This is a genomic window from Pseudomonas sp. FeN3W (assembly GCA_030263805.2).
Classification (GTDB): domain Bacteria; phylum Pseudomonadota; class Gammaproteobacteria; order Pseudomonadales; family Pseudomonadaceae; genus Stutzerimonas; species Stutzerimonas stutzeri_G.
This window is the reverse complement of the sequence record CP136010.1, coordinates 346,029-403,699: the sequence shown is the minus strand read 5'-3', so window position 1 is coordinate 403,699 and position 57,671 is coordinate 346,029. Positions and strand designations below refer to the sequence as shown.

The 57,671-nt window shown below is 58.3% G+C and carries 51 protein-coding genes and 1 other annotated feature (2 of these 52 cut by a window edge); of the genes, 31 read left to right on the top strand and 20 right to left on the bottom strand.

Annotation, left to right across the window (positions count from 1 at the left end; genetic code table 11):
• The 3 genes from P5704_001750 to P5704_001740 all read left to right on the top strand — a co-directional run.
• Positions 1–55, top strand: the 3' portion of a protein-coding gene (locus P5704_001750; protein WOF79255.1) for a hypothetical protein. It extends 197 nt beyond the left edge of the window; only the last 55 of its 252 coding nucleotides appear in the window; its start codon lies beyond the left edge, outside the window; it ends in the stop codon at positions 53–55.
• Positions 56–66: 11 nt separating this feature from the next.
• On the top strand, positions 67–624 hold the full coding sequence (locus tag P5704_001745) for a hypothetical protein (protein ID WOF79254.1): 558 nt from the start codon (positions 67–69) through the stop codon (positions 622–624).
• A 394-nt stretch (positions 625–1,018) separates the two neighbouring features.
• Positions 1,019–1,291, top strand: coding sequence for a hypothetical protein (locus P5704_001740; protein WOF79253.1), 273 nt, complete (start codon positions 1,019–1,021; stop codon positions 1,289–1,291).
• Between the two features lie 51 nt (positions 1,292–1,342).
• Here the strand turns inward: P5704_001740 and arsA are convergent, their stop codons facing one another.
• Positions 1,343–3,097, bottom strand: a complete 1,755-nt coding sequence (arsA, locus tag P5704_001735) for an arsenical pump-driving ATPase (GenBank protein WOF79252.1) — start codon at positions 3,095–3,097, stop codon at positions 1,343–1,345.
• Positions 3,098–3,106: 9 nt separating this feature from the next.
• Positions 3,107–4,186, bottom strand: a complete 1,080-nt coding sequence (gene arsB / locus P5704_001730; protein ID WOF79251.1) for an ACR3 family arsenite efflux transporter — start codon at positions 4,184–4,186, stop codon at positions 3,107–3,109.
• Positions 4,187–4,295: 109 nt separating this feature from the next.
• Between arsB and P5704_001725 the strand changes: the two genes are divergently transcribed.
• From P5704_001725 to P5704_001695, 7 genes are all read left to right on the top strand, one after another.
• A complete protein-coding gene (locus P5704_001725; GenBank protein WOF79250.1) occupies positions 4,296–5,078 on the top strand; it encodes a metalloregulator ArsR/SmtB family transcription factor in 783 nt (260 codons plus the stop codon).
• Positions 5,079–5,100: 22 nt separating this feature from the next.
• Positions 5,101–5,571 (top strand): arsenate reductase ArsC, encoded by a 471-nt coding sequence (locus P5704_001720; GenBank protein ID WOF79249.1) that lies wholly within the window; start codon positions 5,101–5,103, stop codon positions 5,569–5,571.
• An 18-nt stretch (positions 5,572–5,589) separates the two neighbouring features.
• Positions 5,590–6,300 (top strand): arsenical resistance protein ArsH, encoded by a 711-nt coding sequence (gene arsH / locus P5704_001715; GenBank protein ID WOF79248.1) that lies wholly within the window; start codon positions 5,590–5,592, stop codon positions 6,298–6,300.
• A gap of 19 nt (positions 6,301–6,319) precedes the next feature.
• The gene (locus P5704_001710) at positions 6,320–6,820 is read left to right on the top strand and encodes a cyclin-dependent kinase inhibitor 3 family protein (GenBank protein WOF79247.1); all 501 of its coding nucleotides are present in this window, start codon (positions 6,320–6,322) and stop codon (positions 6,818–6,820) included.
• 23 nt (positions 6,821–6,843) lie between these two features.
• Positions 6,844–7,848 carry an ArsJ-associated glyceraldehyde-3-phosphate dehydrogenase gene (locus P5704_001705; GenBank protein ID WOF79246.1) on the top strand — a complete coding sequence of 335 codons (1,005 nt, stop codon included), beginning with the start codon at positions 6,844–6,846 and terminating at the stop codon, positions 7,846–7,848.
• Between the two features lie 18 nt (positions 7,849–7,866).
• Positions 7,867–9,090 carry an organoarsenical effux MFS transporter ArsJ gene (arsJ, locus tag P5704_001700; GenBank protein WOF79245.1) on the top strand — a complete coding sequence of 408 codons (1,224 nt, stop codon included), beginning with the start codon at positions 7,867–7,869 and terminating at the stop codon, positions 9,088–9,090.
• 145 nt (positions 9,091–9,235) lie between these two features.
• Positions 9,236–9,856 carry a tyrosine-type recombinase/integrase gene (locus P5704_001695; GenBank protein ID WOF79244.1) on the top strand — a complete coding sequence of 207 codons (621 nt, stop codon included), beginning with the start codon at positions 9,236–9,238 and terminating at the stop codon, positions 9,854–9,856.
• Between the two features lie 59 nt (positions 9,857–9,915).
• Here P5704_001695 and P5704_001690 read toward each other — a convergent pair whose 3' ends face one another.
• The 4 genes from P5704_001690 to P5704_001675 form a co-directional block, all read right to left on the bottom strand.
• Complete coding sequence (locus P5704_001690) at positions 9,916–10,260, bottom strand: multidrug efflux SMR transporter (GenBank protein WOF79243.1); 345 nt, start codon at positions 10,258–10,260, stop codon at positions 9,916–9,918.
• A 124-nt stretch (positions 10,261–10,384) separates the two neighbouring features.
• Positions 10,385–11,788, bottom strand: a complete 1,404-nt coding sequence (locus P5704_001685) for an efflux transporter outer membrane subunit (GenBank protein WOF79242.1) — start codon at positions 11,786–11,788, stop codon at positions 10,385–10,387.
• Positions 11,785–14,916: an efflux RND transporter permease subunit gene (locus P5704_001680; protein ID WOF79241.1), complete on the bottom strand. Its 3,132-nt coding sequence runs from the start codon at positions 14,914–14,916 to the stop codon at positions 11,785–11,787. Before P5704_001680 ends, P5704_001685 begins: the two co-directional genes overlap by 4 nt.
• 27 nt (positions 14,917–14,943) lie before the next feature.
• A complete protein-coding gene (locus P5704_001675) occupies positions 14,944–16,089 on the bottom strand; it encodes a MexC family multidrug efflux RND transporter periplasmic adaptor subunit (protein ID WOF79240.1) in 1,146 nt (381 codons plus the stop codon).
• A 192-nt stretch (positions 16,090–16,281) separates the two neighbouring features.
• Between P5704_001675 and P5704_001670 the strand changes: the two genes are divergently transcribed.
• The 3 genes from P5704_001670 (at position 16,282) to P5704_001660 (ending at position 18,854) form a co-directional block, all read left to right on the top strand.
• Positions 16,282–16,836 (top strand): TetR/AcrR family transcriptional regulator, encoded by a 555-nt coding sequence (locus P5704_001670; protein ID WOF79239.1) that lies wholly within the window; start codon positions 16,282–16,284, stop codon positions 16,834–16,836.
• A gap of 328 nt (positions 16,837–17,164) precedes the next feature.
• Positions 17,165–17,584, top strand: coding sequence for a hypothetical protein (locus P5704_001665; GenBank protein WOF79238.1), 420 nt, complete (start codon positions 17,165–17,167; stop codon positions 17,582–17,584).
• Positions 17,585–17,631: 47 nt separating this feature from the next.
• Positions 17,632–18,854 (top strand): IS3 family transposase gene (locus P5704_001660; protein WOF79237.1). Its coding sequence is split into 2 segments (ribosomal slippage): positions 17,632–17,917 and positions 17,917–18,854, totalling 1,224 coding nucleotides; the frame shifts between segments, so codons are not numbered across the junction.
• Positions 17,910–18,026: a sequence feature (AL1L pseudoknot), on the top strand. It overlaps the preceding gene by 117 nt.
• Before the next feature lie 986 nt (positions 18,855–19,840).
• On the opposite strand, the gene P5704_001655 is transcribed toward P5704_001660, so the two are convergent.
• Both P5704_001655 and P5704_001650 read right to left on the bottom strand, forming a co-directional pair.
• Complete coding sequence (locus P5704_001655; GenBank protein ID WOF79236.1) at positions 19,841–20,296, bottom strand: hypothetical protein; 456 nt, start codon at positions 20,294–20,296, stop codon at positions 19,841–19,843.
• A 742-nt stretch (positions 20,297–21,038) separates the two neighbouring features.
• A complete protein-coding gene (locus P5704_001650) occupies positions 21,039–21,497 on the bottom strand; it encodes a hypothetical protein (protein WOF79235.1) in 459 nt (152 codons plus the stop codon).
• 273 nt (positions 21,498–21,770) lie between these two features.
• On the opposite strand from P5704_001650, the gene P5704_001645 reads away from it, so the two are divergent.
• From P5704_001645 to P5704_001620, 6 genes are all read left to right on the top strand, one after another.
• On the top strand, positions 21,771–23,198 hold the full coding sequence (locus tag P5704_001645; protein WOF79234.1) for a hypothetical protein: 1,428 nt from the start codon (positions 21,771–21,773) through the stop codon (positions 23,196–23,198).
• A gap of 5 nt (positions 23,199–23,203) precedes the next feature.
• Entirely contained in the window at positions 23,204–24,010 is an 807-nt protein-coding gene (locus P5704_001640) for a hypothetical protein (GenBank protein WOF79233.1), read from the top strand.
• Positions 24,011–24,013: 3 nt separating this feature from the next.
• Positions 24,014–25,654, top strand: a complete 1,641-nt coding sequence (locus tag P5704_001635; protein WOF79232.1) for a hypothetical protein — start codon at positions 24,014–24,016, stop codon at positions 25,652–25,654.
• Complete coding sequence (locus P5704_001630) at positions 25,654–26,688, top strand: hypothetical protein (protein WOF79231.1); 1,035 nt, start codon at positions 25,654–25,656, stop codon at positions 26,686–26,688. Before P5704_001635 ends, P5704_001630 begins: the two co-directional genes overlap by 1 nt.
• A 217-nt stretch (positions 26,689–26,905) precedes the next feature.
• On the top strand, positions 26,906–27,469 hold the full coding sequence (locus tag P5704_001625; GenBank protein WOF79230.1) for a hypothetical protein: 564 nt from the start codon (positions 26,906–26,908) through the stop codon (positions 27,467–27,469).
• Positions 27,470–27,572: 103 nt separating this feature from the next.
• Entirely contained in the window at positions 27,573–28,508 is a 936-nt protein-coding gene (locus P5704_001620) for an endonuclease (protein WOF81148.1), read from the top strand.
• A 195-nt stretch (positions 28,509–28,703) separates the two neighbouring features.
• Here P5704_001620 and P5704_001615 read toward each other — a convergent pair whose 3' ends face one another.
• From P5704_001615 to P5704_001590, 6 genes are all read right to left on the bottom strand, one after another.
• Positions 28,704–30,281, bottom strand: coding sequence for a hypothetical protein (locus tag P5704_001615; protein WOF79229.1), 1,578 nt, complete (start codon positions 30,279–30,281; stop codon positions 28,704–28,706).
• A gap of 687 nt (positions 30,282–30,968) precedes the next feature.
• A complete protein-coding gene (locus P5704_001610) occupies positions 30,969–32,111 on the bottom strand; it encodes a hypothetical protein (GenBank protein WOF79228.1) in 1,143 nt (380 codons plus the stop codon).
• A 3-nt stretch (positions 32,112–32,114) separates the two neighbouring features.
• Positions 32,115–32,978 (bottom strand): TniB family NTP-binding protein, encoded by an 864-nt coding sequence (locus tag P5704_001605; GenBank protein WOF79227.1) that lies wholly within the window; start codon positions 32,976–32,978, stop codon positions 32,115–32,117.
• On the bottom strand, positions 32,979–34,805 hold the full coding sequence (locus tag P5704_001600) for a Mu transposase C-terminal domain-containing protein (GenBank protein ID WOF79226.1): 1,827 nt from the start codon (positions 34,803–34,805) through the stop codon (positions 32,979–32,981).
• Positions 34,806–35,214: 409 nt separating this feature from the next.
• Positions 35,215–36,243, bottom strand: a complete 1,029-nt coding sequence (locus tag P5704_001595; GenBank protein ID WOF79225.1) for an IS30-like element ISPsp7 family transposase — start codon at positions 36,241–36,243, stop codon at positions 35,215–35,217.
• Between the two features lie 693 nt (positions 36,244–36,936).
• Complete coding sequence (locus tag P5704_001590) at positions 36,937–37,800, bottom strand: helix-turn-helix domain-containing protein (GenBank protein ID WOF79224.1); 864 nt, start codon at positions 37,798–37,800, stop codon at positions 36,937–36,939.
• Between the two features lie 166 nt (positions 37,801–37,966).
• On the opposite strand from P5704_001590, the gene P5704_001585 reads away from it, so the two are divergent.
• The 7 genes from P5704_001585 (at position 37,967) to P5704_001555 (ending at position 45,395) form a co-directional block, all read left to right on the top strand.
• Positions 37,967–40,033: an FUSC family protein gene (locus P5704_001585; protein WOF79223.1), complete on the top strand. Its 2,067-nt coding sequence runs from the start codon at positions 37,967–37,969 to the stop codon at positions 40,031–40,033.
• Positions 40,030–40,233 carry a DUF1656 domain-containing protein gene (locus tag P5704_001580; GenBank protein WOF79222.1) on the top strand — a complete coding sequence of 68 codons (204 nt, stop codon included), beginning with the start codon at positions 40,030–40,032 and terminating at the stop codon, positions 40,231–40,233. Before P5704_001585 ends, P5704_001580 begins: the two co-directional genes overlap by 4 nt.
• Before the next feature lie 3 nt (positions 40,234–40,236).
• Positions 40,237–41,136 carry an HlyD family secretion protein gene (locus P5704_001575; protein ID WOF79221.1) on the top strand — a complete coding sequence of 300 codons (900 nt, stop codon included), beginning with the start codon at positions 40,237–40,239 and terminating at the stop codon, positions 41,134–41,136.
• The gene (locus P5704_001570) at positions 41,133–42,605 is read left to right on the top strand and encodes an efflux transporter outer membrane subunit (protein WOF79220.1); all 1,473 of its coding nucleotides are present in this window, start codon (positions 41,133–41,135) and stop codon (positions 42,603–42,605) included. Before P5704_001575 ends, P5704_001570 begins: the two co-directional genes overlap by 4 nt.
• A gap of 19 nt (positions 42,606–42,624) precedes the next feature.
• Entirely contained in the window at positions 42,625–43,560 is a 936-nt protein-coding gene (locus tag P5704_001565; GenBank protein WOF79219.1) for a LysR family transcriptional regulator, read from the top strand.
• A 273-nt stretch (positions 43,561–43,833) separates the two neighbouring features.
• Positions 43,834–44,070, top strand: coding sequence for a DUF2790 domain-containing protein (locus P5704_001560; protein WOF79218.1), 237 nt, complete (start codon positions 43,834–43,836; stop codon positions 44,068–44,070).
• A 164-nt stretch (positions 44,071–44,234) separates the two neighbouring features.
• Positions 44,235–45,395 carry a DUF1615 domain-containing protein gene (locus P5704_001555; GenBank protein ID WOF79217.1) on the top strand — a complete coding sequence of 387 codons (1,161 nt, stop codon included), beginning with the start codon at positions 44,235–44,237 and terminating at the stop codon, positions 45,393–45,395.
• Positions 45,396–45,486: 91 nt separating this feature from the next.
• On the opposite strand, the gene P5704_001550 is transcribed toward P5704_001555, so the two are convergent.
• The 3 genes from P5704_001550 to P5704_001540 all read right to left on the bottom strand — a co-directional run bounded on the left by P5704_001550 (position 45,487) and on the right by P5704_001540 (position 49,570).
• Entirely contained in the window at positions 45,487–46,518 is a 1,032-nt protein-coding gene (locus P5704_001550) for a hypothetical protein (GenBank protein WOF79216.1), read from the bottom strand.
• 166 nt (positions 46,519–46,684) lie between these two features.
• Positions 46,685–49,249: a DNA ligase D gene (ligD, locus tag P5704_001545; GenBank protein WOF79215.1), complete on the bottom strand. Its 2,565-nt coding sequence runs from the start codon at positions 49,247–49,249 to the stop codon at positions 46,685–46,687.
• A 24-nt stretch (positions 49,250–49,273) separates the two neighbouring features.
• Positions 49,274–49,570, bottom strand: a complete 297-nt coding sequence (locus P5704_001540; protein WOF79214.1) for a hypothetical protein — start codon at positions 49,568–49,570, stop codon at positions 49,274–49,276.
• 277 nt (positions 49,571–49,847) lie between these two features.
• Between P5704_001540 and P5704_001535 the strand changes: the two genes are divergently transcribed.
• Positions 49,848–50,123 carry a DUF1652 domain-containing protein gene (locus P5704_001535; protein WOF79213.1) on the top strand — a complete coding sequence of 92 codons (276 nt, stop codon included), beginning with the start codon at positions 49,848–49,850 and terminating at the stop codon, positions 50,121–50,123.
• Between the two features lie 7 nt (positions 50,124–50,130).
• On the opposite strand, the gene P5704_001530 is transcribed toward P5704_001535, so the two are convergent.
• Together P5704_001530 and P5704_001525 are read right to left on the bottom strand one after the other, a co-directional pair.
• Complete coding sequence (locus P5704_001530; protein WOF79212.1) at positions 50,131–50,415, bottom strand: DUF2061 domain-containing protein; 285 nt, start codon at positions 50,413–50,415, stop codon at positions 50,131–50,133.
• Positions 50,416–50,521: 106 nt separating this feature from the next.
• Positions 50,522–51,052, bottom strand: coding sequence for a ferritin-like domain-containing protein (locus P5704_001525; GenBank protein ID WOF79211.1), 531 nt, complete (start codon positions 51,050–51,052; stop codon positions 50,522–50,524).
• 205 nt (positions 51,053–51,257) lie between these two features.
• Here P5704_001525 and P5704_001520 point away from each other — a divergent pair, with 205 nt between their 5' ends.
• The gene (locus P5704_001520; GenBank protein WOF81147.1) at positions 51,258–52,370 is read left to right on the top strand and encodes a mechanosensitive ion channel; all 1,113 of its coding nucleotides are present in this window, start codon (positions 51,258–51,260) and stop codon (positions 52,368–52,370) included.
• On the opposite strand, the gene P5704_001515 is transcribed toward P5704_001520, so the two are convergent.
• A complete protein-coding gene (locus P5704_001515; protein ID WOF79210.1) occupies positions 52,371–52,877 on the bottom strand; it encodes a nicotinamide-nucleotide amidohydrolase family protein in 507 nt (168 codons plus the stop codon). It abuts the gene before it with no gap.
• Positions 52,878–53,174: 297 nt separating this feature from the next.
• Between P5704_001515 and glgA the strand changes: the two genes are divergently transcribed.
• The 3 genes in view from glgA to malQ are tightly spaced (at most 12 nt apart) and all read left to right on the top strand, a layout consistent with a single transcriptional unit that may run on beyond the window.
• Positions 53,175–54,725 (top strand): glycogen synthase GlgA, encoded by a 1,551-nt coding sequence (gene glgA / locus P5704_001510; protein WOF79209.1) that lies wholly within the window; start codon positions 53,175–53,177, stop codon positions 54,723–54,725.
• A gap of 12 nt (positions 54,726–54,737) precedes the next feature.
• Positions 54,738–56,513: a malto-oligosyltrehalose trehalohydrolase gene (gene treZ / locus P5704_001505; GenBank protein ID WOF79208.1), complete on the top strand. Its 1,776-nt coding sequence runs from the start codon at positions 54,738–54,740 to the stop codon at positions 56,511–56,513.
• Positions 56,510–57,671, top strand: the 5' portion of a protein-coding gene (gene malQ / locus P5704_001500) for a 4-alpha-glucanotransferase (protein WOF79207.1). 914 nt of this gene lie beyond the right edge of the window; the window shows 1,162 of its 2,076 coding nt (coding positions 1–1,162); it begins with the start codon at positions 56,510–56,512; its stop codon lies beyond the right edge, outside the window. The genes treZ and malQ overlap by 4 nt, the downstream gene beginning before the upstream one ends.

Genomic DNA, 57,671 nt, shown 5'->3' with positions numbered 1-57,671 from the left:
CGTTCAGGCAAGTGCTGAACGCTTGAAAGTTCGAATTACAGACTTAAAAGGTTAGGCGCGAAGGCTATGCAGTACATTTTTTCTGGCGTGAATTTCGACAAGATCATGGCCTCAGAGCCATTAATTGGGGCTGAGTATTTCGATCACGGATCATCTGCAATACTTTTCCAAAAAGAGGGAAAGCTTTACCGCTTAACTACTGACTGCGGCGGACAGAGTTTCTTATCAGGAATGAAGGGCGATAGCCGCTTCGTATATCTGATTGAGGAATTTTACCTCGACAGTCTGTATGACACTGACGACATGAACACATTCAGCTTGGCTCAGGTTGAGTGGCTCACACCAATCACAGAGAACGATCCAGACTTTGAAGCGCTTACCGCGCTGCTTTCAGAGCTCTCTGATCATGATCAGATAACTGAGGATCAATGTGATGTCTTCATTGATCGCGTAATTAGAGCCATCCCGCTTCACCCGCAGTACGCCCAATTACTAGATGCAGCCATCTTGGGTGCCGTGGAAGTAAAGAGCCATGGGGGAGTAGTAGACTTCAACATCACTAACGTGATGCGCCGACCCACTACCGGCGAACTGGTTTGGTCTGATCCTATTCACATTGGTTAATTATTTTTCTCTCGCTTGGTTTTTTATAAACCTTCAAGCCTGCCTCGCTGCAGGCTTTTTTTTGCCATAAAAAACCCTCTGCTAACTATTCCAAACCCCTAAGCCTGGTGACGAAGTACATGAAGAAACGCGTTGCCAACGAATAATAGTGACTGGCTGACTTGTCCTTGATCTTGTATGCGTTTGATGACAGATTCTGGCCGAAAGCCGTCTTTCACAACGGCGACTACCGGCCAGGAGCAGCCATTGCCTTGGTTTCTTTACAGCTCGGCGGTGCTCTTTGAGACCTGAAATGAATGGTTACATGCGCACATTCGAATTAACGCATATTATAACATTTCTGAAATGATCTCCCTAGTAGATTGGTGGCTCCCACCACTCAATAGGTAGCTCCATGAAGAACCTCACCCTCTCAGCCCTGCTCCTCTCGTCCCTGTTCACCGGCTCCATTATGGCCAGCGAATTCGATAAGCCTGGTTTTGTTACCGAGGTTGAGGATGGTCGTCTCTGGGTTTTCCGCGAAGACTCTCAGGAACTGAAGGACTTCAAAGCCACTGGCGAGCCAGCCAAGCAGTTCACTGATATCGGTTCCGGCCCGAATGGCATGACGGTCAAAGCGGCTGACGAGAAAACCCTCAAGGATTACCTTGAGGTCATCAAGAGGTAAGCGCTTTCAAGCAGAAGGCCCGCAGAATGCGGGCCTTCTCATTGATGCAGATTACTTGCTGAGAGCGAGTAAACGCTCAACCCCTACCGGCTCCTCCGACATGAGCGGAATGACCGCATAGCGTTGCGCGTGCTCCGTCGCGACATGCTCAATATCCCTCAGTTCATTGACCGCCCGTTTATGTAATAGCGGTGATTCAGTCTTTGCGGCTGCCACGCTGTTGTTGATCACCCATGCCCAAGGCTCAATGCCGGCACGACGCAGATCAGCTTGCAGGCCAGCAGCCTCCAGCACAGGAGTGGTTTCAGCCAGGGTCACCAGCAGCACTTTGGTTTGCTTAGGATCCTGGAGTTGCATCATCGGCGTGGAAAAACGCATGTTGCTGCCCGACATCTGCCGAGCAATGTCGCGGTGATAAGCCCCGGTGGCATCCAGTAACAGCAAGGTATGGCCGGTCGGGGCCGTATCCATCACCACGAACTTTTTGCCGGCTTCACGGATGATTCGCGAGAAGGCCTGGAATACAGCGATCTCCTCGGTACAGGGTGAACGCAGATCCTCGGCCAGCAGCGCCCGAGCCTGCTCATCCAGGCCCGCGCCCTTGGTTTGCATGACGTGATCACGATAGCGCTGTGTCTCGGCATGCGGGTCAATGCGGCTCAGCGTCAGGTGCTCAAGCGTGCCATCCAGTGTCTCGGCAAGGTGCGCGGCAGGATCAGAAGTAGTCAGGTGCACGGGCAGCCCACGTCGAGCCAATTCGACGGCAACCGCTGCGGCCAAAGTCGTTTTACCGACACCACCTTTGCCCATCACCATGATCAGGCCATGACCATCGGCGGCGATCTCGTCGATCAGGGACTTGAGTCGTGGAGCGTTCAATTCAATCGGCGCACTGGCCGGTGCCTGCGTGCTGTCAGCAGAACCCTCAACCAAAAGTTGTCGCAGGGCATCCAATCCCACCAGGTTGAATGCTTTCAACGGCAACAGGTCGAGCGGCAGTGTTCGCAGCGCTGGCGGCATGGCAGCGACTGCGGCCTGTTCACGTTTATAGACGGCGGCGGCCAGTACATCCTTCTGCGCCTCACTCGCCGGCAGCACGCCGTTGATCACCAGGTACTGCTCTTGCAGCCCGATGGCTGCCAACTCCTCGCGTGTGCGGGCAGCCTCGCGCAGGGTGGCGGCCTGCGCCCTGGCAACCAGAACCAGACGGGTCTTGGCTGGATCAGAGAGTGCCTCTACCGCCTCGCGATACTGATCACGTTGTTTGTCCAAACCGGCCAGCGGGCCAAGACACGATGCATCACCTTGCCCCGCCTCCAGAAATCCACTCCAGGCACCCGGCAGTTGCAGCAGTCGAATCGTGTGCCCGGTCGGGGCGGTATCGAAAATGATGTGATCGAAGCGGGCCTTCAGTTCATCGTTGACCAGCAGTGAGGTGAATTCGTCGAAGGCTGCGATCTCGGTCGTGCAGGCTCCCGATAATTGCTCCTCCATGCCTTTGACCACATCAGCAGGCATGACACCCCTCGCCGGGCCCACAATCCGATCCCGATAGGCTTGAGCTGCGCCCTGTGGGTCGATCTCCAGGGCCGCCAGGTTTTCCACGGCGGGTACAGCGGTGATCTGATTGCCGATCTCCAGACCGAATACCTGCCCGACATTGGAGGCCGGATCGGTACTGACCAGCAGCACGCGCTTGCCCTGACGGGTCAGTTCCAGGGCTGTCGCGCAGGCAATGGAGGTCTTTCCGACCCCGCCCTTACCGGTGAAGAACAGGAAGCGTGGTGCATTGTCGATAAAGCGCATGCTGACCCCCTAGCGATTGTTGAGGCTGCTCTCGTACCAGTTGCGTGTGCTGTTGACCATGCGTACCAGCCATAGCATCACGGGCACTTCGATCAGTACGCCGACCACGGTTGCCAGGGCGGCACCCGAGTTGAATCCGTACAAGACAATGGCCACGGCTACGGCCAGCTCGAAGAAGTTGGAGGCGCCGATCATGGTGGCCGGGCCCGCTATGTCGTGGCGCACTTTCAGTGTATGGCAGAGCCAGTAACCCAGTGCCGCGATGAACAGTGTCTGCACCAACAGAGGAATCGCGATGATGCCGATGATCAGGGGTTGCTCGACGATGGACTCACCCTGGAAGGAGAACAACAGAACCAGAGTGGCCAGCAGAGCGATGATGGAAAATGGCGAAATCTTCGCCAGCACATTCTCGAAATAGGCTTCGCCGCGCTTCATCAGTTGAGCCCGCAGAAACTGGGCGATGGCCAGCGGGATGACGATGTACATCACCACGGAAAGCAGCAGGGTGTCCCAAGGCACCGGGATCGAAGAAACGCCCAGCAACAGCGCCACGATAGGCGCAAAGGCAAACACCATGACCAGATCGTTCAGTGCCACCTGGGTCAGGGTGAAGTTGGCATTACCCTTACACAGGTTGCTCCAGACAAACACCATCGCCGTGCAGGGCGCCGCACCGAGCAGGATCAAGCCGGCCATGTAGCTATCCAGCTCTTCGGCGGGCAGCCAGGGCGCAAACACCTGCTTGATGAAGAACCAGCCAATCAGCGCCATGGAAAACGGCTTGACCGCCCAGTTAACGAACAGGGTGACGAACATGCCGTTCTTCTGCTGGCGCACTTCGCTGATGGCGCTGAAGTCGATCTTCATCAGCATCGGAATGATCATCACCCAGATCAGCAGGCCAACCGGGATATTGACCTTCGCGACTTCCAGGGCGCCAACGGCCTGAGCCGCTTGCGGCACAACCAAGCCCAGCACGGTGCCCACCACGATGCATAGGAACACCCACAGGGTCAGGTAGCGCTCAAAAACTCCCAATGGAGCCCCGGAGGCCTGTTTCAGGGCGACTTCACACGCATTTGTCATCTTTGCTACCTATCCTCGTTCGCTTGGCGCGCATCGCGCTATACATTCACTTTACTGTATATTCGGAAAATAATATATTAGGCCGTGTGCATCTTTGATAGGGATCAACATGAGCCAGAAAAAGCGCGTCCTGTTCCTCTGCGTCGCGAACTCCTCACGCTCGCAGATGGCCGAAGCCCTGCTGCGCCACACCGACTCAGAACATTTTGAAGTCTACAGCGCAGGCTCCGCCCCCACTGAAGTCGACACCCGAGCCCGCAACGCATTGGAGCAGCTTGGTGTTCCCACTGATGGGCTTTACAGCAAGTCCATCGAACAGGTCGCTGGCGAGCCTTTCGACTACGTGATCACCCTGTGTGACAAGTCCGCCCTGGAGTGCCAGGCCCTGCCAGGGGCTGGTGAGTACATCGCCTGGAATTTTGAAGACCCGGCAACCAGCTCGCAGAAAGATGCCTATCGCAAGACCCTGCATGAGATTCATGAACGGATAAAGATGTTCGTGCTGATCAAAAGCAAACCGGCTAAAGAAGCTTCCACTCTGCATGCCATGTCGCCAACCGAAGTCTTCAAATGCCTGGCCGAGGAAACGCGGGCGCGAATCGCCTTGCTGGTGACCCTGGAACAGGAACTCTGTGTCTGTGAACTGACCTCGGCACTGGAAGAGGCGCAACCCAAGATATCTCGTCACCTGGCCCTGCTGCGCGGCTGTGGCCTGCTGGAGGATCGGCGTAATGGCCAGTGGGTGTACTACCGCCTGCACCCGCAGCTGCCGGAATGGGTGACCGATATCCTCAAACAGGCCCTGGACAACAATGCCGAGTGGTTACGCCAGGATGTGCAACGCCTCTGGCAAATGCGAGATCGCCCTGGGCGCAAGCCGGCCTGCGATTGAATACCAGCCATTGAGGATGACCATGAAAGTTTTATTTCTCTGCACCGCCAATAGCTGCCGCAGCATCCTGTCGGAGGCCATCTTCAATGCGCTGGCCCCCAAGGGTATGCGGGCCTTTAGTGCGGGCAGTCACCCCAAGGGAGAGGTCAACCCATTGGCCTTGCAGGCACTGCTTGATGCCGGATTCGATGTTGATGGGCTGTACAGCAAATCAACCGATGCCCATCAGGCTCTCGCCCCTGACATCGTCATTACCGTCTGCGACAACGCAGCCGGAGAGGCCTGCCCCGTTTTCTTTGGCCCGGCGACTCGTTGTCACTGGGGGCTGAGTGACCCCTCCGAAGTCAACGGTTCTGAGGCGGAAATTGACGCCGCGTTTGCAGCCACCATCCAGCAGATTCAGACACGCGTGAGCGCACTCATCGCGCTGCCCTTTACTCAACTCGACAGCGATGCGCTCAAGGCCGAGCTGAACAGAATCGGCTCGTTGTAGCCCAAGAGGTACAAACCCATGATCGACAACCTGCCCAACGTCACCGAGGAGCTGTTTGACCGCTCTATCCCGGCCAACCTGGGCCACGCCGAGGGCGAGCACAAGCCGCGAATTCTGCTGCTCTATGGCTCCAATCGTGAGCGCTCCTACAGCAGGCTGCTGACCCAGGAAGCGGCGCGCTTGCTGGAGGCCTTTGGCGCGGAAACCCGAATCTTCGATCCTTCCGGCCTGCCGATGCCGGACGATGCCGACAGCAGCCATCCCAAGGTCAAGGAACTCCTCGATCTGGTGCTCTGGTCTGAAGGCCAGGTGTGGTGCTCACCCGAGCGCCACGGCGCCATGACCGGCGTATTCAAGTCGCAGATCGACTGGATACCGCTGTCCATGGGGGCTATACGTCCCAGCCAAGGCAAGACCCTGGCCGTGATGCAGGTCTGTGGAGGCTCGCAATCGTTCAATGCGGTTAACCAGATGCGTGTGCTGGGGCGCTGGATGCGCATGTTCACCATCCCCAACCAGTCTTCAGTGCCCAAGGCCTACCTCGAATTCGACGAGGCCGGGCGCATGAAACCTTCCAGCTATTACGACCGCGTAGTGGACGTCATGGAGGAACTGGTCAAGTTCACTCTGCTGCTGCGCGGCCACAGCGACTATTTGGTCGACCGTTACTCGGAACGTAAAGAGTCCGCTGAAGAACTCTCCAAGCGCGTCAACCAGCGCGCCATCTGACTGCCAGGAACCCCCCACAATGAATCACCCCTACGACCTGCTCAGCATCCCCGGCATCAAGGGCAAACTGATCTTCACGCCCTGTCCCGGCACCAAGAACAGCAGCCTTGCCGACTCGCTGGCCACACTCAAACAGGCCGGCGCCTCTGCCGTGATCAGCCTGATGCCGGCAAGCGAACTGGCCGCCAACGGGGCTGAGGACATTGGCAAGCAATGCCAGGTGCAAGACATGGCCTGGTTCCACCTGCCGGTTGCGGATGAACAAGTGCCGCTTGAGGATTTCGGCCAGGGCTGGAAAGCCTCCAAACAAAGCATCCTTGAACGGCTCAACGCCGGCCAGGACATCGCCATCCACTGCAAGGGCGGCTCGGGGCGCACCGGGCTGATTGCTGCGCGAATCATGATCGAAGCCGGCATTCCCCGCGCCGATGCCATCGCCCTGGTGCAAGCCCTGCGTCCCAAGGCCATTCAACACCCGGCCCACCTTAACTGGCTCACCCAGTTCGGTGCCGCCCACTAACTTCAGCAGCTGAGTCGAAAAACATGGCTATCAAGATTGGTATCAACGGTTTCGGTCGCATCGGTCGCCTGGCGCTGCGCGCCTCCTGGGATTGGCCCGAGTTCGAATTTGTCCGCATCAATGATCCGGCAGGCGACGCCGCCACCCATGCGCACCTGATCAACTTCGACTCGGTGCACGGTCGCTGGCACCACGAAGCCGGCAGTGATGGCGATTGCGTGGTGATCGGCGGCAAGCGCATCCAGGTCACTGCCAACAAGGCGATTGCCGACACCGACTGGTCGGACTGCGATCTGGTGATCGAGGCCAGTGGCAAGATGAAGACCGTGGCGGTCTTGCAGGCCTACCTCGATCAAGGCGTGAAGCGGGTCGTAGTCTGCGCGCCCGTGAAGGAGAAAGGCGCACTCAACGTAGTGATGGGCGTCAACCAGCAGCTGTTCGATCCGGCGCAGCACCGCATCGTCACCGCAGCCTCCTGTACCACCAATTGCCTTGCTCCAGTGGTTAAGGTGATCCACGAGAACCTCGGCATCCGCCACGGTTCGATCACCACCATTCATGACCTGACCAACACCCAGAGCATCCTCGACACCCCGCACAAGGATCTGCGCCGTGCCCGCGCCAGCGGCATGAGCCTGATCCCGACCACCACCGGCTCGGCCACCGCCATTGCCGAGATCTTCCCCGAGCTGCGCGGCAAACTGAACGGTCACGCTGTGCGTGTGCCACTGGCCAACGCCTCGCTGACCGACTGCGTATTCGAAGTTGAGCGGGCCACCTCGGTGGAGGCCGTCAACCAACTGCTGAAGGCGGCTGCCGAAGGCCCGTTGAAAGGCATCCTCGGCTACGAGGAACGCCCGCTGGTCTCCATCGATTACCGCACCGACCCGCGCTCCTCGATCATCGATGCGCTGTCGACCATGGTCGTCAATGGCACTCAGGTGAAGCTCTATGCCTGGTACGACAACGAGTGGGGCTATGCCAACCGCACCGTGGAGCTGGCCAAGCTGGTCGGCCTGGCCGTTTAACCGAGTAGGGATGCAAGCATGAAGGCGTTGTCAGCTCTGGCCCCGGAGGTCAAACAGTACCTGCTGGTGACCGGCAATTACTGGGCATTCACTCTCACCGATGGCGCCCTGCGCATGTTGGTGGTGTTGCACTTCCATAGCCTGGGCTACAGCCCCTTGCAGATTGCCGCGCTGTTCCTTTTCTACGAGATTTTTGGCGTGGTCACCAACCTGGTCGGCGGCTACCTCGGTGCCCGGCTGGGCCTCAATCGCACAATGAACATTGGCCTGGCCATGCAGGTGGTCGCACTGCTGATGCTCACCGTGCCCGCCGCCTGGCTGACCGTGCCCTGGGTTATGGGCGCACAGGCGCTGTCGGGGATCGCCAAAGACCTCAACAAGATGTCAGCAAAGAGCTCCATCAAGCTCCTGGTGCCCGATGCCCAGCAGGGCACGCTGTACAAGTGGGTGGCAATCCTCACCGGCTCGAAGAATGCGCTCAAGGGCGTGGGCTTCTTCCTCGGCGGCGCCCTGCTGGCCGTGCTGGGTTTTGCCGGCGCGGTATTGACCATGGCCGGCGTGCTGGCGTTGATCTGGATCGCTAGCCTGTTCTTGTTGAAGAAAGATCTAGGCAAGGCCAAAGCCAAACCCAAGTTCAGGGACATCCTTTCCAAGAGCCGGGCGATCAACATCCTCTCTGCCGCCCGCCTGTTCCTATTTGGCGCCCGCGACGTCTGGTTCGTAGTCGCCCTGCCGGTGTACCTGAGCACGGTTTTCGGCTGGGACTTCTGGATGGTCGGCGGTTTTCTGGCGACCTGGATCATTGGCTACGGCATCGTGCAGTCCTTCGCGCCAGCCCTCACCGGCAAGCGCAGCGGGCATGTGCCCGATGGTCGCGCTGCGTTTCTCTGGGCGGCGCTGCTGGCCGGCATTCCGGTTGTCATTGCCCTCGGCCTAGATAGCGACTGGCCTAAGCAAGTGGTGCTCGTGGGCGGACTGCTGATCTTCGGCGGCGTGTTTGCCATCAACTCGTCGCTGCACAGCTACCTGATCGTCAGCTACGCCAAGGAAGACGGCGTGTCGCTGGATGTCGGCTTCTACTACATGTCCAACGCGCTTGGCCGGCTGGTCGGGACACTGCTGTCTGGCTGGGTCTTCCAGCAATACGGTCTGGAAACCTGCCTGTGGGTCTCCAGCGGATTTGTCGTGCTGGCTGCACTGATATCCATCGGCCTGCCCAGACACCAACAACCGACAACCTAAGCCAACAGGCTAGCTGATCCCTCGGCGAGCAAGATTGAGCTTATAACTGCACCGCAGAGCCTGATCGTTGATGTCCGCTAATGGCCGGTTAGCGACCACTTCTCTGGCTAGCCATGCTTGTCCTCCCACATGTGGAGGACTTGCCATGAACATCACTGCTACCTGCACCCGCCGGCCCTGGAACAAAGGAAAGTTGGTCGGACAGAAAACCCCGCTCCGGCTGAGAGATATCTGGGCCATCCGAGTAAGGCTTCAGCTTGCAGAACGAACCCGGGATCTGGCTTTGTTCGATCTGGCCATCGACAGCAAGCTTCGAGCCTGCGACTTAACCAAGCTCCGTGTATGCGACGTTGCTCATGGCGAGCATGTGTCATCACGAGCAATGGTTATGCAGCAGAAAACGAAGCGACCAGTGCAGTTCGAAATTACTGAGCAAACACGGTCTGCTCTCGCGGCCTGGATACACCAAGCCCAGCTCCGTAGCCAGGACTGCCTTTTCCCGAGCAGGCTGCACACCTCAGACCATCTATCCACTCGTCAATACGCTCGTATCGTCAAAGGCTGGGTGCAAGCCATTGGCCTTGATCCGGCCATGTATGGCACTCACACAATGAGACGTACAAAGGCATCACTGATCTATCGCAGGACAAAGAACTTGCGGGCCGTTCAACTTCTGCTTGGCCATACGAAGCTGGAGAGCACCGTTCGATATCTTGGGATTGAGGTCGACGACGCCTTGGAAATGGCAGAGCAGACCGAGGTTTGACCATGTATAGCGACGGTCGAAGTCAGGCCGTCGCTAACCGGCCAAAAGCGGCCGCTAACTCAGTGTCCTCCTGAGGTCGACAAGGTGTTCATGATCACGACCCCAGCCACGATGAGCCCGATAGCGAACATGGCCCAGCCATCAAGGCCCGTCCTGTAAACAACGACGCTGACGATAGCCGTCAGAACGATGCCCAAGCCCGCCCAGATCGCATAAGCGATCCCTAAAGGAATCACTTTTAATGCATGCGATAAGAAATAGAGCGAGGCTGCGAAACACAGGGCCATCGCCACGGTTGGAAGAGGTCTAGTGAACTGTTCAGTCTTTTGCAGAAGGGTAGAGCCTGCTACCTCGCTCACAATTGCAAGAGCGAGCGCACCGAATGCGATGAATTGCGAACTCATAATTTTCTCCTTCAGTGCTGTGCAGCACAGCTATTGAGTTTGGCTCTGGACGCATGACACAGAGCCTTGAATTCATATTCTGAGTTGTCGTTTGAGCAACTCACATATCTACTGCGGAGCGCACTTAAGGTTGCGTTCCCCAACTGCCTAGCGCTCGATACAGGTCAACCAACGCTATTTGTCGCTGAGTGCTGATCTCAATATAGGCGGCCTCGTTGATGAAGCTGCTGCGTTGCGCGTCGAGGTAGCGCAGGTGGCTATCCACGCCCCCCTCGTAGCGTGCCTTGGCCAGTTTCAGTGTCTCACTGGTGGTGTTGGCCAGAGCACGTCTCGCGGCTTCCTCGCGGCGCAGTGTGTCGGTCGCCGCCAGTGCATCGGCTACCTCGCGAAATGCCGTCTGGATGGTGCCTTCGTAGGCAGCCACAGCGGAGTCCTTGCGCACCTCCGCCAAGTCCAGGTTGGCGCTGTTGCGACCGGCATCGAAGATCGGCAGCGACAGGGTTGGCACGAAGCTCCACGAACGCGAGCCACCATCGAACAACCCGGACATTTCTGCACTCGACGTACCGAAGCTGCCGGTCAGGCTGATGCGCGGGAAGAACGCTGCGCGGGCCGCGCCGATATCGGCATTGCGTGCCTTCAGACGGTGTTCGGCGGCGAGGATATCCGGGCGCCGTTCGATCAGCTCCGACGGTGTGCCGGCGGCGATGTCCTGAAGCAGCATCGGTTTGTCTTGTGGCGCCCGTGCATTTTGCTTGACCGCCTCCTGGGTGCCGAGGAGTAGCACCAGAGCATTGAATGCCTGCTGTTTTTGCCGCGAGTTACTTTCCAGTTCGGCGCGGGATTGCTCAACCAGGCCCAACGCTTCCTGGTAATCCAGGGCCGTGGCTGCACCCGCTATACGCCGCTGACTGATCAGGCCTAGCGAATCCTCGCGGCTAGCCAGGGTCTGCTCGGTCAGCTGCAGGCGTCGCTGGGCGCCGTCGTATGTGAGATAGGCCTGACTGACTTCGGCGACCAGTGCAATGCGTGCACCGCGTCCGGCCTCCTCAGTGGCTAGGTACTGCTCCAGAGCGGCATGGGTCAGGCTCTTCACTCGGCCAAATAGATCCAGCTCGTACTCAGGCAGCGACAGGCCGACCTGATAGGTGCTGCTCACCGCCGAGCTACCGCTGCTGGAGAGATCGCCCGGTAGCCGCTGGCGATTGCCATTGGCGGTCGCACTCAGGCCCGGCACACGGTCGGCGCGTTGGATGCGGTACTGCGCACGAGCCTGCTCGATGTCCAGTAAGGTCTGGCGCAGCGAGCGGTTGTTGTCCAAGGCGATGCTCACCAGGCTGCGTAGCTCGCTGTCGACGATGAAGGTCTGCCAGTCGAGGTCGCTGGTTGCCGTGCCGGGCTTGGCGCTGGAAGAGCTCCAGTTCGACGCTACTGGTGCTGCAGGCCGCTCGTAGGTAGGCGCCAAGGAACAACCAGTCAGGGCAAGGGCCAGCAGCAGCGTGCCGGCCGGTTTGTACAAGGCGATCATTGCGCAACCTCCGAATCTTGTTGCGAGGTTTTCGGTTGGCGGCGCAGCAACGAAAGCAGCCAGACGAAGCAGATCGGCACGAAGATCACCCCCAGCAGTGTGGCGCTGAGCATGCCGCCGATGACCCCGGTGCCCAGGGCGCGCTGGCTTGCTGCACCCGCGCCGCTAGCCAGCACCAGCGGTACTACGCCGAGGATGAAGGCCATGGACGTCATGATGATCGGGCGGAAACGCAGGCGTGCGGCCTGAATTGCAGCGTCACGTAGGCTGTGCCCTTGCTCCCAGAGCTCCTTGGCAAACTCGACGATGAGAATCGCGTTCTTCGCCGCCAGACCGATGATGGTGATTAAGCCAACCTTGAAGTACACATCGTTGGGTAGGCCGCTGGCCGTCACTGCCAACACAGCCCCCAGCGCACCGATGGGCACGATCAGCATCACCGACAGCGGAATCGCCCAGCTCTCGTAGAGCGCCACCAGCAGCAGGAATACCACCAGAATGGCGAGCGCGAACAGTTGGGTCGCCTGGCCGCTGGCGACCTTCTCCTGGTACGACAGGCCGCTCCATTCGTAGCCGATGCCTGCCGGCAGCTGCGCGGCGAGGCGCTCCAGTTCAGCCATGGCTTCACCGGTGCTCACACCTGGGGCTGCGTCACCGGCGATGCGGATCGACGGGTAGCCGTTGTAGCGCGCCAGCTGCACGGGGCCTTCTTCCCAGTGGGTGCTGATAAAGGCGGACAACGGCACCAACTCACCATTGGCGTTGGGCACATAGAGCCTGAGCACGGCTTCTGGCGTCATCCGCGCGACCTGTTCAGCCTGTACCACTACGCGCTGCTGTCGGCCGGCATTGGCGAAGTCGTTGATCACCGCCGAGCCGAAGGCGGTGGATAGCGCGCTGCTGATCGACTCGAAGCTGACGCCCAGCGTACGGGCCTTCTCACGGTCGATATCGACGCGCAACTGTGGTGCCTCGGCCAGACCTTCCATCATGGCGTAGAGGATCTTTGGATTGTCGTAGGCCTGGCCGAGCAGCTGATCTCGGGCCGCAAGCAGCGCCTCGCGGCCTAGGCCGGCTTTGTCCTGCAGACGCAGCGAGAAGCCACCGGAGTTACCCAGGCCGTCGATGGGGGGCGGAGTGACTGCCATGATGGTGCCGTCACTGAGGCCGGCGAAACGTTCGTTCACAGCTGCGGTTTCCGCGTCGGCGGATTGCGATTGATCGCGCTCTGACCAGTCTTTCAGCGTCGGGAAGGCCAGCGCCGCATTCTCGCCCATGCCGGAGAAGCTGAAGCCCATCACCAGAAATGACGAGGCCACTGCTTCACGGGAAGCGAGGAACTGCTCCAACTCCAGGCCAGTGACATCGGCCCGCGCGCGGGTGGCGCCCGGTGGCAGTTGGATATCGACAATCATGTACCCCAGATCCTCCACTGGCACGAAGGATTCAGGCAGACGCAGGTAGCTGTAGCCGAGCAGCGCGACGATGCCGGCGTAAATCAGCATGTAACGACCGGAACGTTTCACCAGCTTGCCATTGAGCAAGGTGTAGCGCTCGGTCAGGCGAGCAAAACCACGGTTGAAGGCGCCGAAGAAGCCGCGCTTCTCGTGGTGACCTTGCGGAATCGGTTTGAGTAGCGTCGCACACAGGGCCGGAGTGAAGGTCAGGGCGAGGAAGCCGGAGAACAGGATCGACACCGCTAGCGACAGGGAGAACTGCTGGTAGATCACGCCTACGGAGCCGGCCATGAAGGCCAATGGCAGGAACACTGCCGAGAGCACCAGGGTGATGCCGATGATCGCGCCGGACACCTGGCCCATCGCCTTGACGGTGGCGGCAGCCGGGGAGAGACCTTCCTCGGCCATGATCCGTTCGACGTTCTCCACCACCACGATGGCGTCGTCCACCAGGATGCCGATGGCCAGCACCATGCCGAACATGGTCATCATGTTCACCGAGAAACCCAGCAGGTACATCATCGTCAGCGTGCCCAGCAGGCACACCGGCACGACAATGGCTGGAATCAGCGTGTAGCGGACGTTCTGCAGGAACAGGAACATCACCAGGAACACCAGCACCATGGCTTCGATCAGGGTGTGTATGACCTTTTCGATGGCTACGTCGACGAAGCGCGAGGTGTCGTAGGGCACCGAGTATTCGACGTCCTCTGGGAAGTTCACCGAAAGCTCGGCCAGGCGCTCTTTGACCAGCGCTGCGGTCTGCAGAGCGTTGGCGCCGGGAGACAACTGAATGGCGCCGGCCACCGCCGGCTTGCCGTCGAGGCGCGAAGAGAAGCTGTAGTTCTCGCTACCCACTTCCAGGCGAGCGACGTCGGCCAGCTTGACAGTGGAACCGTCCTGGTTGGCGCGCAGCACAATGCGACCGAACTCCTGCGCATCGTCCAGGGTGCCTTTCACTGCCAGGGTGGCAGTCAGCTCTTGCTCGCGACTGCCCGGGGAGGCACCGAAGCTGCCGGCAGGCACCTGCACATTCTGCCCACGGATGGCGTTGCTCACGTCATCGATGGACAAGCCATAGCCCACCAGCTTCTGCGGGTCGATCCACACGCGCATGGCCGCTTCGGACGAGAAGAACTGCAGCTTGCCGACACCTGCGACCCGGCGCAGCTCGTTGTTGATGTTGCGTGCGGCATAATCGCCGAGGGCTGTGGTATCAGTGCGCTCGACGCCTTCCTTGTAGCTCAGGGCGTAGATCAGCAAGAACCCAGCGCTGGTCTGCTCGGCTTCCAATCCCTGCTGGAGTACGGGTTGGGGCATGCGCGCCTCAGCCTTCTTCAGGCGGTTCTGCACATCGACCTGAGCCAGCTCCGGATTGGTGCCGGGCTGGAAGGTGACCACCACTTCGGCCATGCCGTTGGAGTTGCTGGTGGACTCGAAGTAGAGCAGGCCTTTGGTGCCGTTGAGCTCCTCTTCGATAACGCTGGTAACCGAGTCCACCAGTACCTGCGCCGACGCGCCGGGGTAGGTGGCGGTGACGGTGATCTGCGGTGGCGCCACGCTAGGGTATTGCGCCACCGGCAGCAGCGGGATGGCCAGCAGGCCAGCCAGGGAAATGAACAGCGCCACCACCCACGCGAAGTTGGGGCGCTTGATGAAGAACAGTGACATGGGGAATTCCTCGCGGCGTTGTTCGCCTTACTGACGCGCCGCCTGCTGTTGATCCTGGGCGTGACGGGCCTCGACCTTGGCTCCGGGCTGCAGGCCGGAGAGGCCTCCGACTATGACCTGATCGCCGCTGACCAGGCCCTGGCTGATCTGCCAGCGCGAGCCCTGCATGACGCCGGTCTGCACCTGGCGGGCCTCGACCCGGCTATCGGCTCCGATCACCAGCACATGGGCGGAGCCATCACTGGTGCGCTGTACCGCGCGCTGCGGCACGAGAATGGCGTTGGCTTCAATACCCTGTGGAGCGGTGACGCGCACATACATGCCCGGGAGCAGCAGGCCGTCGGTGTTGGCAAACTTGCCACGCAGCGAGACCTGACCAGTGCCACGATCTACAGAAATGTCGGTAAACAACAACTCGCCCTGGAGCTCGTAAGGCGTACCCTCGATGCGCAGACTTAGCGCCTGACTCTGGCCGGCGGGGAGGTTGCCACTCTTCAGCGTTTCTCGCAGGCGCAGGGCATCGGCCACCGGCTGGGTGAAGTCGACGTAGACCGGATCAAGTTGTTGGATCCGCGCCATCAGAGTGGCGTCACCCTGGCCGACCAGCGCGCCCTCAGTGACTAGCGCACGGCCGATCCGGCCGGAGATTGGCGCCTTCACCGAGGCATAGCCCAGGTTGAGTCGCGCGGTCTCCAAGTCCGCCTGAGCCGAGCGTACCGAGGCCTGGGCGCTGCGCAGGTCAGCAGTAGCGGTGTCGAAATCCTGCTGGCTGACCGCCGCGATCTTCACCAACGGCTCATAGCGTTTCACCCGCGCTTGGGCTTCCTGCTGAGCCGCCTGGGCCCGCGCCAGTTCACTTTCGGCGCGCGACATTGCCGCCTTGAGCGGCGCCGGATCAATCTGGAACAGCAGGTCGCCGGCCTTCACGTCGGCACCTTCTTCAAAGCGCTTGAGCATGACGATGCCCGCTACACGAGCACGCACCTCGGCTACCCGCATTGGCTCGATACGCCCCGGCAGCTCCGAGGTTAGCGTCAGCGTCTCGGTCGACACCGCAGCAACATCCACCGGGCGGACTTCCTCGTTGATGGCTTCTGGCTCGCTGGCGGAGCCGCAGCCTGCGAGCGCTACGACCAACCCACTGATTATTCCTACTGCATGCAACCTACCCATGACTCACCCGGCGCTCTAATGCTTGAAAGGGTGAGAATGATCGCCTTAAGAGTCAAATGAGTCAATATTGACTCATTTGACTCTTGTGTGCGCAAATCACCTTCTCCTTTTGAAGAAAAGGGGTTTTCTGCACAATGCACACAATAAGAAATGCTCTCTGCCCCTGACCGGTTACCACCCCGAGGCCTGCTGATGTCCCTGACTGCCCAAGACGAACGACTCCTCAAAGCGCTGGCGGTTGCCATCGTTGATCGCCCTCGAGCGACAGTGAAGGAGCTGGCCGAGGCGGCAGGAGTGAGCAAGGCAACCCTGCACCGTTTCTGTGGCACCCGCGACAATCTGGATGACATGCTCATGAGCTATGCCGAGCAGGTGTTCAACCAGATCATCAGCAACTGCGAGCTGGACAGTGCAGAGCCACTGGGTGCGATACGCAAGCTGCTCAGCGAGCACCTGATGCACCGCGAGATGATGATCTTCCTGACCTTCCACTACACCCCGGACAGCCTCGATCCGGATGAAGATGCCAATTGGCAGCCTTATATGCAGGCGCTGGATGCATTCTTCCTGCGTGCTCAACAAGCCGGAGTGCTGCGAATTGACCTCAGCGCGTCGGTGCTTACCGAACTATTCCTGTCGTTGATCTTCGGCATAGTTGACGCCGAGCGGCGCGGGCGCGCCGCCAGTTCCAGTTCGCTGAACGCGCTTGAGCAGATGTTCCTGTATGGGGCGTCAACTGCTGGATAGTGCTTAGACACATGGCTGCGTACAAACTGTTTGGCTCAATCCCAGGCAGTGACATGTGCCGCCACCGCAGCTCGATATTATTGAGTGACAGTCCGCTATTGGCCGGTAGTCGCCGTTGTGAAAGACGGCTTTCCGCCAAAAGCGGTCGGGCATGTAGTGGATTAACGGAGGGGTATTCGAGGCTTGAGCGTATCTACGAAACCGGAGCGACTCGGTCAGTCCCATGCTGTGGATGAACAATGATCTGTAGAGAACAGGGGGCAAGATGATATCTGGTGAAGTGCAGATGCAAGCGGTACCAGATCGCACGCCAAACAAGCAGTGTTGGATGCTATTCAAGGTTGCTAATCTTGATCGATTACAGGCGCTGCAGGGTGGTCTGCTGTACATGAATAGCGTCGACTATTTCGCGAAGCTTGAAGGTGAGGCCGGCGCTGCGCTTCGAAGGGACGAGCTTGAAAATGTGTACCTTAAGCTCAGCTCTGGCATAAGGGATGGAGTTGCCAGCGAACTCGCGCTTCAGGTTCAAGGTCATGACGAAATCGTATTGAACCCAGAGGCAATCATGACTCTGAATCTGCCTCGAGCTGAAACCGTCATGGTGTACTGCCTGGGTTCCGTGTCAGCCGGACATGACGGTCAGATTTGGGGGCTCGACAACGGAATGCTGCAATTCAGTGAGCGTTTCCAAGAGTTTGGAACCCATGTCCTTCGTATTACGGACAACGTAGAGTTTTCTATAAGGTGAACCGCCCCGGCTTTCCCGGAGGCTCCAACTCTTGAGAGGATGGAGCCATGAAGACGACGACGAAGTACTCCCCGGAAGTCCGCGAGCGAGCGGTTCGACTGGTATTGGAGCATCAAGGCAACCACGAGTCGGAATGGGCAGCGATTTGCTCGATTTCTGCCAAGATCGGTTGTACCGCCGAAACACTGCGCCGTTGGGTACGCCAGGCCGAGCGCGATACTGGCAAACGTGAAGGCCAGACCAGCAGCGAACGCGAGCGGATCAAGGCGCTGGAACGTGAGGTGCGTGAGTTGCGCCAGGCCAACGAGATCCTGCGCAAGGCGTCCGCGTATTTTGCCCAGGCGGAGCTCGACCGCCGCTTCAAGCCATAAAGGCGTTCGTCGATGAGCATCGTGCGGTTTATGGAGTCGAGCCGATCTGCCGGGTACTGCCGATCGCTCCATCGACCTACTACGCCCATGCACATTGCCAGGCCGCTCCCGAGCGGCGTTCTCCGCGAACACGGCGTGACGAGGTACTGAGCGGGCATATCCAGCGGGTCTGGGAGGAGAACTTCCAGGTCTACGGCGTGCGCAAGGTCTGGCGGCAACTCAAGCGCGAAGGCGTAGTGGTGGCCCGCTGCACGGTGGAGCGACTGATGCGGCGACTGGGTCTACAAGGTGTCGTACGCGGCAAACCGGTCAAGACTACGATCAGCGACAAGGCCACCCCGTGCCCGCTGGACAAGGTCAATCGCCAGTTCCGCGCCGAGCGGCCAAACGCGCTCTGGGTGTCGGACTTCACCTACGTCAGCACGTGGCAGGGCTTCGTCTACGTGGCCTTTGTTATCGACGTATTCGCCCGGCGTATCGTCGGCTGGCGCGTGTCCAGCTCAGCCCGCACAGACTTTGTTCTCGATGCGTTGGAACAGGCGTTGTATGCCCGCCGACCGGTCGGCCAGGGCAGCCTGATCCATCACAGCGACCGTGGCGTGCAGTACGTCTCGATCCGCTATACCGAGCGCCTAGCTGAAGCTGGGGTCGAGCCCTCGGTGGGCAGCGTGGGCGACTCCTATGACAATGCCTTGGCCGAGACCATCAATGGCCTGTACAAGGCCGAGGTGATCCATCGTCGTTCCTGGCAGAATCGGGAGGCAGTGGAGCTGGCGACGCTGGAGTGGGTGGACTGGTTCAACCACCGACGGCTACTGGAGCCCATCGGGAACATGCCGCCGGCAGAGGCCGAAGCGATCTACTATCAGCAACTTACCGAGTCGGCCCAAGCGGCATGACTCACACCAAAGAGCCTCCGGAATTCCCGGGGCGGTTCAAGGCTTTCACAAGCTATTGCAACTCACCCTCACCTTTATAACTCTCCATTTTTTGAAGGTGGGTACGGCCAGGTCGATTACGTAGACTTCAGCGACTACCGCGGCCCGATAGGATTATTTCGTAAACCGATTGAGTATGCTTGGCAGCGAGAGTACCGCCTATGCTTTGGCGCTGAACCAGAGGCACTAAATGATCGTGGGGCGTTAGAGCTTAATATCGGAGACCTATCGGACATCACTCAGATCACAACGGTAGAGAGTTTCACGTCGAACCCCATAACACTCACTCAAAGGAGCTACAGGATAGTCGACGGCAAGCCTGTGCAAGTTTCCAGTTAAACCTACACTTCAAGAAAAGCTCTCGTGCAGATCACGAATGTAGCTCTTAGTCTAAAAATCCATAAACAATAAGAAAACGAAGCTGCATCAACGGTTTCGCCTCTTATTCTTACGGTTCTGAAGCTGCGACTCATAACGGTGAGTCTCAAGTGGCCGTTACCTAGTTTTCACAGGTGAAGCAGAAATCCAAAGGACGTTGTGACTGCATGCGAAAGCGGGATCAAACAACTAGAAACATCCGCTGCCCTTGGTGGGCCACTTTCCTTCCAGGAGCAGCTAGGTAAGCAAGCGTCACTAGCGAAGGCATCGATGTCGGTTTACGCAATGAGCTCCGATCTATCGATTGGTCATCGGTGGAAACGATGCCAGCCAAAGCCCGTCACCATTTTTTCAGTCGGTAACCTTGCGTGCCCCTGTCGGGGACGTGCGTCTTTACTTCGCCAATGCTAAGCAGCGAGATGAGGCTTAAACACAGATCGTGCGGGGCTGGTACAGCCCACGCTTGGCCGCCATCAAGGGTGGGATCATGTGGGTTCCGTCCATGGTTATTCGATTTTCTGGCTTTAAGAAAAATTTGGCTATTGCCGTTAGTAGGCTGTTGCAGGTAGCTAGGAGACTTTATTTTCCCCAATGTTTGCACCAGTCAGAACTTCCGCAGCCTTCTCGCTAGCTTTCGACTGGCACCTTTTTTCCATTGCGCTGCAACGCCAGCGTTGATCAAACCGGCAAATCACTATTCCTCCTAAAGCATGCGCGCCAATTAAAACCAGCTTCGTTACAAAAAAACGATCCGACTCATCAATGATAATCTGGCCCGGCGCATATACTACAAATAAGAAAACGAACATTAGCAAAAGCGTTTTTTTAAACCCATACCGATACCATCCAACAGCAACAAACACATAAAAAGATGCCGAAAACACAGCGCCCCATAGAAAGCCCCATGTGGTTACGCCCTCTTTGGGCTTACCTGAGCGCCTTCCACCGAGCAGCCACAAAAAGAAATAAAGAATAATTGCAGAGGCAGTTAGGATAAATGAGGCTGAACGGAAAAAGTCGCCCATAAAACGATATCACTTGGGTAGTGGTGTCAGATTAAAGCGCGTGATGATGAGTCTGCGCCGCGTTCTGTTTCTAATCAAGCACTACCCTAGTCTGTGGTAGAACCATTTGAATCGATAGCCCGAATGCGTTCTACCGCGAGGTCTCGACTCAAATAACCTTTTTCGACTAGGACGACGACTCGGTGCGCAGCATCAGGAGTGATAACGCCAGCCTCAACTCGCTCATCAATCAAGCGCTTTAGTTCTAGATCGCGATCAATGGGACTCGGCTCTTCAAGACTCCGTGCTCGTGCGTTAAGCCGATCACTCACTTCCTCTCGCAGGCTATCCTGCTTGCTACCTGAGCGCACCAGCCTCATTACTCCATAACCTAGTGCACTGGCCACGACAGCAGAACCCAAGACCCAGCCAATCGGAGTCGCTGTCACGAATACGCCACCTAGCGCTCCAGCTAAAGTAGTGGAGCCGAGTAAAGTGCTTGCACCTGCTGCGGTAGCAGCGCTTCCAGCTAAAGCGGCACCTGCGGCAGCGCTTCCGACCACTGCAGCAGTTTCCCCCGCTACGCCTACACGATCGCGCCCTTTCAGCTTACTCAATGCCAAGTGCAGTTTGGCAGCTTCGGCCTGCTGCTCGTCTGAGGAAGTTACGGACTCACTCTCCACATTATCTTTTCGCGGAGCATGTTCAGTCGGAGCTCGGCTAAGCCTCAGAACCTTCGATAGATAGGTTTCCATATTTCGCCTCAGCCCGCCGAGTAGTAATCTCGAACAGCCAGAAAAATTGACTGAAGAAGTTCGAAGAAATTTCTGGCCAGCTGAATGATTGCCACAAGCAGGTCGCTAGAGGGATTTCCTGCGTCCACCGTCGAACCAATAGCTGCGCCAGATAGCATCGAAACGCTGGACGCAAGAGGCGCTAGCATAGGGCCAACAAAGGGAATGCCTGCTGTTAAAGCACCAACCGCAGCCCCAAGCAACACACCGATAGCGATACCAGGGTGCGACCTTAAGAATGCAAAGATCTGCGTCACGATGATTCTTCCAATGGCGATTACCTCGCCTGCGAAGACCTTGGTAAGACTCCATAAAGTGCTCAGCCGAGTCATAATCTCTGCGGGGATGCCAAGCGCTAGGCCTTCGACCAGAACGTCGTCGAGCTGCCCTTGTGCGTGTTCAGCGTTCAGCAAGGTAAGCTCGAACATTCCCTGTTCCTTGGTTAAAGCCCGCATGCAGTTACCCTCCATGGGTACGATGGCTCGGAGATAAGTGATAGCTAATCTGCCCGATCCTCATCGCCCATGCAATTGCATAGATCTGGTCAGAATTTCACCTGCGCGAGACGATAGCGGGTTCCACCTCGGCCCGATGTGTGACTAGCTAGTCATGAAAACGAGACGCGTATCTCGCTCTTGAAGTTTTCTTGAAAAAAGCGTCTGATCGCCCCGGATTAATCCTCGATATTCGGACAGGGACGTATGGGTATTGTCAGATCTTTGTTTGGCTGGATGCAGGCCACCCCTGCCAGTGGCGACAATCCTGCCCTCTACCCTCTGGATTTCGATGAGCTGAAAAAAGAGCTGGGCGTCGTGGACGAGGCGCGGCGGATGGGCGTGCACAACAACCCACCGGAAGACAAGACGGGGCTCAGTGCCATAGAAGAGCGCATCGTGTCGCGTATCGAAGAATACCGGCACAAGGTGATCGGCTGGTCGCACGATCATATGGTGTATCTGAAGCGGCATATGTCAGAGCTTGACGTCACCAAGGATATCAACCGCGCCCGCGAGTCATCGGAAGAATTCAAGCGACGCGCCAATGATGTGATTGCCTCTCACGATCATGAACTGCATCAGCTTGATGCCGAAGCTCAGCGGCTGACAACACAGCTAGAGCTTTTCAAGGCCAAGAATCGCTTAGATCGTGAGCCTAAGCAGCCCATGGGTGCTCTCTCCCGCTGGCTGTGGATTCTCATTATCGCCCTGCTCGTAATCCTGGAAGGCGCTGCGAACGCTTACTTTTTCTCGGCTGGGCTTGCCGGCGGCCTAGCGCAGGGCTTTGTCTATGCGGGCATGCTCTCCGCGATCAACGTGCTTGGCGGCTTCTTCATAGGTAAAAAGGGCCTGAAGTACCTGTGGCACGTCAACACTTTTGCCAAGTTTATCGGTGTAATCAGCTTGCTGGCTGCACTGGCACTACTGTTTGGTATCGCCCTAATAACCACCCATCTAAGAGATGCGTTTGCAGTAGTGACTCTTGATGGTGATGCCATGGCAATCGCCCATCAGACTATGCTCGCTTCGCCGTTCGGCTTTCACGGCATCGATTCGATCATCTTGTTCCTGATGAGCGCGATCTTCTCAATCCTAGCGCTCGTCAAGGGCCTCACCTGGGGTGACATCTACCCAGGATACAGCAGCACAAGTAACCGCGTTATTGAAGCCCGCGCCCTGCACGACAGTCAGGTTGAGCTGGTGCGCGATGAGCTGAGCGATTTAAAGGAGGGGTTTGAAAAGACGCTAGACAGTACCCTGGAAACTGCCAAACGTGACATCGTCAAGCTAAAAGAGCTCGCCGAGAACAAGTCTCTCGCAGGCCAACGTTTTACCAACTATCAGGGCAAGGCAGAGCATATGCTCCATGCGCTGATCGAGCTGTTCAGAACCGAGAACACCATTCACCGCAAAACCCCTGCTCCTGCTTATTTCAACGAGAAGGTTCTCCTTCCCCCGGTTGAAGCCAAAGAAGTGGATCTTCAGGACGACCTTATAGACATCGCGCGCCAGGAAGCGCTGCTCGATGAGCTGCTGGCTGAGGTCGAACCTATCCGGGGCCAGATAAAGTCCGCGTTCGTGAGCTGTTATGACCAGGTCACTCCCCTTCGCGATCATCTTAAATCGGCGTAACGTTCATGGCCCGTCGCAGCAAACTTGCAAGAAAGAAGAACAATATAACTCTGGTGCTGATCGTGCTCGTGGGCCTGGCCATTGCCGGACTACTGGCCGGAGTGGTGTACCTGCTGCTCAACACAGAGGCGCCGCCCGATCCGGTGACCCTGTGCCCCGCCTCCGGCCCGACCGGTCATACCGTTGTCCTAGTCGATAATACAGAGCCCATGAATTTCATTCAGCGCCAGGCGCTTACTCAGCGATTCAAAGAGCTCGCTGAAAAGCAAGTGCTTGAGGGGCAGATGATTTCTGTGTTTGTGCTCGGCGAATCCTTTGCGGACAACGCTATGCCGATTTTCGAGAAGTGCAACCCAGGCACTGGCGAAGGCAAATCCAAGCTCAATGCTAACCCAGCTCAGATCAAGGCGCGGTACATCAAGGAGTTCAGGTCGCCCCTGATGCAGTTACGCCAGCAGATCACGCTCGATAAGCCGTCTGACCGATCTCCTGTCTTTGAGATGCTGCAAATGGCCGCCATCAATGGCTTTAACCGCGTGGATGCACAAGGCCCCCGCACTCTAGTTGTGTTCTCTGACATGCTGCCGCATATGCCTGAATTCAGCATGTTCAAGAGCCTACCCGACTTCAAGACGTTCTCGGCTGGCGCCTATGGGCGAAAGTCGCAAGCCAGCCTCGATGGAGTTGAGGTGCACCTTAATTACCTGATCAATTATCCAAATCTGCAAACCACCAAGCAGGCAGCATTTTGGGAGCAATATTTCGACAATAGCGGCGCGGAGCTGGTCGAAATCGATACCTTTGAGGGATGAATCATGAGTAAGGAAGCTGATTTTCAAATCAAGCTGCCGGTTCTGTTCGCGACGGCTTGCGTAGCCAAGATTGTTTGCCTAGTCGCTAGCTATCTGCTCGGTGAACTCCTGTTCACAGGCTTCGTCGCTCCGATCACGATCATGCTTGCGTATGTCGTAATTGGAGGTAAGTACAAGACCTCCGACGTCTCAGACGAGAAGTTTGCTGATTCCTGCTATTACCTGGGCTTCATTTTCACCGTCGCCTCGATCATCGTATGCCTGATCGATTTGCCCAATATCAAGAACGACATGATCACCATCGCCACACGATTCGGCGTGGCGATGATCAGTACGATTGTTGGGCTGACGGTTCGGGTAATCCTGGTCAGCTTCCGGCCCAACATGGAAGATGCTCTGCGCAACCACGAGCAAAGCGCGGTGGATGCTTCCCGCCGGCTAACCGACGAATATGCCCGTGCTTTTCAGGCCCTGGTTCATTTTCGTGGCGAGGTCTTAACGGCGACCAACGAATCGGTGAAGTCCGTCCGTGAGAGTTTCGATGAAATGGCCAAGGAGAGCGCTGCCCGCATGGATGCGCACGCCAAAGAGCTGTCCGAACAGATGGCAGTCCATTTCAAGGAATTGTCCGAGCGGATCAATTACGCGTTCATTGAGAATATCCGGGAGCTGAAGAAATCCTCGATGAGCCTGAACCTTGTCGTGGAAAAATACGCCCGTGAAACAGGCGAATCACTTGTACGACTCGACACCAGCGTTGGCGACTTCACCAAGTCCGTCAATGCTCGACTCGAGGCCGTTGCGTTTCCGGACGATTTATTTGCTCAGAAGCTGAGCACGCCGCTCAACGAGCTCAACAACTCGGCGGGCGATGTTGGTCAGGTCATGCGCCTCGTCACGCGTGATATCAACGGCGCGGCCAAAGCTGTCGAGAAGAGTATCTCGAAAATCAATGAGCAGAGTGAGGCTATGAACTCGTCCATGGAGCTGGTGCGCTCCATTGCTGAGGAGCAAACACATCTGGTAGGCCTCATCAGCGCCAGTCATGAGCTGGCCCTGAAGCAATCGGCTCAAAGCGATGCGGCTATCACGCGTCTATCAGCACAACAGCAGACTGTAAATGAGCGCCTTGACCAGCAAATCACCAACCTTAACGTGATGGCCAAGTCAGCAAATCAAATGTCCGACTCGGTCAGCGCGTTGGTCACTCAGATCAGCCAAGGTCAGCAAGTCACCTCCAAACTGCTAAGTACTGCCGAGAAGACCCACGATGATCAACAAACACTTCTCAATGGCCTGAAAGCGACTCTTGAATTGCTTCCGACGTGGGTCAATGACTCGCGGGCACAGTCTGAAGCTCTGGGCGCACAAATCCGCGAAGCCCTGCAAAGCAATACTGCGTCAGCTCACATCATGAAAGCGGCGCTCGAGCAAAACGAGCAAAGCTTTGCAGGTGCGATCGAGAAGGTCGTGTGCTCTACCGACAGTTCGAATCGGCTTGCCAGCAAGCTTGATGAGGTCATCAGGAGTACGTTGGTGCAACAAGGGGCCCACAAAGGCCCTACTCTTGCCGCAGTGGCTGAATCGGGCGCATCTTCTCCCGAGGCTATCGACCACAGCTTGCATGAAGGCGCTAAGAGCTGATGTCAGGCAAGAACGATCAGGTCTTTCAGCTCTCACTGACCGAAATCGCCTTCATGCTCACCTTTTTGCTAATGCTTGTGCTTGGCATGATGGTCGTTGCCCTGCAACGCGAGAAAGGCGACCTCATCTCTCAACTTCAGAGCGAGCAGGCACTTCAGCAACAACATGCTGCGTTAACCCAAGCCAAAGAGTTCATCAGCAAGCAACTCCAAACCTTAGGTGCAACACAACCCGACGAGGTCATCACTAAGCTCGTACAAACGGCCGAAGCCAAGTCTGAGAACGAGCGATTGAAGGTGCTGCTCGAGGAAAAGGATGCAAAGTTGACCGCTATGGTCGAGCTAGAGAAGGTTCTGGAGAAGATGAGCCAGGATAGCAACGCTCCGCTCGATCATGTCCGAACGTCACTGGTTGTTATGTCAAAGCTCAGCGAAAAGCTAGGCGCTGAGCCTGGTGACAAGGCCATTGAAGCCGAACTCGACCAGATTCTGGAAGCAAGCAAGCTGATCGCCGCCCAGGCACCAAAAGATCTCGAATTGACCCGGCTGGAGCAAACCAGCGCCGTGGTTGCTGACGCTAAAGCGTACCGGGAGATCAAAACTGGCAAACTGAACCCTGTCGAGCTCAAGCGTGAAAACGCCAACCTGCGCGGACAGATGGTTTACCTACAGAATAAGCTCGATGCGCGCGGCGGTATGGATTTCCCGCCCTGCTGGGCGGACGAGGTCACTGGCAAGACTCAGCTACTGTTCTCGCTTGTGCTGCGTGATGAAGCGCTCACGGTCAGTCCGGCCTGGCCGGAAAGCCGCAATCAGGATGCGGCCGAGCTGCCTAATATCGAACGCATTCTAGCTAACGCAAACGTGAGCTACCCCGAATTCATCGGCTCAGTTCGTCCCATATTCGAGCAGTCTAAAAAGCAGGACTGCCGACACTTCGTCTTACTCGATAACACCATTACCGATGCTGTCAATTCAGACCGTAAGCGGCTGATGATTGAGGGCAGCTTCTACAAAATCGAGAAACGCAGGTAATTCGGGTGAAGGCGAATGTGCGATGACCAGAAGTACAGGGCCATGGTACGCCCGTAAGTGAGCTTAACGCTTCGCTAGTGACGGCTCACGCAAGCAGCCTGCAGCGCTTGTTTTAGGACGAGGATCCAGAAAAATCTCAGTAGCGATCTATCGCTAATTTTCCGTTTTTGAAAAGGCCTGTTTTCCAGCAGGTTTTTTCGTTGGGGATGCTTGGGCATTGGACATAAGCGAATTCGAAACACAACTTCGCGCGCTCATGGGCGCCCCGTTCCATGATCGCCCATTCGTTTGCGAAGGCTCTCCGCTTACCTGCCAAGCCTTCATTGTCGGGGTTAACGCCGCCTCGAACATGAAACAAGATTTCTGGGATTTCTGGCGGCCTGGATACGGTTTTGAACGGACTACCTGGCTGGACGCTTATCTTTCTGCACGCACCAAGGTCAGTCGGACGCGAAAGGCCATGCAGATGATTATGGATCAAGCCAAGACCGACTACGGTGCCATCAGATTTCTAGAGACCAATATCTTTTCGATCCCCACCGCCAGAGAAAGCATGCTGAAGAGTCACCAGAAGTCGACTGAGATCTTCGAATTCCTGCTAGCTTCGATCAATCCGCAAGTATTGCTCGTACATGGAGCCAAGCCTGTCAAATATGTACGCGCCAGGGGCCTCAGCGAAAGCACCAAGGTCATAGAAAGCCCACACTTGATCTATGTGGGCCACGAACAGGCAAGAGAGCTTGGCAGAATCATTGCCCGAACTATCAGTCGGGAAACCTGACGGCGTCGCGCCCGCGAACCCGCCCAGCGAGACGGCCGCATTTTTCATCAATACAATGCGCGTCGTTTCTCTGATGGCCGTTTCACATATGACTCGCTTTCTGATGGCGGCACTGGTCGCAGTCCTGTCCACATCGAACACGCTCGCTGACGCCCCATCCAACTTCGCTGCAGCCAAAGTGCTGGCCAAGCAGAAGATTTTCTTCGACCAAGCCTCAAGCGCAGAGGGTGAACTCTACTGCGGCTGCAAATGGACATGGACTGGCAAGTCTGGAGGAAGGATTGACCCGAAATCCTGCGGCTACGAAACACGCGCACAGCAGAACCGCGCCGCTCGGATTGAGTGGGAGCACATCGTGCCTGCATGGACGTTCGGGCATCAGCGCCAATGCTGGCAGAACGGCGGACGGGAGAACTGCATAGCAGATGATCCGGTGTTCCGAGCAATGGAGGCAGATTTGTTCAACCTTTACCCGTCTGTTGGTGAGGTTAATGGTGACCGTAGCAACTTCAACTACGGCATGGTCACCGGCATAGCGCCACAGTACGGGGCGTGTATGACGCGGGTTGACTTTAAAGAGCGTGCCGCCGAACCACGAAACGAGGCCAAAGGCATCGTGGCACGGGCGACGTTTTACATGTTCGACCGGTATGGGCTTTCCATGTCACGACAACAGCAGCAGCTGCTTACGGCGTGGGATCGAAAGTACCCCGTAACCACCTGGGAAAAGGAGTGGAACACCCGAACCGCCAAGGTCATGGGCCACCCGAATCCGTTCATCACCGGCGATCGTTCTTGGGGTGTTGGACACAAACCGACCCGCGAGGGACTCGTTAGCGCGATTCCTGCGCGTGCGACAGCAATGCCTTCTAAGAAGGCCGATGTGGGTGTAGTCATCGGCAACCGCAACAGTAGGATTTACCACCTGCCCGAGGGCTGTCCTAGCTACGATAAGGTATCTCCAAAAAACCAAGTACCGTTCGCTACCGAAGCAAAAGCTGTTGCTGGCGGTTATCGGAAAGCAGGCAACTGTCGCTAGTCGGACTATGCCAATCGGCACGTCGCGTTAGCGTGCCGTTAGTAGATTCCGCAATATGCATGAAAACGCTATGTACACATTTTCATGCAACATAGCGGCTCAGTTGGTTTGTTTGGTGCCCTAACCCCAAATGACTTAACCTATGTGAGCCGCTAAAGCACTAGCTTCGACGTAATAAACGCTCTAGCACGGACGCTACATCTGATAATACTTTGCGTTTTGCATTCCCAGCATCGTGAATGCAAAGCGAATGTTTTCCTCTGTAAGCTCTCGATCACGCAAGTGCCGAACTTTCAGGCCAAGGTAATTGGCCCAGAATACGCCTTGCTTGAACTGCAGCCACCGATTGGTCTTGGCCATGGCTTCCAGATACTGGTTCATGAGCAAGTACTGGTGATCACCGGCACTGTACCGACCAAACTGGAACGCTGCGACGTAGTGCTCCGCTGCTTCGTTAAAGTGATCGGAGTTGTAATGAACCACAGCGCGTAGCCAATGAAGCACCCAAGGCACCCGTTCGGCCACGCCAGCATTTTTCATCCGTACCTCAAGCTCATCAATCGCCGATTGCGTAGTTGTGCCGCACCGACGCATAGCACTAGCTTCCCCCATCAGCTCATCGAAGCCGCTAGGCTTATCCAATACCCAACGACTAGTGATGTCCTGATCTATACGCGCGGCGAAGGGGCCCAACTGTTTCTCGACCCAGTCGATGCACAGTGGGTTGTAGGAGCCATCGGAGCCTCGGTTGGATTGTATGAATGCATTGGCCTCATCGCATTGGCTCAAATATGCGCTCATTTCACGCAGTGCGTAGTGACTACGAGTTTTCGCTGGGCCTAGCTGAGGGATGGGCGCGTGCTCCGCAAGACGATCCGCTTTCGCCTGCGCGATCTCTATATGGGGCGCCAGCCAGTTGGAGTACAGCTTTAGCTGATGGCATATATCGAGCAGGTAAGCACGACCGTACGTGGACTCGATGCTGTGAGCCACATAGGTCGCTATGCGAGCCACAGACACACTAGTGATAATTGCTTGGCGCAGCTCCGGCGCTATCGGGTTGCCTGAACGATCTAAAGCCTCGAAGCTCTGCACGAGGTTCCGGTATAGGGCGGGTAAGCTCGGAGGCTTGGCCTTGCCGAGCAATTTCCACCGTCGGCACGTGTCCAGGTTTCGCGCTAGCTGTCCGGACGGGTCGGCCAACCCAGTAGGCCGATGGAACTGGGCCTGGGATAATCCGCAGATATTGTAGGCCCACCGCAGCGCATTGTGCAGGGGGGAAACCAGTTCGCCCTCCTCCTCTTGCGGTAGGAACCAGAACTGCTGTGTGGGTCGCGGTTGCTGATTATTAGCGGCTGAAGTGGCAAGCGCTTGCAACTGCCAAGATACTACACAGCTTCTGACTGCAAATGTGGTTAGCAAATAACGCACTGTTGCCTGCTTGCTCATAAATGTACTGAACTGCTTGAGCGTATTGCGGTATGGCTGATACAGGTCATTGAAGAGTTCAGCGAGTTGCGCCCGCATGACCGGGCAGGTCACGTAGATACCAAGTTCCTCTGTGTAAAGCTTGAGCAACGATTCAAGCTGAGGCTGAAGCGCACCGCTTTCTTCAGCCAGTCGATTGAGCTGCTTGTTCAGTGTCTTGATGTTCATATCATGAAACGAGCTGCCTTCAACCGCAGGCAAATCTTTGCCGCTGGACAGACCCGTAGCATCGAAAACAAATTTAATCGCCTCGCCCAGCGTCGGGTAGGTGTACTGGCGTTGCATTACGGGCTCCATAAAAGCGTCCCTGCTTATCCAAGTTTATCTCTGATTAGGATTCAGTTGCTTGCCGCGATTTCCGTTAACTTTCGAGTTAGCCTGGTTGCTACCACTTGTGCCCTGATTGCGGTTGAGCTGGTTGGAGTGATGATTGTTCTGCTGCTGGGTCTTGTTTCTGACTGACATATTGCGTTCCTCTGTTGGTTGGTGGAAGCAAGGTTAGTCAGAGTTAACCAAGTACTCTAGCGGATTGTTGGCGACGAGTTTTCTTTTTGACCAGAGCCGTTTCTACCTAGCGCTATACACAGGGTCTACCTGCCCGTGATATGCGCAAATGCTCGAAACGGTTGCACGAAGAGCGACGCCTCCATGGCAACGGCCGGGCGATTCCTGCGTGAATGCGCTGCAGCTGGTGGATACAGATCTGCCCCTCAAGCCTGGGCGAGATGAGCTAAAAGGCTGAGTTTAGTTTAGGGGACGCTTTGACTAATGCAGCGCCGATCTCAAGTCCTGCAAGCCCAAAGAATACGGGCGGATTGGGGCACCTTAACCTAACCTAAGGTGAACAAAAAGTTAAAGCATTTGGGAAAACAAATATTTTAGCTGATTGACTAAAGAGACTGATAGCCGTGGCCAGTTGGTCAGCGAGTTAGAAAGTAAGCCAGCCCCCCTTTCTGTTTTATGAGAAGACTCTTAGTCTAACCACCGCAAAATCTGCTCATCTCTTGATTCGACACCAAAAGCACTCTTCCGATAGCCTAAGACCGACTTCATGTCCTCTTCATATCTTACATTCACCCCGAGGAAGAACGGTAGCAATCCTCTTTTCAAGTCTAGTGAAAGCGGTTTGAATAAATTGACATACCAAATAAACTCTTTTTCATTACCAAATGACGCTGCTAAGTAGCCAAGCTCTTTTATCGAATCGGGCAGCCAGTAATATTCCCGCTCAGCGTAGCCTTTAATTCTCAATAACTCATTATCGCTTATTATTCCAAAAACCCATCCAACCAACAAAATTGCGACAAGACGTATATAGGGAATGGCTTCTTCCACTCCTAGCAGCATGCGAGATTTTTTACTATAGGTGCGGTGATAAATTTTATCAGGTATCTCTGTCACCAATTGGCGCGCAATACCCCCGAGCCACCTTTCTGTGCGTACAGACAAAAATGTAGAAAGTAAAATATTACTGCATTGCAATACATGTTTTGAACTTACCTGACAACCAGAGCGAGGAACATAAACACTTTGGTTGCGCCTGGCAGAACAAATGAAATGCTGCACTCGGCATGCATAATTGTCTCGCAGAGGGAGTATGGGCTGATGATGTTTGTTAGCAGCTCCACGGTAACTACTATCTAGTAAGCTATTTTCTTCATTGGCAAAAGCTCGCCATGGCTTGTGTGCATCCGTATGACTTTCATCATTCAATATTGATAATAGCCTCCCGTGCAACAAACAGCACGGACAATCGACATAACACCACTCCTTTCGCCAATAAGGAAATCCAAACAATTTTACATCTGAATCAATGCATTCAGCGCAATATGCGTATCTAAACCAATACGATAGTGCAATCGTGTCGCAGGGCAATGAAAAAAATGGAATCGCACAGCGTAAGTCTATACCTATGCTACTACACAGCGTGGCGAAAGGAGCAGCCTCAAGATCGAAATCTACGTCGATACTAAGATCTCCTACACGCCAACTTCCAACGTAGTCATTGATATCACTCAATGTAACAGCTGGACAATTTTTATTAACTGCAGACCGGTACATCCATGAGACAAATGTTTCACCGCAATGAGCCCTCGGCAATGTCTTTATCTTCATGAGTCAGCCTAACGCGGTTCCGTACATCCAGCGCATAGACCTTCCTGTCTTAAGCAAATCAACGGTAATACGTTCTTCGCCAGATTTCACCGCTTGAATTGCTCCAAACCGGACGATGTCAAGTAACGAGGCTGTATTCCCCTTCGATTCAGAGAGCAGATATTTTACGATATCTTTCTGATAAAGACCTGAAGGTTTCTTTAGTGGCAAATTCTCTTCTATAGCAGCCAAAAAACTACGAAACACTTCGTTTTCCTCCCAGCTCTGCAGATGAATGAAATCGAAACGCCTAAACAGCTGGTCGTCAATCTTCAGCGCATTAACTGCCAGTGGAGTCCCCAAAGCTATAATCGTTAGCATAAAGGGCTCACCCGTTAGCCCTTTGAGAAATGAAAGATTTTTTGTTTGATCCGACTTCTGCACCAACATCGCATCATGAAATTCATCAATGATTAGTGCCCGGACACCCGTAATTCGGATGTATTTTTCTAGCTCTCCCGGATACCCTTGTCTAGCCGACCTTCCAGGTACAGTTGGTGCTCCCAATGCAGACACAACGGATTCTTTGAACTTTAACCCATCGCTCCTTTCGACGCAGGACATGAAAGCGATTTTCATGTTCCAATCCTTACTTACATCCTTTATATGATTTGCTAAGCTGGATTTCCCCGAGCCTGAATCACCTGAAACCATAAGACAAGGGGCCTGTACCCTGCCACGTGCAGCAATCATATTCCTGATAATAAGTATAATGCTTTCTGCTTGGGGGTAACTTACCCAAAAATGTTTCAAAATTCTATCGATGCGATCTTGGTCAGATAGACTAAACATCCATCTTTTAGTCTCCTTCACATGATCAACATTCATTTAATCTTCACTCCTAAATGGTGCCGGCTTTTTGCTATAATTAATTAAAGGTGATCCTTCTGCAGTGTTTTCAATTCGAGAAGGAAACATCGAATTTGTGTAATCAACATACTCCTTGACTGCGGCTCTTGACTTTCTTGTCCTCTTTGTTTTTCTCAAGGCATCAACTACCAGGCTGTTATTGGCTTTCCTTATCCCTGCTGTGCGCTCTTCAGACAACCAAGTTGGTTGATTTGTCACTCCAGCCATTGTTTCAGCGTAATACTCTTCATATGTACGGTCGTCTGTCGTGACATCAGAGTACGGAACTTCAATATAAGAGCCGTCTAGCATTACCCATATTTTTTTAAGTGAGTAAGGATCGAACTTTAGCGAGACGTCCTTTAGCCCTATATATGATCGCAGTGCAGGGCTAAAGTAGTATTTACCTTTAAAAACAATACCTTTAGGTGTAATGCATCTTGTTTCCTCTGGCATAAAGTCAAGCCGGAAACTAAATATTTCGCCGCTTGTGTAGATTTTGTGATCTTGTTCTTTTGTATTCTCTAACCACGCATCTATAGGGCTTTTCTTTAAAGCCGAATGCCTGGTTCCGTTATATATAACAACCTGGCGCGCAAACCAGTTACAAAACTCCTTCAAGGTCAGCGCAGAGCTTTTCTCACTATTGTATCCTTTGCGCTGTTTAACGTTAGAAAAAGTAGTTCCTGGCAACAGGTGCACCTGTCCAATCATGAGAGTGCCAATCAGTCTTTCTATGTGCCCTCCATAGTGCTTTTTACCTATAGGGCGCCAAACCAACTTAATTTTGTGTTTAGAGCAAGCCTTCTGGAAGCCTAACGTCTTAAACTCAGCCGCATTATCTAAATGTAAAGCCTCCGGCTTTCCATAAAATTTATTCTCTATATCTCCGCAGCCAATTGATTTCATCAAATCATGCTTCGGCATTAATGAAAAGCTGAGTGCAGAAGCAACAGACACGCTTGAGGGGCTATGAAGAGCAATGTAGTAACCTACAATCACACGAGTATGCACATCCATCACCAAGGTTAACCAAGGTCTGCCCAGTGGGGTTCGGCTGCTTTCGTCGCAGATGATGAGATCTACTAAAGTGTGATCCATTTGAAACACTTCTAGCGCCCTTTTAGTTACCAACTTATAAGGCTTAGCCCCGAATTTTTCTGCGGCTGCCTCGGCTCCATTCTTTAAGCGATAACGTATATTTTCAGGTACTTCTTTAATTCTTTTCACTACTGCAGTTCGGCTAGGTGTATTCACCCCATGCTCAGCACATAGATCCTTTACCGCACGATATACCACCGCGTACGATGCAGCCCTCCCTTTGTATTTCATAGATATTGCATTTCTTATTATCTCCTCCTGTTCTTTAGAAAGTATTTTTGTGCCAATTTTCCTGCCGCGTATGTCTCTGATTAGGGCGACAGATCCATGAGCGCCAGCTGATTTATTTAATATTTTATAGAAGGTTGTTTTTTGGCATCCGAGCATTTTGCACGCGGTTGGAAGTTTAATTTTTTTGGCGCGATACAAGGATGTGACGTACTGCTTCACTTCTGATAACTCGATCTCTTCGAAAGAAGCCGCGTTACGTTTTTTAGCAAAAAATATATACTCCTCATCTTCCCAATCTTCGCCGGGAGCTTCAGCAAGAAATTTAAGCTCTTTATTTTCAGCAATGACTTCCACTGAGTCGATCAGCATTCTAATTCGACTGCAATCATTAGGAAGTACCACCAGAACCTTTGCTGGCGAATCCTGATAGCTCACAATATTTCCGGAGCTAAATTTGGCTTGAGCAAGATTCATTGAGGCATCCATTAGGCGCATCGATTAATGGAAGTTTTAGTTCATATTGGAACATTGCGCAAGAAAAATCATAAACCTATGAAATACAAGCACTTGTCATCGATTTTTATTGCCGGCTAGATTACCAAGCGGAGAGCAACAACCGTTGTTAGGGGTATACTAGAAGTATACTCCTATTAACGTTGATCATTCTTTTAGGGGTATGCTGGGCGCATACCCCTAAAACCTTGCATTAGGTTTTCCAGGGTATTATTACCGCATACTCATAATGAGTTTGGTCGTCTCCCCATATTTCGGTAGCGCCCAGCTCTAGAGTCCAATCCCAGCAACCAAGAGATTGAAAATGAAGAAAAGCGCTTCAGGATAAGAGCAAATCGTTGGGCGGTTGCAGGAGCTGAGTGCAACACGGTTATTGAATTGAAACCGGAGCATCATGCCGCATTGCCATGGCATTTTGCATGACCTCTCCCATCACCTCGATGGGGCATTTGAAGTCGAAGCGCTTGCGCGGTCGCATGTTCAGTTGCAGCGCAATGGCGTCCAGCTCCTCCTGGCTATGTACCGACAGGTCTGTGCCCTTGGGCAAGTACTGGCGAATCAGGCCGTTGATGTTTTCGTTGCTGCCGCGCTGCCAGGGGCTGTGCGGGTCGCAGAAGTAGATCGCCACGCCGGTTCTTTGGGTGATCTCGGCGTGTCGCGCCATCTCCCGGCCCTGGTCGTAAGTCATGCTCTTGCGCATCTCCAGCGGCATGCTATTGAGCGCGGCGCTGAAGCCTTCCAGCGCCGAAGTCGCCGTCGCGTCGTTCATCTTCACCAACATCAGGTAGCCACTGGTGCGTTCCACCAGCGTACCGACGGACGAGGCGTTGGCCTTACCCTTGATGAGGTCGCCTTCCCAATGCCCCGGCATCAGCCTGTCTTCAATCTCCGGCGGGCGCACATGAATACTGACCATCTCGGGGATCTGGCCGCGCCGATCCACGCCACCAGAGCGCGGCCGGCGCGTCGTCTTGCCTTGGCGCAGACAGATGATCAGCTCCTTACGCAGCTCACCCACTGGCAGGGCATAGATCGCGTTGTAGATCGTCTCGCGACAGACGTAGGCATCTCGCAGGTTGGGTATGTTCATGCTGCGCAGCTTGCCGGCAATCTGCTCGGGAGACAAACGCTCACGCAGCATATGGGTCACCAGTTCGAAGCGCTCGCTACCCGGCAACAGTTTTCGCATCGGTCGACAAACCTGGCGGCGGGCCTGCATTTGCTGCTGGGCCAGGCGGGCCGAGTAGCCACCGCAAGCACCTCGGTTACGGCGCAGCTCACGGCTGATGGTCGAAGGGGATCGGTTGATCAAGCAGGCAATCCTGCGCAGGCTGAAGCCTTGGGTACGACCGATTTGAATGGTGGTGCGCTCTTCAACGCTGAGTTCGGTATAAGACATAGGGGCAGCACCGTACCGGAAAGGTCAGGTGTTGCACTCAGTTTTTGCCGCCGCCTTGGATTCCCGTACGAAGCTGGAGCCGGGCTCCGGTAAGCGTCCGTGCCGCAAGCACGGCTTCTAGGCGGTCAACTATTGCCACTGGCATAGCGAGTTCGGCGGTATGAACGTGTCGGACGCTAAGCATCTCAAGGATCTGAGGGCGATGAATGCGCAGCTAACCAATGCTACGTTTGAGAAAATGGAATCACTAAAGCCACTGCAAAAAAGTGGTGACTGCACTGGCAAAATGCGAGCTGGCAGTACATGGCCAGCGCGGTCTGCGTGAACGTCAAAAAAGCTGCGAATAACCGTATAAGCGCCATGGCTTTGCGCTAACAGCCCAGACAGGTTCCCAGACACGCGTTGCGAGCGCATCGTACCGCCGGCCCATTGGCGTCGCCGCCTACGGCGCCGGCATGATTTATTTGAAACTGAGCAGGCCAGCTAGCAGCTTTGTCACAAGCGCGTCGAGCGTCTGTCCGCCGAAGTGCGGCTGCAGACGAAGAGCCTTCGCGACTCCAATTTGGAAACGCCTAACTTTTAAAAACTGGAAAAACGTTCAGGATTCATAAAACTTCCCTTTTTTAAGCACTAAAAATCCATAGGCCATTGATCTATATGAACATTCTTGGCTTTCCGTCTTTTATCCGTTACTCACAGAAATTCGCTGGGTTTGAGTCCGGTCTGCTTGCGAAAGAAACGGCTGAAGTATGCGGCGTCGTCGAAGCCAAGGTCTCGGGCGATCTGTTGGATGTCGAGCGCGGTGTACGCCAGCTGCCGTTGTGCTTCGCGAACGACTCGCTCGTTGATGATCGCGGTCGGTGATTCACCCAGGCCTTCGCGGCAGGCTCGGCCCAGTGTGACTGGAGTGATTCCCAGCGCTTCGGCGTACAGACCAAGCGGCCAATGCTGTTTGAAATGCGCGTCGACCAACTCGCGAAACTGCCTCAGCAGCTGGGAACGCCTGCCATTGGCTGGCCGAGGGATCGGCACCGGCTGTTCCAGTCGAACGACATGTACGAGTAACGCGAGCAACAACGCGTGCCCGGCCGCGACATTGCCGCTCTCCTGGCTGTGCGCTTCCGCCTGGATCAGCTGGATCAGAGGCCAAATCGGCTCTTCGCCATTCGCATCCCACGGCAGCGGCACTACGGCCGGACGTTGCATCAAGGCCAGCAAGTCACTGGACAGAATTCGCGCCATCGACTCCAGCGGTCGCTGTGCTGCCGTGATGACCGGCCCGTCAGTTTCGGGGCTGTAGCGAAAGGCATGCACGGTGCGCTGCGGCAGCAGGATCAGGCACGGCGCACGGAAGCCCATGCGGCTGTTTTCCAGCGAAACTTCGCCCTCGCCACTACGTACATAGACGATTTGCAGTAGCGAGTCATGCTGATGCGGTTTGATTTCGCGCTGATGCATGTCGCCGCGCTCGTTGATCCATTCCAGATGCAACAGGTCCTGCCATGCGGGCAATGCTGCCTGGCCATACAAGGCATAGTTGGGAATGCGTTTGCTCATGATTTCCTGTCGTCGTGCCGCTATTCGGTGCGAAAAAATGTACTGTTTGTCCTAATGGTTGTTCAGTTTGTCATGCGCCTTTGACGTTAAATGTAACCATCTGTGTTGCAGCGTGACGGCCGCGCCCTATCCCGCCTCTGGCCCACGCCTCCAAAAAACGAACGCTATGAATATGCCAACCTGGCGCGAATGGCTGTTTTCGGCCAAGGCGCTGATTGCCGCCTTGCTTGCGCTGTACATCGCACTGGCGATACCACTGGAAAACCCTTACTGGGCGATGGCCTCGGTTTACGTCGTGTCGCATCCGTTGTCAGGGGCGACACGTTCGAAGGCGATCTATCGCGCGCTGGGCACGCTGCTCGGCGCAGCTGCATCGGTCGTGCTTCTGCCGACGTTCGCTCAACAACCGGTGATGCTGAGCCTGGCGATCTCGCTATGGATCGGCGCCCTGCTCTTTCTCTCGTTGCTGGACCGCTCGCCACGTAGCTACATCTTTCTACTCGCCGCCTATACGGTGCCGCTGATCAGTCTCGCCGAGGTCAATCACCCATCGACCATCTTCGATGTGGCCCTGGCGCGCTCCGAGGAGATTCTGCTCGGTATCGTCTGCGCCAGCGTGGTGAACGCCGTGCTGTTTCCCAACCGTATCGCGCCGACCCTCGCGGCGAAAATGCACCTGCTGCTGCGCGACGGGCGCGGCGCCGTCAGCCGGATGCTCAATACCCAGCACCTGGGCGAGGCCGACCAACGTGCGCTGAATGCGCTGCTGGTGGATGTGATGGGGTTGGACGCAATGATCAGCCACCTGAGCTACGACAGCAGCAGCCATCTCTCGACCATCCACGCTCGCGAATTCCGCGCGCGCATGGCGATGTTGATGCCGCAGCTGATTTCCACCGCGGATTCGCTGCACCGGCTTCAGGCCGAGCTACAGGGCTTGTTGCCGGAGCTGGTGGATTACCTGCAGGAGGTGGATCGCTGGATCCAGTCCGATGCCGAGGTCGGGCACGGCGAGCATTTGCGCGAACGCAGCCTGCAGCTGGCGGCCTGGCTGGGCGACAGCCACCCGGCGCATGCCCTGGCGATCGACAGTGGCCTGCGCCAGCTGCGCGCGTTGATCGACCTGTGGCAGGACTGCCTCGACCTCTACCAGCAGTTTCATGAGGGCCATCCCGAGGCGGCATCGGCACTGCGCTATCACGTACAGCAACTGGTGGGCGGGCCACGCCACTATGACTACGGCCTGCTGGCATTCACCGCGGCTTCGGTAGCACTGTCGGTGTTCTGCCTGAGCATGCTGTGGTTCGTTTCCGGTTGGGAGCACGGCTATAGCGGCGTGTTCATCGCCGCGGTGGCAGGCTGTTTCTTCGCCAGTCAGGACAATCCGGCGCCGTTCATCAAGTCGTTTCTGGTCGCCACGCTGATCTCCTCCACGGCTGCCGGCATCTTCCTCTTCGCGTTGATGCCCAACGTGCACGATTTCGGCAGCCTGGCCATTCTGCTCGCCGTGCCGCTGCTGTTGCTTGGCACCCTCGCCGGTCGGCCGCAACACGCCGGGACGGTGATCGTGATTGCGGTGCAGACGATCTCCAACATCACGCTTCAGGACAGTTACCATGCCGATTTCCAGCTGTTCGCCGACATCGCGCTGTCCACTGCGCTGGGCGTGCTCTTCGCCTTCGTCTGGGCCCGCCTGACCCGGCCGTTCGGCACGCTCTGGGCTGCGCGGCGATTGGTGCGGCACGGCTGGCTGAGCCTGGCGGCGCTGGCAGACATGCAGCGCTCGCGCAACGAAGCCGATGATGCCTCGAGTTTCATCGACCGTATCGCCCAGCTGTTGCCCCGCCTGGCTCAGCTGGATGATGACCGCCTGGCGCTGAACGACGCCACGCGCGAGCTGCGCGTCGGCTTTCGCCTGCTCGAACTGCGCGAACTGCGGCCGACGCCAGCCATCCAGCAGAATCTGCAGCCTGTACTGGGCATGATTCGCGCGTATTTCCTTGCCTGCGCTGCCGCGCGTAGCCAATTGCCGGCGCCGGAGCCCTTACGCGACGCGCTCGAGGCCGCATTGCTCGCTCTGCAGCGTGACGCTTCGCCCAGCGCACACCAGGCGGCGCAAGCCGTGCACGGCTTACGCCTGGCGCTTTTCGCCGATGCATCGGCCAGCGTGCGTGCGCACCGGGAAGGTCCGTCACCCGCAGCTGGCCCCTCTTCCGCTGGAGCGTACGCATGACCGGTCACCTCGATGTGTACGGCGTCTATGTGCCGGTCCTGCTGGTTGCCATGCTGGCGGCCTACGGCGTCAAAAGCCTGCTCGCCACCGTGCTGCAGCGTACCGGCTTCTACCGCTGGGTCTGGCATCCGCCGCTGTTCAACCTCGCCCTGTACATCATCGTGCTCGGGGCCCTGTTCAATCTCCTACCCCGGATGTGAATCGTGAAGAAATGGATACCCGCCGCCGGCTCGGTGCTGCTGACCCTGCTGGCGGTCACCATCGCCGTCGTCGTCAGCCTGCACCTGTGGGACTACTACATGGAGGCACCCTGGACCCGCGACGGCCATGTGCACGCCGACATCATTCAGGTCGCACCGGATGTTTCCGGGCTGGTGACCGAACTGCACGTGCGCGACAACCAGAAGGTCAGCCGCGGCCAGGTGCTGTTCGTGATCGATCGGGCGCGCTTCGAACTGGCGGTCGACGAAGCCCGAGCCGCGGTGCTCGAACGCCGCGCGCAGCTGGATCAGGCGCAACGCGAAGCCAAGCGCAATCGGGTGCTGAAAGACCTGATCGCCGCAGAAACCGTCGAGATTGGCGACACCCAGGTCAAGCGCGCCGCTGCCGCCCTGGCCACGGCCGAGGCCGCCCTCGGCGTGGCGCGTCTGGATCTCGAACGCACCACCGTGCTCAGTCCGGTGGATGGCTATCTCGGCGACCAGACGATGCGCGTGGGCGATTACGTGAAAACCGGTACGCCGGTGCTGTCGATCGTCGATACCGACTCACTGCGTGTCGAAGGCTACTTCGAAGAAACCAAGCTGCACGCCATCGAGATCGGGCAGCCGGTGGACATCCACATCATGGGCGAAGCGCAGCATCTGCACGGCCATGTGCAGAGCATCGCCGCGGGCATCGAGGATCGCGACCGTGTGCGCGGCAACTCGCTGCTGCCCAATATCGACCCGAGCTTCACCTGGGTGCGCCTGGCGCAGCGAATTCCGGTTCGCGTGGTGCTGGACGACGCCCAACAGAGCGACATCCGCCTGGTGGTCGGCCGTACCGCGACGCTGTCCGTGCTGCCGTGGTCGCGCGACACATCGGCGACGGTCAAACAATGAGTCGCGCGGCATACGCACTGCCGTTCGCGCTGACTGCGCTGCTTGCCGCCTGCAGCGCGGTGGGCCCGGACTACCGCGTGCCGGACGAAGCCGTGGCCTTGCAGGCGGCTGCGCAGAAGCCCTTCGATCTGGCCGGCAACGAGCGGGTCGAACAGGCGCCTCTGCCGGATGACTGGTGGAAGCTTTATGACGACTCGACGCTCGATCAGCTGGTGAGTGAAGCCCTGATCGGCAATGCCGACGTGCGCCAGGCCTATCACAACCTGCGTCGCGCCTATGAAGGCTTCCAGATGGCGCACCACGCGCAGGAGGTCGTGGTCGGCGGCAACGGCTCGGTTGCACGCGGCCAGCTGTCCAGCGAAGCACTGGCCCTGGAGGAAAAAATCCCCGTGATGATCCTCGCCGACGCCGGCCTCAGCGTGGGTTACCAGCTCGATCTGTTCGGTCAGCTGCATCGCGCCGCGGAAGCAGCCGGAGCCGATGCCGACGCCAGTGCCGCATTGCTCGATACGGCCCGCATAACCGCAGTGGCCGGGGTGGTACACAGCTATATGTCGGCCTGTCATGCCAGCGAAGAGCTGACGATTGCGCAGCATTCACTGGCAATTCAGCAGCGACAGCTGGATGTCGCCGAGCGCCTGTTCGAGGGTGGCCGGGGCAACGAAGTCGATGTGTCCCGCGCCCACGCCCAGCTGGAGGCTCTGCGTGCCGAGCTGCCGCCGTTCGAAGCGAAGAAGGCGGCCGCGTTGTATCAGCTCGCCGCCCTGCTCGGCCGAACGCCGGGAGACCTTCCCGCGGCGGTTAACGCCTGCAGTCACGCGCCACAGCTGCGCCAGGCGATCCCGGTAGGTGATGGCACCGCCCTGCTCAAGCGCCGCCCGGACGTCCGAGCGGCCGAGCGCGCCCTCGCCTCTGCTACGGCACAGATCGGCGTCGCCACGGCGATGATGTATCCGCAGGTCAGTCTCGGCGCTTCGGCCGGTTACACCGGAGTGCTCGAACACCTCGGTGATCCGGTGACCCGCCGCTGGGAATTCGGCCCATCGATCAGCTGGCATTTCCCGACCCAGGTCGATCGCGCGCGCATTCGCGCCAGCGAAGCCGGAGCCGCTGCCGCCCTCGCCCGCTTCGACGGGGTTGTGCTCGACGCCTTGCGCGAGACCCAAACCTTGCTCACGCGCTACGCCCACGACCTGCATCGTGACCAGGCGCTGCACGAAGCACGCGATGCCGCGCGAAACGCCGCGGACCATACGCGCCGGCTGTATCAGGAAGGACGACTGGCCTATCTCGACAGCCTTGACGCCGAGCGCACCCTGGCGACCGCCGAAGCCGCTCTGGCGGCATCCCAGGCCCAGCTGTCGCAGGATCAGGTGAACCTGTTCCTTGCGCTGGGCGGCGGTTGGCAAGGCACGCAAACGGCATCGGCGCGGGTTGAAAGCCCATCGCCGGCCGTGCCCGGCCAATAACCCACAGAGGCCGTAGTCGATGGACATGCTGCAAGCGATGCGGGTATTCGTCCGGGTGGTCGATACCGGCAGCTTCACCGCCGCGGCGAAGCTGGCCGACACATCCACCGCGCAGGTTTCCCGGCTGGTGGCGGAGTTGGAGAATCACCTCCACGCGCGCCTGCTCAACCGCACCACGCGGCGTCTGGCGCTGACCGAGGTTGGCGCACGTTTTCTCGAGCGATCGCGCGAGATTCTGGCGCAGCTGGACCAGGCACAGGCGGAAGCCTGCGGAGCCCATCTGACCCCGCGCGGGCGCCTGCGCGTGCACTCGACGACGGGTCTGGGCATCCAGCTGCTGGCGGGTCTGGCTGGAAGATACGGTGAGCGCTACCCCGAAGTCAGCCTCGACCTGACCCTTTCGCAACACCAGCCCGACCTGCTGGAAGCCGGACTCGATGTCATCATCACGCTCTCCCGCGAGCTGCCGGATTCGGAACTGATCGCCCAGCGATTGGGAACGGTGGGCAATGTGCTCTGCGCGGCACCCGCTTATCTCGAACAACATGGCGTACCGCGGCAGCCGCGCGACCTGCATCAGCACCGCTGTCTGCGCCTGGCGGACCCAGGCTTCGCGGATGAATGGCGCTTCGTCGCAGACGGTGTCGAGGACGTGATTCGCCCTGGCGAAGCGTTCAAGGTCAACGTTGCTGAAGCCATGGCCAGCGCAGCAGAAGCCGGCATGGGCATCTGTCTGCTGCCCGACTATGTCGCGGCTCCGGCCCTGCAGCGCGGTGCCCTGCTGCGCCTGTTGCCCCGCCATCGCCTGCAGGAAAGGCAGATCCATGCGCTCTACCCGTCCCGGCGTTTTCTCGATGCGAAGATCAAGACCTGGGTCGACTTTCTCGCGCTGGAGCTGCCACGCGCATTCGCCGACTACCACCGCATCATTCAGGACCCGGCACATTGGGCCTGATCGATTGTTGCGTGGCGGGTAAAGGTGCTTCACTGCTGGCGCGGTTTTTCCCCTCCTGGTCGCCCACTAAAATTGGCGGGTGGCTACGGACGCTAACGCCCGTCCGCTCCTTCGTCGGTCGAGCGCTCCTTCGATCGGTCGTCCTGCCACCTTTTGGCTGCTTTCCCTCGTGGCAGCCTCGTTTATTTTCCGACGTCTGCCATTTGGCAGGCGCTGTACGCAAGAAATGCCTGCCTTCGCCCCGTCGACCCGCAGGCGCTCTGGAGGTTACCTGTGAACAAACTGATCTGGATTGCCGGCCTGGTACTCAGTGCGCAGCTGGCGTATGCCGCCGATGAACCCAAGGCCTATCAATATGGCGACAAGCTGGACATCGCCAAGGTTATTTCGCTAGACGTGCCTGCCGGCGGCTGCGAAGTCGTGACGGCCCGGATGATCTATGTGGATTCCAAGGGCGAAACCCACGAAACCACGTACCTGCGCCAAGGTCCGAACTGTCACGATTTCTAGGTCCCTCGCGGGCGGGTCTGGTAAGCCAATGACGGCGCGTCGCAGCGCTGGCTCATGGGCGGCCAGGTGCACGCCGGTATTCGGCAAGCGGTTTCTGAAAGAGGCCGAACGGTGTCGGCTGTTTTGCTGTCCGAGCCCCAGGCGCTCATTACATTCAGGACCGCATGACCATTTCGCTTTCAACCTGCGGCACGGCGTACCGCCCTGCCGCTACCCGACTCGTTCCCGGCAACACCCGCTCACTCCTGGCGGCAATCGCCGCAGCGGCGTTGCTCGGTCTTGCCGGTTGTGGCTCCCAGCAGCCCGAGCCCCCGGCGCCCAGGCCGGAAGAGGTCCGCGCCAAGATCGCTCGCCTGATCCCGGCCGACATCCCCGATCGCCAGGGTTGGGCTCAGGACATCTACACGGCCTTCGATGCGCTGGATATCCCGCCGAACGATGAGAACATCTGCTCGGTACTGGCCGTGACGGTGCAGGAATCGACGTTCCAGGCGACCCCGCCCGTGCCCGGCCTGGCGAAGATCGCGCGAGAGGAAATCTACCGGCGTGCCGGCCGCCTGCACGTGCCGCGGTTCGTGGTCGATGCGGCGCTGGACGTGAAGTCGCCCAACGGCAAGACCTATAGCCAGCGTATCGCCGCCGTGCGTACCGAAGCGCAGTTGAGTGCGATCTTCGATGACTTTCTCGGCATCATGCCGCTCGGCAAGCAGTTGTTCGGCACGCTCAACCCGGTCAAGACCGGCGGCCCGATGCAGGTCAGCGTCGCCTTTGCCGAGGACCGCCGATGGACCTACCCCTATGAACGGGAAGGCACGATCCGCGACGAAGTCTTCACGCGCCGTGGTGGCATGTATTTCGGCATCGCCCACCTGCTCGACTATCCGACCAGCTATCGCGAACCGCTGTACCGCTTCGCCGACTTCAATGCCGGCTGGTACGCCAGTCGCAACGCCGCGTTTCAGGCCGCAGTCAGCCGTGCCAGTGGCATCAAGCTGGCCCTCGACGGCGATCTGATCATTCACGGCAGCAGCAAGGCCGGTCAGACCGAGCGTGCGGTTCGCGCGCTCGCGGGCAAGCTGGACATGAGCGAGACGGCGATTCGCAACGCACTCGAGCGCGGCGACAGCCACGGTTTCGAGGAAACCGACCTGTATGAAAAGGTCTTCGCCCTGGCCGAAAAGCGCGCGGGCAAACCCTTGCCTCGGGCGGTGCTGCCGGGAATCCGGCTGGAAAGCCCGAAGATCACCCGCAACCTGACCACCGCCTGGTTCGCCAACCGGGTCAATGACCGCCACCTTGCGTGCATGAAGCGCGCTCGCAACTAGCGAACGCATGCATGGCCGGCGACAACAACAGGGCATGCACGCTGGAATCGACACGGGCCAAGGCCGGAGCACGCGCCCGCGTCAGCACGGCTCAGCGTTGGGTGATCGACGTGCTGTTGCCAGTGCCGTTCTGGATGATGGTGGCACTCGGCGGCGGCGCGGCGAATTCCGTCAGCTGATTGAGCACGGCGACGTTGGCATCGCCGGTCTGGCTGATGGAAGCCGTGCCATAGGCGGCATCCTGCACCACATCGATCTCGTTGGCCGAACCGTTCTGAGCGATGTCGAGCACCGGACCATCGTAATCCTGGCTGATATTGACGCGGTTGTCGTTGCCCACCGAACTGCCGCGAATCGTTCCGGTGCGCGTGCCCTGCCTCGCCGTCAGCTCGTTGCCGATGCCGTTCTGGGTAAAGCTGAGGTTACTGAACCCCGCCCATTGCACCACTTGCGCACTGTTATCGCTGCCAAGCTGCCGCAAGTTGACCTCGCCCGTGTAATAACGGCTGCCCACCTGGGTAACCGCGGCTTCGTTGAAGGCGCCATCCTGTTCTACGGTGACCGCCCCGCCATAGGCGAACACGTTCTGGTCGATGGTTATCCGGTTGTTGCTGCCGAACTGCTGGGTAGTGGCAGTCGCCGCACCGTTCTGAGTGACTTCGGTGAGGTTGTCAGTGCCGAAGGTTCGGCTTTCCAGTCCGTTGGCATAGAACAGTTGCTCGACCCGATGAGTGTTGCGTGCGCCCTGCTGATGGATGGTCGCCTGGGAGCCGTTACCATCGGCCTGCACGACCTCGGCGAAATTCTCATCTCCTAGCTGCATGACCGCTGCCAAATGCCCGAAGTTGTAATCGCTGGCCTGATACACCGTCGCCTGGTTGGATGATCCGCTTTGGAGAATCTCCAGCTGAGTGGACTGGAGCGAGGTGTCGCCGCCGCCCTGCTCGACTCGCGAGAAGTTCGCATTCCCTTGCTGCAGCAAGATCGCCGAACTCGAGCCGCCACTCTGCTCAAGGATGATTTCGTTGTCGTTTCCGGTCTGGGTGGTTACAGCCTGTGCCAGCGCCAGCCCCGGCAGCGAGCCGAGCAGGAAGCAGGCGATAAGCGGTTTATGCGCGAACATGCGGGACACTCCTTTGAATATTGTTGTTGACCGACATCATGCTGGCCTTGTCGGGCGCCTCCCGCACCGTTGTCGCTCCCCTGAATGCGCCGATTGTTCGTCGGGTGACGCTACCCGGGTATCGCCCTAACGGTGTAGAGCAATCAGTGTTTAGACGGACGGCGACTTAAGCTGTCATGCCAAGACGCTCGCGCATCTGTGCGGTGATGGTCTGTCCGGTCCGCGTCATACCCGCCCAGGGATCATCGTCACCAAGCTCCTGCAGCCGCTCCAGCAGGTTGCGTACGGTCCAGAGGTTCGCACCCTTGAGATCCGCCAGTTCGTCGCGGTGGATGGGCACGGAAACCGGCAAGCCCTCACGGGCACGCACCGAATAAGGGGCAACGGTGCTGGCGCCACGGCTGTTGCGCAGGTAGTCGATGAAGATGCGCCCGACCCGGTTCTTCGGCCCGCTGACCGCCGAAAAATGTGACGGCAGCAGTTTTGCCAGGTATTTGGCGATGGCCTGACTGAATGCCTTCACTTCGCTCCAGCTGTGAACAGGGTCAAGCGGCACGACAATGTGGATGCCTTTGCCCCCGCTGGTCTTGAGGAACGAGGCCAGGCCGATCTCGTCCAGCAGCGTATGGGTCAGCTGAGTGGCTTCGAGCATGCTTTTCCAGGGCAGTGCCGGGTCCGGGTCGAGGTCGAGCACGAAGCGATCCGGGTGCTCCAGTTCGGGCTCTACCGCATTCCAGCAGTGCAACTCGATGGTGCCCATCTGCGCGGCGCCAACCAGCGCTTCGGCGCTGTCGATCACCAGTAACGCACCGTGCTTGGGGTCGAGCGCGGGGTCGAGCTGGGTGATGTGCGGGATGGCCAGTTTGTCGGCGTGCTTCTGGAAGAACAGCTCACCGCTGATGCCCTCCGGGGCGCGTACCAGCGCCAGCGGGCGCCCACGCAGCTGCGGCAAGGCCCAGGGCGCGATCTGCGCGTAGAAACGGGCCAGTTCGATCTTGGTGATGCCGCTGCTGGGGTCGATGACCCGCTCGGGACTGGAGATCTTGATCCGCCCGCTGCCGATAGGGTCGGTTTGCCGCTTCGCGGCTGTGCTGCTACGGGCGGCAGGCTTGGCTCGCTCATGGGTAATGGCATCGGCGGGCTTGTCCGAGCGCAGGCCATGGAACACCGAATGGCGGACCACGCCCTGGCGGGTCATCTGCGCGTAGGCGACCTCGCACATCAGTTCAGGCTTGAGCCATTGCGCGCCGCGTACATCGGCGGCAGGTGCCGCCCTGGCCAAAGGGCTTCTATCGGTTTCCAGCTTCTTCAACTGCTTGTGCAGAGTTTTCAGCGTGGCCTGATTGAAGCCGGTGCCGACCTTGCCTGCATAAAGCAGCTTTCCATCGTCGTCATGCAGCCCCAGCAACAATGCGCCGAACCCGGTGCGCGTGCCCTTGGGCTCGGTGTAGCCGACGATGATGAATTCCTGCCGATTGCTGCACTTGATCTTCACCCAGCTGCTGCTGCGCCTGGAGGTGTAGGTGCTACCCGCTCGCTTGCCGATCAGGCCCTCGAGCTTCATCTGGCAGGCACTTTCCAGAATGCTGTCCGGCTGCTCGGTGAAATCCTCGGAGAAACGCAGCAATTCGCTATCGCTGCCTTCCAGCACTTCACGCAACGCCGCGCGACGCTGTTCCAGCGGCACCTCGCGCAGGTCCATGCCGTTCAGATAGGGAGTGTCGAACAGGTAATAAAGAATGCTCCCGCTGCGACCGGCTTCGAAGGCATTCTGCAACGCCTGGAAGTCCGGAGTGCCCTCCTCGTTCGGTACCACCACTTCGCCGTCGAGCCAGCCTGATTCGAGCCCGAGTCCGGCAAGCGCGGCCGCTTGCTGTGGCATCTTCGCCGTCCAGTCATGGCCGTTGCGGGTGAACAGCGCGACCTTGCCGGCCTCGATACGGGCGAGTATGCGGTAGCCGTCGAACTTGATCTCGTAGCGCCAATCGCCGCTCGGCACGGCGTCCACCAGCGTCGCCAGCTGCGGCTTGAATTTCTCCGGCAATTTGGCCGGGACGGCGCCCTCCAGCTTCACCGCGTCGCGCTGTTTGCGTGACGCTCGCTTTTTTGCAGGCGCCTTGACTGGCTTGGCCGGCGCTTCCGCAACGCGGGCTTTGGCCGCTCCGCGTTTGCGCGGGACCAGCGTACGGTCGCTGAGCACGCTGTTCGGCTCGGCAGTGACGACGTCGTAGTCGTCCTCCTCGCGCGCGGCCTCGTCACGCGACTTGATCAGGAACCACTGCTCCTTCTTGCCATCCATGCGAGTGCGCACCAGATTCCAGCTGCCGGCGAGCTTTTCGCCCTCGAGGCCGAACTTGAGCTTGCCTTTGTGATAACCCTCCTGCGGATCACCCTGCGGTATCCACACGCCGCGATCCCAGACGATCACGTCACCCGCGCCGTAATGCCCGGCCGGAATGGAGCCCTCGAACGTGGCGTACTCCAGCGGATGATCCTCCACATGCACCGCCAACCGACGCACGCTCGGGTCCAGACTGGGACCCTTGGGGATCGCCCAGCTCTTCAGCGTGCCGTCCAGCTCCAGGCGAAAGTCGTAATGCAACCGCGTCGCGTCGTGCTTCTGGATGCAGTACTGCAGGCTCTGGACCTTGCGTGACTTGCCGCGTGCCTTACCCGTCGGCTCGGGCGTGGCGGCGAAATCGCGCATGCGCTGGTATTCGTCGAGCGCCATGGCTGACCTCCGGCGATGACGCGATTACTCGAGCTTGCCAGCGTCGGTGGAACTGTCGTCAACACCGCCGGGCGCCGAATGCCGGTTCGGGTCCGTGGATTCATCCTCGCTTCCCGGCTGCGGAACCACGAGCCGACCATCTTCGGTCTCGGTGCGCCCCTGATCATCCTGGCGGGTTTCGACTTCCTCCTGCGGCGTCGGATTGCCCATGGTGCTGGGGCGCGAGCCGGTGTCGTCCCGGGGGGTTCCGGCGGGAAACTGGGCCATGGCCGGTAGTGCAACCAGGGCGCTCAGGATTGCCGTGAGCATCGTTTTCTTCATCTCGGTTCTCCGCTGAGGACGACGTACTTAATTTGGTCATCCCCTGCTGGTATGAAGTTCAGCAGGGACAAAACCAGCCGTCCGACGGGTTCCGACAAGCGGCGATGACCGGAAACTGCCGTGTAGAGCCGTTGCCGGACTTAAGCCGCCGGGTGGACAGATCGCCGCATTTACAACCTGACCAGCACTGCTACGGTTGAATGACGTCGGGAAAAACCAGGGGTGCGCAGCGGTCGCTTTACTGCGCTCAAGTCACCTTCCTACACAGGGAGGATTTATGAATACGCGTCTTCCGCTGTTCAAGATCGAAGCGATCCTGCACACCTACCTTCGCCCATTCCAATGCGAATGCCGCGACGATTCCGACAACTCGCTCCGCGTGCGCCTCTTTCAGGAGCCGCCGGACGAAGAACTGACCGTTCTCGGCATTTCCTACGACCAGTGCCGCGATGCAGCCAATCTGGTGCGCCTGGCGCAGGAGCTGCGCATTGAAATGTGCGTTACGCGCAGCTCGCTACCCGCCGAAGGCAAACAGCTCAGTCGTGTCGAATGAGCCCCGCTCAGCGAGGCGTGCGGACGATCCGACTGCTGGCGGTCTGGCCTCGCGTCAGGTATTTCAGCAACACGTCGTGGCCGTAGCCGTGGCTGTGGATGGCTTTCTGGCGACCGAAGCGTTGCCAGGCGCGTTCATGCAGATAGAAAACCAGGGTATTGCACAGCGGTTCGATCAGCGCGACCGCCCCGCCGATCACCATGCTCCCGGTAAGGGCGTAGACGACGATGAACGCTGTCGCGAAATGCAGCACAGCAAAGGTGAGGGTCTTCAATAGTGGGCGTTGTCTCATGGGCATCTTCCACCAGGCGCGTGGCCGCGGATGGTCACGCGCTTTGGCTCCAAGTTGAAGGGATTCGCACCTGGCCGATCAACAGCCGGGCGTTCGGCGCAGGCGCTTAGCGCTTGGCCTCGACGTGCGGCTCGGCTGTGCGGGTGAGATAGGCCTGGGTCAGCTCTGCCAGGTGGTCGCGTAGCCAGTCGGCCATGGCCACCTCCTCTACCAGGATGCGTTCGCACACTTCCTTGGTCTGCATGTCGCCCACCGCTTCGGCGGCGGCGATGAGGATCTTGTAGGAGGCGATCTCGAGGTTCTCGAACACGTAGCCCATCTGCGCGCCCTTGACGATCTCGTCGTTGACCATCATGCCGCCCATGGCCTGCCCCATCGCCATCATCTTGCCGCCCAGGTCCTTGAGGCCCGAGTAGGACTTGTCGTGGCGCTGCAAACAGCTTTCGATCAGCTTGGCCTGGTTCTGGGTTTCGGTGATGTGCTGTTCGATACGCGCCTTGAGTTCCGGGTAATGCTCGATGCGACTGGCCTGCTTGTTCAGCATGGTTTCGGCCTGCACCTCCATCGCGTGCGCATCGCGCAGCCATTCGATCAGGCGTTCGGTACGGACGTCATTGCCAGTCTGTGCACTTTGCATGGTTCAACTCCAATCTGGTCTTGAAAACCGGGTCGTGCTCTGCAACCCGCTTGGAATTTGTGAAACATCCCGACCATAGGAGTTCCGCCCACCCGTCCGGCGCACCCGTCAGCTGCGTGCCCTGAACTTTCGCCGCCGGCCGTCTGTCTCTGCCCCAGACCTCTGGCCAACCGGAACGCCCGCTATCGAATTTCCAGCCTTTCTCCTGCAGTGGGATCACTACATCAGTCAGCCGGCGCTGCGCACCATAGCCGCGGCGCTGTTCGTGGCGTTGGTCCTGAGCCTCTTCGGCCGCTTGTTGACCGCCCTGACGCTGCGCCTGGCGCGAACCTTCCTGTTTACCCGGGAGCTGTCCGAGCAGCTGGAAAAACCCGTCCGGCTGTTGTTGCCGCTGGTCGGGGTGCAGGGCGTGTGGACGTCTGCGCCGAATGACCTGCATTTCATCGACGCTGCGCGGCACGTCACCTCGCTGCTGATAATCGCCACCCTGACCTGGCTGGTGATGCGCTCGCTACGCGGGCTGCAACAGTTCATCCAGCTGCGCAATCCGGTGGACGTGGTCGACAACCTGCGTGCCCGCCAGATACAGACGCAGTCGCGCGTACTGCTGCGCACGCTGACCTTCTTCGTGCTGCTGATCGGTGCGGCGGCCATGCTGATGACCTTCCCCAGTGCTCGCCAGTTCGGTGCCAGCTTGCTGGCCTCGGCGGGCCTTGCCGGCTTGGCGGTGGGTTTTGCCGCGCGGCCCGTGCTGGCCAACCTCATCGCCGGCGTGCAGATCGCCATGACCCAGCCGATCCGCCTGGACGATGTGGTCATCGTCGAGAACGAATGGGGACGCATCGAGGAAATCACCGGCACCTATGTAGTCGTGCGGATCTGGGATGACCGGCGGCTGATCGTGCCGTTGCAGCACTTCATCGAGAAACCGTTTCAAAACTGGACTCGCCGCGGCTCCAGCCTGATCGGTACGGTTTTCCTCTGGGCCGACTATTCGCTGCCACTGGAGCCGCTGCGCGAGGAGTTGCGCCGCTTGTGCAAGGAAGTTCCCGAACTGTGGGATGGCCGGGTCTGCGTACTGCAGGTCACCGATACCAGCGAAAAATCCATCCAGCTGCGTGCTCTGGTGAGCTCGCCGGATTCGTCACGCAATTGGGACCTGCGCTGCCACATTCGCGAAAGCCTGCTGAGCTTCATTCAGCGCCAATACCCGCATTCATTGCCGCAAGTGCGCGCGGACCTCAGCGTCGGCCACAAGCAGCACGTCGACACCTCGCAGCCCGAGCATGTCGAACCGGAGCGCCAGCCGCCGGTGTGACTATTCGCCTTCGCGTCCCTCCAGCTTGTTGAGCAACTCGGCGTATTTGACCGGCAGCTGGATGAGACCGTGGCGCGCGGCCTGCTTGCGGATCGCGACCCGGTCGCCGTCGAACTGCACCGTTTCGCTCACGACCACCTGTCGCTCGCCCCGCATCAGTGCATAGGCGTAGCACTGGGTACCGCCTGCAGCCTCCTGGTCATCGTCCGCAACGCCGGTATTCGACACGGCGAGGGAGGCGACGCTGGCGTTCAGCGCACCGATGGCCATCGCGCGCGCGACCTCCTCGCTGGTCAGGCCGAATCGCTCGATGGTTTCGAAGTCCACGTTGAGCAGGCGGTTCTTCGCCTTGGGCGAATAGACCACGAAACCGCTGTCGAGCACCTGGCCGCAACCCGGGATATCGCCCATCAGCGAAGCCATCAAACCGCAAGTGCAGGACTCCGCGGTGGTCAGCGTGAGCTCCTCGCGTTGCAGAAAGTCAACGACTCGTTCGATCTCTTGCATGTTTCTTGCTCCGCCAATTCCAGGTTCAACGCCTTCACGACTCTGTATTCGGAGCAAGTTGGCTGGTTGCGAGTTCCGGTAGTAGTAGTTGATCGGATTTTCCAGAACTTCTACCGCGACACCGGGTCTTGTTTCTGGTAGGGCCAGTGAAGCCCCACCTGCCTTCGCGGCAGCTCCGAACTAGATTTCAGCCTGGTCGTGTTCATGGTATGTGACGGTCATCAGATCGTTGCATAGGAGAAATATGCTCGTAGCTGGCGCCGGCACCTGGAACGCCGGGGCTCTGGGGAGATCTTGATGAGTATTGCCGCTGTGAACGCCCTGCCTGTCGGACTATCGAAGGCGCAACCTGCCATACCCCTGGTTACTCGCCCTGCGTTGCAGATTCGCAGTAGCCACGATGACAAACGCAAGATTCTGTTCGTCACCTCCGAGCTGACCGATCTGGTCAAGACTGGCGGGCTAGCCGACGTATCGGCCGCGCTACCCCGGGCATTGGGTGCACGCCACGATGTGCGTGTGCTGATCCCCGGCTATTCGCAGGTGATCAACAGCGGTCACGCCATCCGCACGGTCGGCTCGCTGAGTGGCTATGCCGAGATTCCCGGCTGCCGCATCGGCCGGATGGACATGCCGGACGGCCTGATCATCTATGTGCTGATCTGCCCGGAGCTCTACGAGCGCGAAGGCTCGCCGTACGGTGATGCCGATGGCAACGACTGGCCGGACAATCCGGTGCGCTTCGCCCGCCTCGGCCTGGCCGCTGCGGAGATCGCCGCCGGTACGGCCTGCATTCGCTGGACGCCGGAGCTGGTGCATGCCCACGACTGGCCAGCCGGTCTGGCGCCTGCCTATATGCACTGGCGTGGGCTGAACACGCCGAGCGTTTTCACCATTCACAACCTCGCCTACCAGGGCAACATCGACATGTCGCAGCGGCGCCTGCTGGGCATTCCGGGCGAGGCCTGCGACCCGGAGCGCATGGAGTTCTACGGCAAGCTCTCCCTGCTCAAGGCCGGGATCGCCTATGCCAACCGCGTGACCACGGTGAGCGCTACCTACGCCGAGGAAATCACCACGCCGGAGTTCGGTTGCGGCATGGAAGGCTTCCTCAGCATGAAAGCCCGCCAGGGCCTGCTCAGCGGACTGCTCAACGGCATCGACGAAAGCTGGGAGCCGGAAAGCGATCCCTATCTGGTGAAGGGTTTCAGCGCACGCAACTGGGCAGGCAAAGAGGCTAATGCCGCCTATATCCGCGAATCGTTCGGGCTCGAGCAGTGCCATGCACCGCTGTTCGCCGTGGTTTCGCGCCTGGTGCACCAGAAGGGTGTCGACCTGACCCTCGACGTCGCCCATGCCATCGTCGAAGGCGGCGGCCAGCTGGCGATCCTCGGCCAGGGCGATCACCAGATCGAGCATCAGGTTCGCCAGCTCGCGGCTCAGTACCCCGGGCGGGTCGCGGCCCATATCGGCTTCAACGAAACCGATGCGCGCCGCCTGTTCGCCGGCAGCGATTTTCTGCTGATGCCGTCGCGCTACGAGCCGTGCGGCCTCAGCCAGATGTATGCCCAGCGCTATGCCTCGCTGCCCGTCGCCCGCCGCACGGGCGGGCTGGCCGACTCCATCGATGATGGCATCACCGGGTTCCTGTTCAACGAATCCAATGTCAGCAGCTACCGGCAGGCCGTCCAGCGGGCGTTGGCGATCCATCAGCATCCGCAGCTGCTGGCCGCCATGCGCTGCCGAGCGATGGGGGCCGGCTTTTTCTGGCGTCACGCCATCGAACCCTATGACGCGCTGTACCGGCAGTTGCTCGGTGAGCGCCGCGAGGTTCGTCTTTTAATCTGAAGAGGTCGTTCAATGCAGAAGCAGCGTGCCCATATCGGGCATCACGGGCCGGAGTTGCTGGAAGACGGAACCACCCGCTTCCGACTCTGGGCGCCCGATGCGCAAAACGTCAGTCTGATCGTTGTAGGCGCACAAACGCTGCCGATGACCGCCATTGAAGAAGGCTGGTACAGCATCGATGCCCCTTACGGGACCGGTACGCTCTACCGGTTTCTCATCGACGACGAACTGCATGTGCCCGACCCCGCCTCGCGTGCGCAGGCGGGTGACGTGCATGCGCCGAGCCTGGTGGTCGACACTCATAACAACTATCTGTGGCGCAACGGCAAGTGGCTCGGTCGACCCTGGCACGAGACGGTGCTGTACGAGACCCATGTCGGTCTGTACGGCGGTTTCGCCGCCATGGAAGAACATCTTGCCGGCCTGGCCGAACTGGGCGTGACGGCAATCGAGTTGATGCCCATCGCCGAATTCCCAGGCGACCGCAATTGGGGTTATGACGGCGTTCTGCCCTACGCACCGGAAGCTGCCTACGGCAGCCCGGAAGAGCTCAAGCACCTGATCGACACCGCCCACGGCCTCGGCCTTATGGTGTTTCTCGATGTGGTCTACAACCACTTCGGCCCGGACGGCAATTACCTCGGCCGCTACGCCAAACACTTCTTCCGTCACGACCAGCAGACGCCCTGGGGCGATGGCATCGATTTCCGCCGCCGCGAAGTCCGCGACTTCTTCATCGACAACGCGCTGATGTGGCTGATGGACTACCGCTTCGACGGGCTGCGCTTCGATGCCGTGCATGCCATTCCCGACCGCAGCTTCCTCACCGAACTGGCCGAACGCGTGCACGCCACCGTGGAACCCGGCCGCCATGTGCATCTGGTGCTGGAGAACGAGGACAACCGCTCCAGCCTGCTAACCCAGGGCTTCACCGCGCAGTGGAACGATGACGGCCACAATGTGCTGCATGCGCTGCTCACCGACGAGAGCCAGGGCTACTACGCCGACTACCACCAGGGCGCGACCGCCAAGCTGGCGCGTTTTCTCGGCGAAGGCTTCATCTATCAGGGACAGAACAACCGCCGTGGCGAAGCGCGTGGTGAGCCCAGCGCGCATCTTTCACCGACCTCGTTCGTGCTGTTTCTGCAGAACCATGACCAGACCGGCAACCGCGCCTTTGGCGATCGCCTGGTTACGCTGGCCGATGCCGACGCGCTCAGGGCTGCAACTGCGGTGCTGCTGCTTTCCCCCATGGTCCCGCTGCTGTTCATGGGTGAGGAATGGGGCTCGCGACAGCCGTTCCTGTTCTTCACCAGCCATCACGGCGAGCTCGCCGATGCGGTACGTGAAGGCCGTCGCAACGAGTTCGCCGAGTTTTCCGAGTTCGCTGACGAAGCCACGCGTGAGCGCATTCCCGACCCCAACGCCGTATCCACCTTCGAGCAGTCGCGGCCGGACTTCGGTGCGCAAACGCAATCCGGGCACGCCGAATGGCATGCGCTGTACCGCCAGCTGCTGAGCATTCGCCATGCCGAGATCGTGCCGCGCCTGCCGGGTAGCGTCTTCCTCGGCTGCAGCGTGCTGGGCGATGCCGCTGTGCTTGCCCGCTGGCAGCTGGGTGATGGCAGTCAGCTGCGCCTTGAGCTGAACCTTGGCGAACGGGCCGCGCCACTGCCCGCCTCGTCCACCACTGCGCAACTGCTGTTCGCCAGCCGTGAGTGGGATGCGAACACGCCCGACCAATTGCCGCCTCGTATGGCCAAGCTGTATCTGGAGAAAGCCAAATGAGCGACGAAGCCCTGATCCGCCTGGCGGAAGCCGCCGGGCTCTCCATCGACTGGGTCGACGCCGACAACCGCGAACAACGGGTCGAGCCGGACGTGTTGCGCGACGTGCTGGCCTGCCTCGGGCTGGCGGCGGAAACCGATGCAGATATCGACGCCAGCCTCGCGATCCTCGCGCACAAGAACAACCACGGCGGCGTGCCGCCGCTGCTGACCTGCGATCAGCACGCTGCACTGGACCTTTCCGTCTACTTTCCTGCGGCCAGTCGTTTCGAGTTGCAGGCAGAAGATGGCGACGTCCAACAGGGCGAACTCGACTACCAGGCCCGCCTGCCGGCCATCGACACCCCTGGCTACTACCAACTGACCATCGACAAGTATCAGCTGAGCGTGGCCGTCGCCCCGTTCTCCTGTCCCACCGTAGCTGAGCTCGCCGGAGCGGACGCCTGGGGCCTGACGGTGCAGTTGTACGGGCTGCGCCGCGCGGACGATGGCGGTCTGGGCGATACCCAGGCGCTGGAGGCGCTGGTCAGCAACGCCGCTGCTCACGGCGCCGATGCGCTTGGAATCAGCCCGGTGCATGCCATGTTCGGCGCGCATATCGACCAGTACAGCCCTTATTCGCCGTCGAGCCGACTCTTCTTCAACGTGCTGCACGCCGCACCCGGGTCGATTCTCGGTGAGTGGCCGCTACGCCAGGCCATCGAGACCTGCGGGCTCGGCGAGGAATTGAAACGACTCGAGCGCCTGGAGCTGATCGACTGGCCCGCCGTGGCCCAGTCGCGGTATCGCCTGTTGCGGCAGCTGTTCGATGACTTCAGCAAGGGTGGCAACGCCCTGCAGGTGGATTTCGACAGCTTCCGCGCGAGCGGGGGCGAGGCGTTGGAAAATCACTGTCGTTTCGAAGCCCTGCACAGCCATCTGCGTGACGCGCAAGGTCATACGCAGCACTGGAACGACTGGCCAAGCGAATACCGCGATCCTGCCAACCCGGCCGTAGAGGCCTTCGCCCGCGAACATGCCGACGAGGTGAGCTACCACGCCTTTGGCCAGTGGCTGATGGCCCGCGGGCTGGAGCGTGCCCAGGTTGCAGCGCGCAGCGCCGGCATGCGCATCGGGCTGATTTCTGACTTGGCGGTGGGTGCCGATGGCGGCGGCAGTC

What these genes read in the sequence shown, in the direction of transcription:
- P5704_001685 (WOF79242.1), bottom strand. Translation starts at nt 11,788, where the DNA reads ATGATCGCCTTGTACAAACCGGCCGGCACGCTGCTGCTGGCCCTTGCC.
- P5704_001650 (WOF79235.1), bottom strand. Translation starts at nt 21,497, where the DNA reads ATGTTCGAGCTTACCTTGCTGAACGCTGAACACGCACAAGGGCAGCTC.
- P5704_001565 (WOF79219.1), top strand. Translation starts at nt 42,625, where the DNA reads ATGGACATGCTGCAAGCGATGCGGGTATTCGTCCGGGTGGTCGATACC.
- P5704_001645 (WOF79234.1), top strand. Translation starts at nt 21,771, where the DNA reads ATGGGTATTGTCAGATCTTTGTTTGGCTGGATGCAGGCCACCCCTGCC.
- arsB (WOF79251.1), bottom strand. Translation starts at nt 4,186, where the DNA reads ATGACAAATGCGTGTGAAGTCGCCCTGAAACAGGCCTCCGGGGCTCCA.
- P5704_001585 (WOF79223.1), top strand. Translation starts at nt 37,967, where the DNA reads ATGAATATGCCAACCTGGCGCGAATGGCTGTTTTCGGCCAAGGCGCTG.
- P5704_001655 (WOF79236.1), bottom strand. Translation starts at nt 20,296, where the DNA reads ATGGGCGACTTTTTCCGTTCAGCCTCATTTATCCTAACTGCCTCTGCA.
- P5704_001530 (WOF79212.1), bottom strand. Translation starts at nt 50,415, where the DNA reads ATGAGACAACGCCCACTATTGAAGACCCTCACCTTTGCTGTGCTGCAT.
- ligD (WOF79215.1), bottom strand. Translation starts at nt 49,249, where the DNA reads ATGGCGCTCGACGAATACCAGCGCATGCGCGATTTCGCCGCCACGCCC.
- P5704_001725 (WOF79250.1), top strand. Translation starts at nt 4,296, where the DNA reads ATGAGCCAGAAAAAGCGCGTCCTGTTCCTCTGCGTCGCGAACTCCTCA.
- P5704_001550 (WOF79216.1), bottom strand. Translation starts at nt 46,518, where the DNA reads ATGTTCGCGCATAAACCGCTTATCGCCTGCTTCCTGCTCGGCTCGCTG.
- P5704_001740 (WOF79253.1), top strand. Translation starts at nt 1,019, where the DNA reads ATGAAGAACCTCACCCTCTCAGCCCTGCTCCTCTCGTCCCTGTTCACC.
- glgA (WOF79209.1), top strand. Translation starts at nt 53,175, where the DNA reads ATGAGTATTGCCGCTGTGAACGCCCTGCCTGTCGGACTATCGAAGGCG.
- P5704_001630 (WOF79231.1), top strand. Translation starts at nt 25,654, where the DNA reads ATGTCAGGCAAGAACGATCAGGTCTTTCAGCTCTCACTGACCGAAATC.
- P5704_001540 (WOF79214.1), bottom strand. Translation starts at nt 49,570, where the DNA reads ATGAAGAAAACGATGCTCACGGCAATCCTGAGCGCCCTGGTTGCACTA.
- P5704_001620 (WOF81148.1), top strand. Translation starts at nt 27,573, where the DNA reads ATGGCGGCACTGGTCGCAGTCCTGTCCACATCGAACACGCTCGCTGAC.
- P5704_001535 (WOF79213.1), top strand. Translation starts at nt 49,848, where the DNA reads ATGAATACGCGTCTTCCGCTGTTCAAGATCGAAGCGATCCTGCACACC.
- P5704_001635 (WOF79232.1), top strand. Translation starts at nt 24,014, where the DNA reads ATGAGTAAGGAAGCTGATTTTCAAATCAAGCTGCCGGTTCTGTTCGCG.
- P5704_001590 (WOF79224.1), bottom strand. Translation starts at nt 37,800, where the DNA reads ATGAGCAAACGCATTCCCAACTATGCCTTGTATGGCCAGGCAGCATTG.
- P5704_001675 (WOF79240.1), bottom strand. Translation starts at nt 16,089, where the DNA reads ATGGGTAGGTTGCATGCAGTAGGAATAATCAGTGGGTTGGTCGTAGCG.
- P5704_001705 (WOF79246.1), top strand. Translation starts at nt 6,844, where the DNA reads ATGGCTATCAAGATTGGTATCAACGGTTTCGGTCGCATCGGTCGCCTG.
- P5704_001690 (WOF79243.1), bottom strand. Translation starts at nt 10,260, where the DNA reads ATGAGTTCGCAATTCATCGCATTCGGTGCGCTCGCTCTTGCAATTGTG.
- P5704_001555 (WOF79217.1), top strand. Translation starts at nt 44,235, where the DNA reads ATGACCATTTCGCTTTCAACCTGCGGCACGGCGTACCGCCCTGCCGCT.
- P5704_001610 (WOF79228.1), bottom strand. Translation starts at nt 32,111, where the DNA reads ATGAAGATAAAGACATTGCCGAGGGCTCATTGCGGTGAAACATTTGTC.
- P5704_001600 (WOF79226.1), bottom strand. Translation starts at nt 34,805, where the DNA reads ATGAATCTTGCTCAAGCCAAATTTAGCTCCGGAAATATTGTGAGCTAT.
- P5704_001580 (WOF79222.1), top strand. Translation starts at nt 40,030, where the DNA reads ATGACCGGTCACCTCGATGTGTACGGCGTCTATGTGCCGGTCCTGCTG.
- arsA (WOF79252.1), bottom strand. Translation starts at nt 3,097, where the DNA reads ATGCGCTTTATCGACAATGCACCACGCTTCCTGTTCTTCACCGGTAAG.
- arsJ (WOF79245.1), top strand. Translation starts at nt 7,867, where the DNA reads ATGAAGGCGTTGTCAGCTCTGGCCCCGGAGGTCAAACAGTACCTGCTG.
- P5704_001595 (WOF79225.1), bottom strand. Translation starts at nt 36,243, where the DNA reads ATGTCTTATACCGAACTCAGCGTTGAAGAGCGCACCACCATTCAAATC.
- P5704_001665 (WOF79238.1), top strand. Translation starts at nt 17,165, where the DNA reads ATGCTATTCAAGGTTGCTAATCTTGATCGATTACAGGCGCTGCAGGGT.
- P5704_001745 (WOF79254.1), top strand. Translation starts at nt 67, where the DNA reads ATGCAGTACATTTTTTCTGGCGTGAATTTCGACAAGATCATGGCCTCA.
- P5704_001615 (WOF79229.1), bottom strand. Translation starts at nt 30,281, where the DNA reads ATGCAACGCCAGTACACCTACCCGACGCTGGGCGAGGCGATTAAATTT.
- P5704_001570 (WOF79220.1), top strand. Translation starts at nt 41,133, where the DNA reads ATGAGTCGCGCGGCATACGCACTGCCGTTCGCGCTGACTGCGCTGCTT.
- P5704_001525 (WOF79211.1), bottom strand. Translation starts at nt 51,052, where the DNA reads ATGCAAAGTGCACAGACTGGCAATGACGTCCGTACCGAACGCCTGATC.
- P5704_001515 (WOF79210.1), bottom strand. Translation starts at nt 52,877, where the DNA reads ATGCAAGAGATCGAACGAGTCGTTGACTTTCTGCAACGCGAGGAGCTC.
- P5704_001680 (WOF79241.1), bottom strand. Translation starts at nt 14,916, where the DNA reads ATGTCACTGTTCTTCATCAAGCGCCCCAACTTCGCGTGGGTGGTGGCG.
- P5704_001640 (WOF79233.1), top strand. Translation starts at nt 23,204, where the DNA reads ATGGCCCGTCGCAGCAAACTTGCAAGAAAGAAGAACAATATAACTCTG.
- P5704_001695 (WOF79244.1), top strand. Translation starts at nt 9,236, where the DNA reads ATGAACATCACTGCTACCTGCACCCGCCGGCCCTGGAACAAAGGAAAG.
- arsH (WOF79248.1), top strand. Translation starts at nt 5,590, where the DNA reads ATGATCGACAACCTGCCCAACGTCACCGAGGAGCTGTTTGACCGCTCT.
- treZ (WOF79208.1), top strand. Translation starts at nt 54,738, where the DNA reads ATGCAGAAGCAGCGTGCCCATATCGGGCATCACGGGCCGGAGTTGCTG.
- P5704_001710 (WOF79247.1), top strand. Translation starts at nt 6,320, where the DNA reads ATGAATCACCCCTACGACCTGCTCAGCATCCCCGGCATCAAGGGCAAA.
- P5704_001670 (WOF79239.1), top strand. Translation starts at nt 16,282, where the DNA reads ATGTCCCTGACTGCCCAAGACGAACGACTCCTCAAAGCGCTGGCGGTT.
- P5704_001605 (WOF79227.1), bottom strand. Translation starts at nt 32,978, where the DNA reads ATGAATGTTGATCATGTGAAGGAGACTAAAAGATGGATGTTTAGTCTA.
- P5704_001720 (WOF79249.1), top strand. Translation starts at nt 5,101, where the DNA reads ATGAAAGTTTTATTTCTCTGCACCGCCAATAGCTGCCGCAGCATCCTG.